At 70.7% G+C, this 55,010-nt stretch carries 55 protein-coding genes; 35 read left to right on the top strand and 20 right to left on the bottom strand.

Annotated elements, in window-relative coordinates:
* Positions 1-87 precede the first annotated feature (87 nt).
* Positions 88-453 carry a DoxX family protein gene (locus tag QRN26_RS18410; RefSeq protein WP_285037838.1) on the top strand — a complete coding sequence of 122 codons (366 nt, stop codon included), beginning with the start codon at positions 88-90 and terminating at the stop codon, positions 451-453.
* Between the two features lie 34 nt (positions 454-487).
* On the opposite strand, the gene QRN26_RS18405 is transcribed toward QRN26_RS18410, so the two are convergent.
* Complete coding sequence (locus QRN26_RS18405; protein WP_285037837.1) at positions 488-1,450, bottom strand: zinc-binding dehydrogenase; 963 nt, start codon at positions 1,448-1,450, stop codon at positions 488-490.
* A gap of 86 nt (positions 1,451-1,536) precedes the next feature.
* Between QRN26_RS18405 and QRN26_RS18400 the strand changes: the two genes are divergently transcribed.
* Positions 1,537-2,166: a TetR/AcrR family transcriptional regulator gene (locus QRN26_RS18400; RefSeq protein ID WP_157579772.1), complete on the top strand. Its 630-nt coding sequence runs from the start codon at positions 1,537-1,539 to the stop codon at positions 2,164-2,166.
* Between the two features lie 15 nt (positions 2,167-2,181).
* On the opposite strand, the gene QRN26_RS18395 is transcribed toward QRN26_RS18400, so the two are convergent.
* Positions 2,182-2,580, bottom strand: a complete 399-nt coding sequence (locus QRN26_RS18395) for a VOC family protein (RefSeq protein WP_285037835.1) — start codon at positions 2,578-2,580, stop codon at positions 2,182-2,184.
* A 95-nt stretch (positions 2,581-2,675) separates the two neighbouring features.
* On the opposite strand from QRN26_RS18395, the gene QRN26_RS18390 reads away from it, so the two are divergent.
* Positions 2,676-3,668, top strand: coding sequence for a helix-turn-helix transcriptional regulator (locus tag QRN26_RS18390; RefSeq protein WP_285037834.1), 993 nt, complete (start codon positions 2,676-2,678; stop codon positions 3,666-3,668).
* 208 nt (positions 3,669-3,876) lie between these two features.
* On the top strand, positions 3,877-4,437 hold the full coding sequence (locus QRN26_RS18385) for an NADPH-dependent FMN reductase (protein ID WP_056005194.1): 561 nt from the start codon (positions 3,877-3,879) through the stop codon (positions 4,435-4,437).
* A gap of 104 nt (positions 4,438-4,541) precedes the next feature.
* Here the strand turns inward: QRN26_RS18385 and QRN26_RS18380 are convergent, their stop codons facing one another.
* The 3 genes from QRN26_RS18380 to QRN26_RS18370 are packed head-to-tail and all read right to left on the bottom strand — an operon-like array spanning position 4,542 to position 6,948.
* Positions 4,542-4,865 (bottom strand): YciI family protein, encoded by a 324-nt coding sequence (locus QRN26_RS18380; RefSeq protein ID WP_056777171.1) that lies wholly within the window; start codon positions 4,863-4,865, stop codon positions 4,542-4,544.
* A 50-nt stretch (positions 4,866-4,915) separates the two neighbouring features.
* Positions 4,916-6,325 carry a flavin monoamine oxidase family protein gene (locus QRN26_RS18375; RefSeq protein ID WP_285037833.1) on the bottom strand — a complete coding sequence of 470 codons (1,410 nt, stop codon included), beginning with the start codon at positions 6,323-6,325 and terminating at the stop codon, positions 4,916-4,918.
* Positions 6,322-6,948: a dihydrofolate reductase family protein gene (locus QRN26_RS18370; RefSeq protein ID WP_285037832.1), complete on the bottom strand. Its 627-nt coding sequence runs from the start codon at positions 6,946-6,948 to the stop codon at positions 6,322-6,324. The genes QRN26_RS18375 and QRN26_RS18370 overlap by 4 nt, the downstream gene beginning before the upstream one ends.
* A 184-nt stretch (positions 6,949-7,132) precedes the next feature.
* Between QRN26_RS18370 and QRN26_RS18365 the strand changes: the two genes are divergently transcribed.
* On the top strand, positions 7,133-7,618 hold the full coding sequence (locus tag QRN26_RS18365) for a glutathione peroxidase (protein ID WP_056005205.1): 486 nt from the start codon (positions 7,133-7,135) through the stop codon (positions 7,616-7,618).
* Positions 7,619-7,639: 21 nt separating this feature from the next.
* Here the strand turns inward: QRN26_RS18365 and QRN26_RS18360 are convergent, their stop codons facing one another.
* On the bottom strand, positions 7,640-8,512 hold the full coding sequence (locus tag QRN26_RS18360; RefSeq protein WP_285037831.1) for an oxidoreductase: 873 nt from the start codon (positions 8,510-8,512) through the stop codon (positions 7,640-7,642).
* Positions 8,513-8,713: 201 nt separating this feature from the next.
* Between QRN26_RS18360 and QRN26_RS18355 the strand changes: the two genes are divergently transcribed.
* The 12 genes from QRN26_RS18355 (at position 8,714) to QRN26_RS18300 (ending at position 22,188) form a co-directional block, all read left to right on the top strand.
* Positions 8,714-9,205 carry a PadR family transcriptional regulator gene (locus QRN26_RS18355; RefSeq protein ID WP_056011101.1) on the top strand — a complete coding sequence of 164 codons (492 nt, stop codon included), beginning with the start codon at positions 8,714-8,716 and terminating at the stop codon, positions 9,203-9,205.
* Between the two features lie 67 nt (positions 9,206-9,272).
* Entirely contained in the window at positions 9,273-10,970 is a 1,698-nt protein-coding gene (locus QRN26_RS18350; RefSeq protein ID WP_285037852.1) for an ABC1 kinase family protein, read from the top strand.
* Between the two features lie 178 nt (positions 10,971-11,148).
* Positions 11,149-12,438, top strand: coding sequence for a CaiB/BaiF CoA transferase family protein (locus QRN26_RS18345; protein ID WP_285037830.1), 1,290 nt, complete (start codon positions 11,149-11,151; stop codon positions 12,436-12,438).
* Positions 12,438-13,217 (top strand): enoyl-CoA hydratase/isomerase family protein, encoded by a 780-nt coding sequence (locus QRN26_RS18340; RefSeq protein WP_285037829.1) that lies wholly within the window; start codon positions 12,438-12,440, stop codon positions 13,215-13,217. The genes QRN26_RS18345 and QRN26_RS18340 overlap by 1 nt, the downstream gene beginning before the upstream one ends.
* Before the next feature lie 56 nt (positions 13,218-13,273).
* A complete protein-coding gene (locus QRN26_RS18335; RefSeq protein ID WP_285037828.1) occupies positions 13,274-15,220 on the top strand; it encodes a helix-turn-helix domain-containing protein in 1,947 nt (648 codons plus the stop codon).
* A gap of 145 nt (positions 15,221-15,365) precedes the next feature.
* Entirely contained in the window at positions 15,366-16,526 is a 1,161-nt protein-coding gene (solA, locus tag QRN26_RS18330; RefSeq protein WP_285037827.1) for an N-methyl-L-tryptophan oxidase, read from the top strand.
* A 5-nt stretch (positions 16,527-16,531) separates the two neighbouring features.
* Positions 16,532-17,482: an ABC transporter permease gene (locus tag QRN26_RS18325; protein WP_285037826.1), complete on the top strand. Its 951-nt coding sequence runs from the start codon at positions 16,532-16,534 to the stop codon at positions 17,480-17,482.
* A complete protein-coding gene (locus QRN26_RS18320; RefSeq protein WP_056005226.1) occupies positions 17,479-18,462 on the top strand; it encodes an ABC transporter permease in 984 nt (327 codons plus the stop codon). The genes QRN26_RS18325 and QRN26_RS18320 overlap by 4 nt, the downstream gene beginning before the upstream one ends.
* Entirely contained in the window at positions 18,459-20,030 is a 1,572-nt protein-coding gene (locus QRN26_RS18315) for an ABC transporter substrate-binding protein (RefSeq protein WP_285037825.1), read from the top strand. The genes QRN26_RS18320 and QRN26_RS18315 overlap by 4 nt, the downstream gene beginning before the upstream one ends.
* Before the next feature lie 56 nt (positions 20,031-20,086).
* Positions 20,087-20,956 (top strand): ABC transporter ATP-binding protein, encoded by an 870-nt coding sequence (locus QRN26_RS18310; protein ID WP_285037824.1) that lies wholly within the window; start codon positions 20,087-20,089, stop codon positions 20,954-20,956.
* Positions 20,953-21,726: an ATP-binding cassette domain-containing protein gene (locus QRN26_RS18305; RefSeq protein ID WP_285037823.1), complete on the top strand. Its 774-nt coding sequence runs from the start codon at positions 20,953-20,955 to the stop codon at positions 21,724-21,726. The genes QRN26_RS18310 and QRN26_RS18305 overlap by 4 nt, the downstream gene beginning before the upstream one ends.
* A 36-nt stretch (positions 21,727-21,762) precedes the next feature.
* The gene (locus QRN26_RS18300) at positions 21,763-22,188 is read left to right on the top strand and encodes a cupin domain-containing protein (RefSeq protein WP_285037822.1); all 426 of its coding nucleotides are present in this window, start codon (positions 21,763-21,765) and stop codon (positions 22,186-22,188) included.
* Positions 22,189-22,202: 14 nt separating this feature from the next.
* Here the strand turns inward: QRN26_RS18300 and QRN26_RS18295 are convergent, their stop codons facing one another.
* Positions 22,203-24,020, bottom strand: coding sequence for a helix-turn-helix domain-containing protein (locus QRN26_RS18295; RefSeq protein ID WP_285037821.1), 1,818 nt, complete (start codon positions 24,018-24,020; stop codon positions 22,203-22,205).
* Positions 24,021-24,204: 184 nt separating this feature from the next.
* Here QRN26_RS18295 and QRN26_RS18290 point away from each other — a divergent pair, with 184 nt between their 5' ends.
* The 7 genes from QRN26_RS18290 to QRN26_RS18260 all read left to right on the top strand — a co-directional run bounded on the left by QRN26_RS18290 (position 24,205) and on the right by QRN26_RS18260 (position 32,682).
* Positions 24,205-25,479 (top strand): hydroxymethylglutaryl-CoA reductase, degradative, encoded by a 1,275-nt coding sequence (locus tag QRN26_RS18290; protein WP_285037820.1) that lies wholly within the window; start codon positions 24,205-24,207, stop codon positions 25,477-25,479.
* Positions 25,476-26,456 carry a hydroxymethylglutaryl-CoA lyase gene (locus tag QRN26_RS18285; protein ID WP_285037819.1) on the top strand — a complete coding sequence of 327 codons (981 nt, stop codon included), beginning with the start codon at positions 25,476-25,478 and terminating at the stop codon, positions 26,454-26,456. The genes QRN26_RS18290 and QRN26_RS18285 overlap by 4 nt, the downstream gene beginning before the upstream one ends.
* The gene (locus tag QRN26_RS18280) at positions 26,453-27,127 is read left to right on the top strand and encodes an FMN-binding negative transcriptional regulator (protein WP_082455708.1); all 675 of its coding nucleotides are present in this window, start codon (positions 26,453-26,455) and stop codon (positions 27,125-27,127) included. Before QRN26_RS18285 ends, QRN26_RS18280 begins: the two co-directional genes overlap by 4 nt.
* Entirely contained in the window at positions 27,124-28,593 is a 1,470-nt protein-coding gene (locus QRN26_RS18275) for an amidohydrolase (protein ID WP_285037818.1), read from the top strand. Before QRN26_RS18280 ends, QRN26_RS18275 begins: the two co-directional genes overlap by 4 nt.
* Positions 28,593-30,206, top strand: coding sequence for an amidohydrolase (locus QRN26_RS18270; protein ID WP_285037817.1), 1,614 nt, complete (start codon positions 28,593-28,595; stop codon positions 30,204-30,206). Before QRN26_RS18275 ends, QRN26_RS18270 begins: the two co-directional genes overlap by 1 nt.
* Complete coding sequence (locus QRN26_RS18265; RefSeq protein ID WP_285037816.1) at positions 30,203-31,384, top strand: M20 metallopeptidase family protein; 1,182 nt, start codon at positions 30,203-30,205, stop codon at positions 31,382-31,384. Before QRN26_RS18270 ends, QRN26_RS18265 begins: the two co-directional genes overlap by 4 nt.
* A gap of 113 nt (positions 31,385-31,497) precedes the next feature.
* On the top strand, positions 31,498-32,682 hold the full coding sequence (locus QRN26_RS18260) for a sensor histidine kinase (RefSeq protein WP_285037815.1): 1,185 nt from the start codon (positions 31,498-31,500) through the stop codon (positions 32,680-32,682).
* Here the strand turns inward: QRN26_RS18260 and QRN26_RS18255 are convergent.
* Complete coding sequence (locus QRN26_RS18255; protein WP_285037814.1) at positions 32,671-33,216, bottom strand: CGNR zinc finger domain-containing protein; 546 nt, start codon at positions 33,214-33,216, stop codon at positions 32,671-32,673. The two genes, QRN26_RS18260 and QRN26_RS18255, sit on opposite strands and share 12 nt — an antisense overlap.
* A gap of 25 nt (positions 33,217-33,241) precedes the next feature.
* Between QRN26_RS18255 and QRN26_RS18250 the strand changes: the two genes are divergently transcribed.
* Positions 33,242-33,460, top strand: a complete 219-nt coding sequence (locus QRN26_RS18250) for a hypothetical protein (protein ID WP_285037813.1) — start codon at positions 33,242-33,244, stop codon at positions 33,458-33,460.
* A gap of 77 nt (positions 33,461-33,537) precedes the next feature.
* A complete protein-coding gene (locus QRN26_RS18245) occupies positions 33,538-34,002 on the top strand; it encodes a carboxymuconolactone decarboxylase family protein (RefSeq protein WP_056005268.1) in 465 nt (154 codons plus the stop codon).
* 6 nt (positions 34,003-34,008) lie between these two features.
* Here the strand turns inward: QRN26_RS18245 and QRN26_RS18240 are convergent, their stop codons facing one another.
* The 6 genes from QRN26_RS18240 to QRN26_RS18215 form a co-directional block, all read right to left on the bottom strand.
* Positions 34,009-34,194, bottom strand: coding sequence for a hypothetical protein (locus tag QRN26_RS18240; RefSeq protein WP_056777229.1), 186 nt, complete (start codon positions 34,192-34,194; stop codon positions 34,009-34,011).
* 9 nt (positions 34,195-34,203) lie between these two features.
* Positions 34,204-35,034, bottom strand: a complete 831-nt coding sequence (locus QRN26_RS18235) for an ABC transporter ATP-binding protein (RefSeq protein WP_056005274.1) — start codon at positions 35,032-35,034, stop codon at positions 34,204-34,206.
* 55 nt (positions 35,035-35,089) lie between these two features.
* Positions 35,090-36,076: a FecCD family ABC transporter permease gene (locus QRN26_RS18230; protein WP_285037851.1), complete on the bottom strand. Its 987-nt coding sequence runs from the start codon at positions 36,074-36,076 to the stop codon at positions 35,090-35,092.
* Positions 36,077-36,162: 86 nt separating this feature from the next.
* Positions 36,163-37,206, bottom strand: a complete 1,044-nt coding sequence (locus QRN26_RS18225) for a FecCD family ABC transporter permease (RefSeq protein WP_285037850.1) — start codon at positions 37,204-37,206, stop codon at positions 36,163-36,165.
* Positions 37,206-38,231 (bottom strand): iron-siderophore ABC transporter substrate-binding protein, encoded by a 1,026-nt coding sequence (locus tag QRN26_RS18220; protein ID WP_285037812.1) that lies wholly within the window; start codon positions 38,229-38,231, stop codon positions 37,206-37,208. The genes QRN26_RS18225 and QRN26_RS18220 overlap by 1 nt, the downstream gene beginning before the upstream one ends.
* Before the next feature lie 239 nt (positions 38,232-38,470).
* Positions 38,471-39,301 carry a helix-turn-helix domain-containing protein gene (locus tag QRN26_RS18215; protein WP_285037811.1) on the bottom strand — a complete coding sequence of 277 codons (831 nt, stop codon included), beginning with the start codon at positions 39,299-39,301 and terminating at the stop codon, positions 38,471-38,473.
* Positions 39,302-39,422: 121 nt separating this feature from the next.
* Here QRN26_RS18215 and QRN26_RS18210 point away from each other — a divergent pair, with 121 nt between their 5' ends.
* Genes QRN26_RS18210 through QRN26_RS18200 form a run of 3 tightly spaced genes read left to right on the top strand, consistent with a single transcriptional unit; the run spans position 39,423 to position 42,063 of the window.
* Complete coding sequence (locus QRN26_RS18210; protein WP_056005284.1) at positions 39,423-40,100, top strand: response regulator transcription factor; 678 nt, start codon at positions 39,423-39,425, stop codon at positions 40,098-40,100.
* Complete coding sequence (locus QRN26_RS18205) at positions 40,093-41,451, top strand: sensor histidine kinase (RefSeq protein ID WP_285037810.1); 1,359 nt, start codon at positions 40,093-40,095, stop codon at positions 41,449-41,451. Before QRN26_RS18210 ends, QRN26_RS18205 begins: the two co-directional genes overlap by 8 nt.
* Positions 41,452-41,508: 57 nt before the next feature.
* Positions 41,509-42,063: a hypothetical protein gene (locus tag QRN26_RS18200; RefSeq protein ID WP_056005291.1), complete on the top strand. Its 555-nt coding sequence runs from the start codon at positions 41,509-41,511 to the stop codon at positions 42,061-42,063.
* Between the two features lie 82 nt (positions 42,064-42,145).
* On the opposite strand, the gene QRN26_RS18195 is transcribed toward QRN26_RS18200, so the two are convergent.
* Both QRN26_RS18195 and QRN26_RS18190 read right to left on the bottom strand, forming a co-directional pair.
* A complete protein-coding gene (locus tag QRN26_RS18195) occupies positions 42,146-43,975 on the bottom strand; it encodes a DEAD/DEAH box helicase (protein WP_285037809.1) in 1,830 nt (609 codons plus the stop codon).
* A 92-nt stretch (positions 43,976-44,067) separates the two neighbouring features.
* The gene (locus QRN26_RS18190) at positions 44,068-44,895 is read right to left on the bottom strand and encodes a DUF1206 domain-containing protein (protein ID WP_056777240.1); all 828 of its coding nucleotides are present in this window, start codon (positions 44,893-44,895) and stop codon (positions 44,068-44,070) included.
* Positions 44,896-45,009: 114 nt separating this feature from the next.
* Here QRN26_RS18190 and QRN26_RS18185 point away from each other — a divergent pair, with 114 nt between their 5' ends.
* The gene (locus tag QRN26_RS18185; protein ID WP_285037808.1) at positions 45,010-45,942 is read left to right on the top strand and encodes an alpha/beta fold hydrolase; all 933 of its coding nucleotides are present in this window, start codon (positions 45,010-45,012) and stop codon (positions 45,940-45,942) included.
* Positions 45,943-46,114: 172 nt separating this feature from the next.
* Entirely contained in the window at positions 46,115-47,596 is a 1,482-nt protein-coding gene (locus QRN26_RS18180) for an MFS transporter (RefSeq protein WP_285037807.1), read from the top strand.
* Between the two features lie 22 nt (positions 47,597-47,618).
* Here QRN26_RS18180 and QRN26_RS18175 read toward each other — a convergent pair whose 3' ends face one another.
* On the bottom strand, positions 47,619-48,167 hold the full coding sequence (locus QRN26_RS18175; RefSeq protein WP_285037806.1) for a dihydrofolate reductase family protein: 549 nt from the start codon (positions 48,165-48,167) through the stop codon (positions 47,619-47,621).
* A 121-nt stretch (positions 48,168-48,288) separates the two neighbouring features.
* Between QRN26_RS18175 and ligD the strand changes: the two genes are divergently transcribed.
* Positions 48,289-49,314, top strand: coding sequence for a non-homologous end-joining DNA ligase (gene ligD, locus QRN26_RS18170; RefSeq protein ID WP_285037849.1), 1,026 nt, complete (start codon positions 48,289-48,291; stop codon positions 49,312-49,314).
* A 61-nt stretch (positions 49,315-49,375) separates the two neighbouring features.
* Here the strand turns inward: ligD and QRN26_RS18165 are convergent, their stop codons facing one another.
* Positions 49,376-49,693, bottom strand: a complete 318-nt coding sequence (locus QRN26_RS18165; protein ID WP_056005310.1) for a hypothetical protein — start codon at positions 49,691-49,693, stop codon at positions 49,376-49,378.
* 262 nt (positions 49,694-49,955) lie between these two features.
* On the opposite strand from QRN26_RS18165, the gene QRN26_RS18160 reads away from it, so the two are divergent.
* Positions 49,956-50,999, top strand: a complete 1,044-nt coding sequence (locus QRN26_RS18160) for an NAD(P)-dependent alcohol dehydrogenase (protein ID WP_056005313.1) — start codon at positions 49,956-49,958, stop codon at positions 50,997-50,999.
* A gap of 21 nt (positions 51,000-51,020) precedes the next feature.
* A complete protein-coding gene (locus QRN26_RS18155; protein WP_056005316.1) occupies positions 51,021-52,244 on the top strand; it encodes an MFS transporter in 1,224 nt (407 codons plus the stop codon).
* On the opposite strand, the gene QRN26_RS18150 is transcribed toward QRN26_RS18155, so the two are convergent.
* The gene (locus tag QRN26_RS18150; protein WP_285037805.1) at positions 52,241-53,008 is read right to left on the bottom strand and encodes a PIG-L family deacetylase; all 768 of its coding nucleotides are present in this window, start codon (positions 53,006-53,008) and stop codon (positions 52,241-52,243) included. The genes QRN26_RS18155 and QRN26_RS18150 overlap by 4 nt on opposite strands.
* On the bottom strand, positions 53,005-54,237 hold the full coding sequence (locus QRN26_RS18145) for a glycosyltransferase (RefSeq protein ID WP_285037804.1): 1,233 nt from the start codon (positions 54,235-54,237) through the stop codon (positions 53,005-53,007). The genes QRN26_RS18150 and QRN26_RS18145 overlap by 4 nt, the downstream gene beginning before the upstream one ends.
* Positions 54,238-54,373: 136 nt before the next feature.
* On the opposite strand from QRN26_RS18145, the gene QRN26_RS18140 reads away from it, so the two are divergent.
* Complete coding sequence (locus QRN26_RS18140; RefSeq protein WP_056777253.1) at positions 54,374-54,799, top strand: VOC family protein; 426 nt, start codon at positions 54,374-54,376, stop codon at positions 54,797-54,799.
* Positions 54,800-55,010: the final 211 nt, after the last annotated feature.

The raw sequence follows: 55,010 nt of genomic DNA, 5'->3' as shown, positions 1-55,010 counted from the left end.
CCTTTTGTACGCCGGTCCGATCCGGTCCACACTTGCGTTGGTTACCTATCGTAACCATCGACGCACACACGCACTCGGAGGTTGCACATGGTCATCGCCTATTGGATCGTCGCAGGACTGCTCGCGGTCCTGTACCTGTACTCGGGCGGCATGAAGCTCGTCCGCTCGGCGGAGCAGCTGCGCCCCATGATGGCCTGGGTCGACACCATGCCGCTCTCGGCCGTTCGCGTGGTCGGCGCCCTCGAGATCCTGGGCGTGGTCGGCCTGATCCTGCCACCGATCGTGGGCGTCCTCACCTGGCTGACCGTCGCGGCCGCGGTCGGCCTCGTCCTCGTGCAGGTCGGTGGCATCACCGTGCACCTGCGTCGCGGCGAGGTCCGCGTCCTCGGACTGAACGTCGTCCTGCTGGTGCTCGCCGCGATCGAGGTCTGGCTGGCAACCGTCTGGCTGTAGCGGTGGCGGATCGGTGCCTGCCACGTCAGCCGACTCAGGGGACGAGCACGACGCGCCCGAACACGTCCCCGGCGTCCATGAGACGGTGCGCCTCGGCTGCGTCGCTCAGCGGCAGGGTGTCGTGGACCACCGGCGAGAGCGCGCCTCGGACGGCGTCATCGAACACCTCGGCTCGCACCCGGGCGAGGTCCGCGTGCGGCACGGTGTCGAGGCTCAGGGTCCCGTAGGTGATCGATCGGCGGAAGCCGGCCAGGAGAGCCGTGCCGAAGTCGGCGGGCGGGAACCCGCCCACCACGCCCACGGCGATCAGGCGGCCGTTCGGCGAGAGCCGCTCGATGAACCGGGGGAGATCGGGACCGCCGACGATGTCGAGGATGACGTCGAACTCCGCCGGGGCGTCCGCATCGCCTGTGCCGGAGCGGTCGAGCACGTGGGTTGCACCGAACGCCCGCAGACGTCCCCCGCGTTCGGAGGACGAGGCGGTGACGGCGATGACGCCGGCGCCGGCACGAGCGGCCAGCTCGACGCCGGCCAGGCCGATACTCCCGGCGGCCCCGCGCACGAGGACGGATTCGCCCTGGGCCAGGCGAGCGCGTTCGAGCGCGAAGTGCGCGACGGGGAACGCACTGCCCAGCGTGACCGCCTGGACAGACGTCAGGTCGGACGGCAGCTCGACGATCTCGTCAGCGCGCGCGATCACGTACTCGGCGTACGCGCCCGAGGTCCCCGTGAACGCCCAGACCCGTCGACCGAGCCATGCGGGGTCGACGTCAGGCCCGGTCGCGGTGATGACGCCGGCGGCCTCACTCCCCGGGATCATCCCCGAGTCCCGCGCGGCTTCGGCGATGCCGCCCCGGCGGATCACGACGTCGACCCCGCCGACGCCGACGGCCTCCGTTCGCACGAGGACCTCGTCGACCCCGGGCGTGGGGACGGGCAGGTCCGTCACCTCCATCCCACTCGGGTCGCCGAAGGTCCGGATGATCACTGCGCGCATGGGTGCACTCCGTTTCGCGGCGGGGGATCTGACCCGCCTCCCGAAACGTAATGGACGCACCCGTCCACTTGAGTAATGTGAGACACATGTCCGCGACACTGCCTCAGAACCTGCGTTCCGACGCGCAGGAGAACCGTGACCGCGTCCTCGCGGCAGCCCGCGAACTGTTCGGGACCGACGGTCTCCACGTGACGATGCGAGAGATCGCCCGACGAGCCGGTGTCGGGCCGGCCACCCTCTACCGGCGGTTCCCGACCAAAGCCGATCTCGTCAGAGCCGCCTTCGAGAACGAGCTCGGCGACTGCCGCTCGATCGTGGTCGACGCCCTCGCGGACGTCGACCCCTGGCGTGGATTCCGCAGCATCATCGAGGAGGTTTTGGTCCTCAACGCTCGGAACCAGGGGTTCACGGACGCGTTCCTCGCCGCCTACCCCGATGCCGTCGACTTCCGGACCCAGCGTGAACAGGCCGTGCGCGCGATCACCGCCGTCGCTCGTCGTGCCATCGACGCCGGTGCGCTGCGCGCGGACTTCGTCCTCGACGACTTCCTCGTGATCCTGCTCGCGGCTCGCGGACTCTCGAGGACGACGGAGACGGAGCGCGTCCGAGCCGCGCGACGCTACGCCGCACTCGTGATCGACGGACTGCGTGCGTCCGACCGGCACGGACCGCTCCCTCCCGCGCCGCGACTCATCCCGAGCGTCATCCCGACGTAGGCCGCGGCTGCAGGTTCACGATGCGACGCGTTCACCTGCGTCAGCGGTGATCGGCGTGAAGACGTTCACGAGGTTGCCGTCGGGGTCACGGAACAGGAGCGACCGGTTGCCCCACGGCATGTCCGTCGGCTCGTTCACGAACGTCTCCACGACGCCCTGCAGCATCGCGTAGATCGCATCGACGTCGTCGACGAGCAGGTCGAGGATGACGGACCGGTTGGCACGCGGCGCGGCAGCGTTCTCACCCAGCAGCGGAATGGTCGCGGAACTGGCGATCGCGAGGGTGCCGGTGTCGGTGCGCACCTCGGCGAAGAGCGGATGCAAGCGTGCCGCGGTCACGCCGGTGACTCGTTCGTAGAACGCAACCATGCGGTCCACGTCGTCGGTGATGATCCGGGTGGCTGCGAGTCGCATGAAGTCTCCTTGGTTCGATGTGGTTGCCGCTCCTGCGGCGGTCATCCCGACGATAGAAGCAATACCGGACAGGAATCGCCCGGTATTCTGAGGCCATGGCACGATCGGGCTCGTCGACCTCTCGCGCGCTGCAGCTCCTCGAGTTGCTCCAATCGGCCGAGATCCGCACCGTGTCTGAACTGGCCGAACGGTTGGGCGTCGATGAGCGCACCGTGCGCCGCTCCGTGCAGCGTCTCGTGGACATGGAGGTGCCGATCGAGTCGGTGCGCGGCCGCTACGGTGGGTACCGCCTGGCCGGCGGACGTGGGGTGTCGCCGCTGATGCTCACTGACGAGGAGGCGGTCGCCGTCTTCCTCGGCTTGAGCGAAGCCCAGTCGACCTCCGGCTCCCCGGATGTCGCGGCGCAGATCGCTCTCGCGAAGATCCGGCGTTCCCTCCCCGCCGCATCCCTGGACCGCATCGAAGCGGTCATCGACGCCGCAGCGTTGAACCCGTCGCGCCTCGACGTACCTGATGCCGGCATCCTGCTCACCGTCTCCGACGCACTTCGCTCGCGGCGTCCGCTGGAGTTGCGCTACCGCGACGCGGAGGAAACGCCTTCGCGCCGCACGGTGCATCCACTCGACCTGCTCGTCCATGCCGGTCGCTGGTACTTGGATGCGTTCGACGTCGGGCGAGCGGAGGAACGCACCTTCCGTGTCGACCGGATCCGATCCGCGCGGACGCTGCCCGGCGTGATCTCGACCCCGGTATCCCGAGCGGAGCGTCCTCGACTCGTCGACCGTTTCGCGGGGGCGGACTACCGATGGCACGTCCGGTTGCGCATCCAGGCGACCGTCCCGCAGATACGGGCCCGCTTCCCGGAGAGCGTGGCCGTCGTGGAGTCGATCGAGGACGCACCCGGCTGGCATCGGCTTTCGATCCGAGCCAAACGCCTCGACTGGCTTCCAGCGGTGATCGCCGGGCTGGGAGATCACGCGGTGATCGTCGACGAACCGGAGGATCTCCGTGAGCTCCTCCGCGCGACGGCGACACGGATGCTCGACATCGCTCGCGGTGCTGATACGGCACCACCAGTCGCCGACTAGCGTGCGGTGGACGTCGAGGGGCTGATGCTCAGCGCCCCTCGGCAGCGAGCCCGGCCTCGGCAGCGCCGACACGAGCACGCCCCCGAGCCCGAAGGCAACCCCTGTCCCGTCGACGACACCGGCGGCCGCACCGGGCTACAGTGCGAGCCAGGCACCACCACGTCCCGTGACTCGCGGGACAGGCACGCACATCGAAGGAGAGCAACCCATGTCAGACCTCCGTATCGCCATCATCCTCGGCAGCACCCGCCCGGGCCGCAACGGCAAGGCCGTCGCCGACTGGGTCGTCGAGCAGGCCGCCGGTCGGAGCGCCAGCTACGAGCTCATCGACCTGCTCGACCACCCCCTGCCCCTCCTCGACGAGCCGACGCCGCCGTCGTTCGGGGCGTACGAGAACGAGCACACGAAGGCCTGGGCGGCGACGATCGCGCCCTACGACGGATTCGTCTTCGTCACGCCCGAGTACAACCACTCCACGTCCGCTGTCCTGAAGAACGCCATCGACTACCTGTACGCCGAGTGGAACAACAAGGCCGCCGGGTTCGTGGCATGGGGCAGCCTCGGGGGCGCGCGCGCGATCGAACACCTTCGCGGCATCAGCGCCGAACTGCAGATCGCGGATGTGCGGCAGCAGCTGAGCTTCTCGCTCTTCGCCGACTTCGAGGACTTCAGCACCTTCACGCCCGGACCGCAGCACACCGAGGCCGCCGGGGTGCTCTTCGACCAGCTCGAGGCGTGGGCGGGCGCTCTGAAACCACTCCGCGCCTGATCGAAGGCTGCACGCTCGGCGATCCCGCCGTGCGCCGAGGGGAGCGAGCACGACGACGTGCCGGGGGATCCTCCGCACGGGTGTCCGCTCAGCCCGTCGGCTTCCTACGCGCCCGGGAAGGGACGCAGCTCCAGGCGGCCGTTGCGAGCCATCGGGTGGCGGGCGGCGATGTCGAGCGCCTCGTCGAGGTCGGCGCAGTCGAGGATGTCGAAGCCCCAGAGGGTGTCGGTCGCGCCCGGGATCGGACCGTTGGTGACGAGCCGCTCGCCGGCGCGGACACGGACGCCGCGCGCCTCACTCGGATCGAGCACATCCCCGAGGAGACGCCGGCCAGTCGAGTCCAGCTCCTGGACCCAGCGGTCGACGTCGGCGTCATCGGTCGGGTCGTCGGGCACGGGGTCCGCGAGGACGAACATCATGAATCGCATCAGGCGCTTCCTCTCTGTCGGCGCCCGTTCGAGCGCACTCGTCGTTGCTCTCAGGCCTCGGCGGCGACCGGTACTGCGCTGTGGTCGAGCCAGAGGGTGTCGATGGGGATGGCCTGGCCGAGGACCCGCTCGGCGGCGCGATGCCCGGAGTGCAGGGCGGCCGACACCGTCGCCGGGTCGTCCGTCCACGTCGCCTCGCCAGCGAGGTGCAGGACGCCGCCGACCGGGGTCGCGAGGGCGTCGTGGTCCTCGGTCGTCGAGCCGACGGTCATGTAGGCATAGGACCCACGCGTGAAGGGGTCCTCGTGCCAGCGGGTGATGTGCACCTCGGTCGGTTGCTCGACGCGCTCGCCGTAGAGGCGCCGCAGCTGCTCGAGGATCGACTCCACGACGCGCGAGTCCTCCCAGCCGCGGATCTCCACGGCCGTCGGGCCGGCGGCGAAGGTGAGGAGTGTGGGGGAGCCGTGCGCCGACGTCAGGTCGTACCAGGAGTGCCAGCGACGACTCTCCGGCCCCTGCTGCCTGACGGCGTAGACGTCCTCGTCCCAGAACCGCCGCTCGAACCGGAGGAACACCTTCTCGAACGCGTTCATCCGCAACCGGGAGAGCGCACCGGCCACCGGCTCAGGCAATGGGGGATCGATCGTGAGCGCCTCCGACTGCAGCACCCCGACCGGCACCGTCACCACCGCCGTGCCCGCGTGCAGCACCAGCCCGCCCGTCGGCCCCTGGGCAGCGACCTCGACGCCGTCCGTGGACCACCGGACGCCCGTCACCACGTGCTCCAGGCGCACGTCGAGCCCCTCGGACAGCCGTCGGGGGAGCACGTCGTAGCCGTCGGGGAACACGACCTCGTCACCGTCGATCGCATCGTCGTCGAGGCCGTGCGCCGCGAGATCCTCGATCCACGCGCCGTACTGCTCCTCCGAACGATGCTCCAGGTACTCGCGGACCCGCTGCACCCGCTCGACGTCCCACGCCTGCAGGGCGAGTGCCGCCTCGGTCACGTCGCGATACGAGGCGTCAGGAGCGGACTCGGCGACCACCCCGAGCAGGGTCGCGTCGAGCGCGTGGACGTCCTCGGCGAAGCCGCGAGCGTCGGCGTCCGACAGGTGCTCGCCGTCGGGACCGTAGTACGTGATCGGCCGGCTGTCGGGTTGGTAACCGCCGACGGTGAATTCCACCGTCCGCATCCCGAACGCCTCGGCCGCCGCAGCGACGGCACTGTCCGTCACCCCGTGCACCCACGACGCACCGAGATCGGTCACCAGGCCGTCGCGGCGCTCGGTCGACACGCGCCCGCCGACCCGGTCCCGCGCCTCGAGCACGACGACCGTTCGACCGGCGGCCGCGAGGAGCCGCGCGGCGACGAGGCCGGCGACACCCGCGCCCACGACGACCGTGTCGAAGCGGCCGTCAGCGGACGGGCGGGATGCGGACGCCTCGTCAGACCCGCTCATCGAGGGTCACCCATGTCGCCGGTCGCCGGTGCGCCGTCCACGCGCTCATAGCGGAGGTGGACGGTGCCGGCGGGCGAGGTGGTCGCCGGTCCCAGCAGCCGCAACGACGACGGCACCGTCCCGTCGGCGAAGACGCGCTTGCCCGTGCCGAGCGTGATCGGATACACCCAGAGGTTCAGCTGATCGAACAGGGCCTCCGCGAAGAGGGTCTGCACGAGATCGAGACTGCCGATGACGTGGATCTGCGCGTGACGCTCGCGCAGGTCCCGAACGGCCTTCGGGAGGTCGGGTCCGAGCTGTGTCGAGTTCGCCCACGCCAGGTCCCGCGGCTCACGCGACGCGACGACCTTCGGCAGGCGGTTGAAGAGCCTGGCGATGCCGTCGTCCTGACCGCCTTCCTGCTGCGGCCAGTACCCGGCGAAGATGTCGTAGGTCCGTCGTCCGAGGAGGAGGGCGTCCATGCCGACCATGCCGGCATCGATCTGCTGACCGTCGACCTCCTCGATGAGCGGCGCCTGCCACCCGCCGAACGAGAACCCGCCGCTGGGATCCTCCTCGGGCCCACCCGGCGCCTGAGCGACGCCGTCGAGGGTCATGAAGAGGTCGATGTGGATGCGCCCCATGTCCTGCTCCGATCTGCTGCACTCACGATCCACCGGAGCGAGAGCCCTGTCAACGGCTGTCGGCTGAGAACGCACTGACGAAAGGACGCCGGGCGCCTCGGGGGCGAGTAGCGTTCGAGGAGGCACGCACGCGCGTCACGACGCCCGTGGACGAAGCCGACCCGCTGATGAGAGGCACCGCACCATGACCGATCTGGACACCATCCCCGTCACCACCCTCGACGGCCGCGACACCACCCTGGCGGAGTGGGACGGCAAGGCGAAACTCGTCGTCAACGTCGCCAGCCGCTGCGGTCTCGCCCCGCAGTACGAGAAGCTCGAGGCCCTCCAGAAGGAGTACGCCGACCGCGGCTTCACCGTGATCGGCTTCCCGAGCAACCAGTTCCTGCAGGAGCTCGGCGACAACGAGAAGATCGCCGAATACTGCTCGGCCACCTGGGGTGTCACCTTCCCGATGATGGACAAGGTGAAGGTCAACGGCCGGAACCGTCACCCGCTCTACCAGGAGCTCGTGAAGACCGCCGACGCCAACGGCAAGGCCGGCAATGTCAAGTGGAACTTCGAGAAGTTCCTCATCGCCCCCGACGGCACCGTGCACCGCTTCCGTCCGACGACCGAACCCGATGCTCCCGAGGTCATCGCGGCGATCGAGGAGAGCCTGCCCGCGTAGCGGTCTGGCGTTCGGCCCCGATCAGGGGAAGGTGACGCCGGTGAGCGCCTCAGCCTTCGTCCAGAGCTCGGCGGCGACGCGTTCGTCGCGCGCCGCCGCGGTCCGGCCGACGGGCTTCGGATCGCCGCGCATCTCGCCGAAGCCGCTCGGTCCGTAATAGCCGCCCGGTTCGACGTCCGGCGACACCGCCGCGTAGAGCGTCGGGAGCGCGCCCATCTCGGCGCTCTGACCGAGGAGTCGCGTTCCCCAACCGAGGAGCGGTCCCTGCGCGGACTCGGTGTGCGACTGGAGTTCGGTCGACGCGAAGCCGGGGTGCGCCGCGACGGACAGCACGGGGGAGCCGTTCGCCGTGAGGCGTCGCTGCAGCTCGGCCGAGAACATGAGGTCGGCGAGTTTCGACTGGCCGTAGGCGGCCCAGCGTCGGTACCTCCGGCTCCGCCAGTTGAGATCGGCCAGGTCGATCGTGCCGGCCCGGTGGGCGGCGCTCGACAGGGTCACGACCCGCGACGTGATGCGGTCCAGCAGCAGGCCGGTGAGCGCGAAGGGGCCGAGGAAGTTGGTACCGATCTGCATCTCGAAGCCGTCGGCAGTGCGGCGCTCGGGCACCGCCATGACCCCGGCGTTGTTCACGAGCGCGTCGACCCCATCGACGCCCTCGGCGAAGCGGCGGACCGATGCGAGGTCGGCGAGGTCGAGCCGGCGCACCTCGACATCGCCCGTCATCGTCGACGCGGCCCGCGCACCCTTCTCGATGTCGCGGCAGGCGAGGATGACGGTTGCGCCGTGCGCGGCGAGTTCCCGAGCCGTGACGGCCCCGATCCCGCTGTTCGCGCCGGTCACGATCACGGTGCGGCCGTGCTGGTCGGGGATGTCTGCTGTCGTCCAAGCGCTCATGTGGCCGAGGTTACGCCATCCCGTTTTCTTGCGACTACACATATCGTTCACAGCTTCACCGATATATCGTTGAGCATCGTTCACGAACTACGAAGGAGAGCAATCATGGGTGGATTCCCAAGCGGTGGCGCAGGATTCGGTGGCGCAGGATTCGGGAACGGTGGCGGATTCGGCAGCGGAGCCGGCTTCGGTACCGAGAACATGTGGCAGATGATGGAGCAGCTGCGTTCCAAGTTCGAGAAGAGCGCCGGATCGCGCGCGGGCCGCGGCGACGTCCGCTCCGCCGTGCTGGCCCTGCTGGCCGAGCAGCCGATGCACGGCTACCAGATCATCCGCGAGATCGACGAGCGCAGCGGCGGCTCCTGGAAGCCGAGCGCCGGCTCGGTCTACCCGACCCTGCAGCTGCTCTCCGACGAGGGCATCATCACGGCCGAGGAGTCGGGCGGTCGGAAGACCTACGCCCTGACCGAGGCCGGCCGCGACGAGGTCGCCGAGTCCGGCGCGACCGCTCCGTGGCAGACCGGTGAGTCGTCCGAGCACCCCGGCATCACCGCGCTGCCGAAGGCCGGCGTCGAGCTGGCCCAGGCTGCCGCGCAGGTCGGCCGGACCGGTTCGCCCGAGCAGGTCCAGCAGGCCGTCGCCGTCCTCGACGAAGCTCGCAAGCGCCTCTACGCGATCCTCGCCCAGGACTGACCGGGTGTCGTCGACCGGCGGGACGCCCAGCGACTCAGCGTCCCGTTTCGGCGACGTCCCAGGCGTCGTGCGGGCCGGTGTCCACACCGGCCCGCCCGCCGACGGGCGCGCGCGGTACCGCCGCATCCTCAGGTTCGCGAGTTGGCATCTGGCCAACGCATGGTGGTTCGAGATCGTGCTGCCTCGCTTCGGGCTCATCAAGCTGACCGAGCGCACCCGTACGCGCCGCATGCAGCGGTTCGCCCGCCGCTTCCACGTGCTCGCTGTCGATCTCGGCGGACTCATGATCAAGGTCGGGCAGTTCATGTCGTCCCGGCTCGACGTCCTGCCGCCGGAGATCACCAAAGAGCTCGAAGGCCTGCAGGACGAGGTTCCGCCGGTCGCGTTCCCGGAGATCCGCGCGCTCGCCGAGTCGGAGCTTCGTGTGCCCCTGTCGCAGGTGTTCTCCACCATCGACGAACGGGCGGTGGCCGCCGCCTCCCTCGGCCAGGCCCACCGCGCACATCTCGTCCCCTCGCTTGCGGCGGACTCCGGCCTCGACGCCGTCGTGCTCAAGGTGCAGCGTCCCGGTATCGATCGGATCGTCGCCGTCGACCTCGCCGCGCTGCGGAAGGTCGGCGGATGGCTCCGGCGCGTCCGCCTCGTCTCGGACCGCGTCGACATGCCGGCGCTCGTCGAGGAGTTCGCCGCGACGAGTCTGGAGGAGATCGACTACCTCCACGAGGCCGCCAGCTCCGAACGCTTCGCCGCCGACTTCGCCGGTGACGACCGCGTGGGCGTCCCCGCCGTCGTGTGGGAACGGACCTCGCAACGCGTGCTGACGCTCGAGGACGTCACCGCGATCAAGATCACCGACACCGAGGCGCTCCTGGCCGCCGGGATCGATCCGGCCGAGGTGGCCCCGGTGTTCGCGGCGGTCATGTTCGACCAGCTGTTCACCAACGGGTTCTTCCACGCCGACCCGCACCCCGGCAACATCTTCGTCACGCCGATCGCCGCCGCCCCGGGTGAGCGCTCCTGGAAACTGACGTTCATCGACTTCGGCATGATGGGCGAGGTCCCGCCGACGACGCGGCGCGGCCTGCGGAAGCTCCTCATCGCCGCCGCCTCCCGCGACGGCAAGGGACTCGTCGGCGCGATCCGCGACCTCGGGGTCCTCCTGCCCTCGGCGGACACGACCGAGCTGGAGCGCGCGATGACGGCCCTCTTCGGGCGGTTCGGCGGCATGGGGTTCGCCGAGCTCCGCGACGTCGACCCGAAGGAGTTCCGCGACTTCGGCAACCAGTTCAGCGAGGTCGTCCGGGCGCTGCCGTTCCAGCTGCCGGAGAACTTCCTGCTCATCATCCGTGCCATCTCGCTCACCTCGGGCGTCTGCAGTTCGCTCGATCCCCAGTTCAACCTGTGGGACTCCGTCGAGCCGTACGCGGCGCAGCTGCTGCGCGACGAACGCGGCAACGTCGTCCAGGACCTCGGCCGGGAGGCGCTCGAGATCGCGACGGTCGCGGCCCGACTGCCGAAGCGTCTCGACGCGGTCATCACGCGGGTCGAGGACGGCTCCGTCGCCGTCACCAACCCGCGGTTGGAGCAGCGGATCGCACGACTCGATCGCACGACGGGCAGGGTCGTCTCGGCGGTGCTGTTCGCCGCCCTGCTCGTGGCCGGCACCGTCCTCCGGATCGACGACGCCGTGCTCGGCACCGTCTTCATGTCGGTCTCCGCCCTGCCACTGCTCCACGCGTTGTTCTCCGGACGTCGCGGGCGGTAGGCGCGCGGCATGTGCCGCGACCGTCGCGCAGGCGTCGGTTGTGGTGCCGGAGGACATGTCGATGCCCTCGTCCGCGGTGAAAGGATCGCCACGCACCGGCGGGACCGTTCCGCGGTGCAGAGCGGAGCGACATGCGCAGGCGACCACAGACCACCGTCCCGACGTCGGGTGGCACCCGATGATCGACGAGGATCTGCGTGTCCGGCTCGCCGACCTCGGCGGGTTCGACACGGAACGCGGCTCGCTCGCCGGGGTCGTCGTGGTCGACGTGACCCGGGTCGTCGCCGGCCCGTACTGCTCGATGGTCCTCGCGGACCTCGGAGCCACGGTGATCAAGGTCGAACACCCGGACGAACCCGACTACACCCGCACCTTCCCGCCGTTGCTGCCGGCTGCGGACGACGCCGACGGGCAGCCGGTCGAGGACCCGGCGCTCAGCGGGTTCTTCGCGCAGTACAACCGCAACAAGCTCGGCGTCACGGCCAACCTCCGGCACCCGTCCGGCGCCGCGCTCCTCGAACATCTGGTGGCCAGGGCCGACGTCCTCGTCGAGAACTTCCGACCGGGCACGATGGACCGACTCGGGCTCGGGTACGAGCGGCTCCGCGAGATCAACCCGCGCCTCGTCTACGCCGCGCTCAGCGGATACGGCCAGACCGGACCGTCCCGTGGTCGACCGGCCTACGACAACAGCGCCCAGGCGACCGGAGGTCTCTGGTCGATGAACGGGCCGGCCGGTGGCCCACCGACACGGGTCGGCACGATCATCGGCGACCTCGCGGCCAGTCTCTACGGCACCATCGGCGTCCTCGCGGCACTCCGGCACGCCGAGAGCACCGGGGACGGGCAGCTCGTCGACATCTCGCAGCAGGACTCGGTGCTCACCCTGACCGAGAACGCCGTCGTGGCGTATACGACCGAGGGCACGGTACCGACCCCGCTCGGCAACGCCCACCCGTTCGTGCGCCCGTACGAGGCGTTCCCCTGCCGGGACGGTTTCGTCTTCTTCGGCGGGTACACCGACAAGTTCTGGAAGCTGTCCTGCGAGCTGTTCGGCGGTCCGGACGAGTACGAGGCCCATCCGGACCTCCAGGCGATGGCGGACCGGTTCGACGAGGAGGTCTATGAGCGGGCGGTCCGTCCGATCGTCGAGCGCTGGTTCGCGGATCGCACGAAGGCGGAGCTGGAGGCGCTCGCCGGGGACCTCGTCCCGCTCAGTGCCGTCAAGGACATCGGCGAGGTGGTCGCCGACCCGCAGATCGTCGCCAGGGACATGGTCGTCGAGACCGCCTACCCGGGCTTCGGCCCGCTCCGGACGTTCGGTTCCCCCGTCAAGCTGCAGGGAACCCCACCGCGGACGACCGGCCGGGCGCCGGCGACCGGGGCCCACACGGTCGCGGTCCTCCGGGAGCTGCTCGACTACGATCAAGCCGCCATCGACGAGCTCCGCTCCGCCGGGACCATCTGATGGACGGCGTCCGCCTCGACCGCTCCGGAGCGACGGCCGTCATCACCATCGATCGCCCGGACAAGCTCAACGCGCTGACCCTCGCGATGTACGACCAGCTCGGCGCCGCGTTCGCCGAGGTCCGCGACGATCCCCGGATCGGCGTCGCGATCCTGACGGGGGCGGGGGAGCGGGCGTTCTGCGTCGGCGCCGACCTCGGGGAGTCGATCCCCGCGCTGGCCGAGGGGCGATTCGACATCAGCGAGTGGGACGCCGCCCACCAGAAGCACACCACCCTCGACAAACCGGTCATCGGGGCGGTCAACGGCCTCTGCCTCGGAGGCGGGTTCGAGATCCTGCTGTCCACCGACATCCGTGTCACCGCCGACCACGCGACGTTCGCGCTGCCCGAGACGGGGATCGGTGTGGTGCCTGCAGGAGGCACCCTCAGCCGGTTGGTGCGCCAGATCCCGTACGCCTTCGCCATGGACCTCATGTTGCGCGGCGGGCGGATCGACGCTGCGACGGCCGCCCGGTACGGCATCGTCAACCAGGTGGTCCCGGCCGCCGAGCTGACGGACACCGCGCACCGCCTCGCGGACGAGCTCCTCGCGCGGAGCGGTACCGCGCTCGCCACGGTCAAACGCGCGGTGCGGGAGCTGTCCGCGTTGCCGCTGGAGGAGGCCTTCCACCGTGAGGCGGTGCTCGGACAAGCCGCGTTCACGAGCGACGACGCACGGGCCGGCCTGGCGGCGTTCGCCGCGCGCACGCCACCGGTCTTCCCCTCACGGGCGTCCTAGACTGAGGCCACCCTGCTCGAGGTGGACGCGGTCCGCCCCACGCTGATGGAGGCCTCATGCGTCCCCCGACCGCTTCCGACGACGTCCGCGCGGACGTCGAGCCCTCCTCGGCGACCGCGACGTTCGCGCTCGACCTCCTCGCCGCCTCCCGCGCGGAGCCGGGACGCCCGGGCGCCGGCGTCGAGGACCTCCTCAGCCGGGCGGGACTCGACGGGGCCGACGCCGAGGCCGTGGTCGAGTCCGTCCGCGAAGCACAGTTACGGGGTGCACGGCAGCGCCGTCGGGCGAGCGAGCTCGAGGCGCTCTTCTCCACCGCTCGCGAGCTGGTCCGCCTCCAGGACGTCGACGAGGTCCTCGGCCGTCTCGTGGAACGGGCCCATCAGCTCATGGGCACCGACGTCACGTACCTCTCCGAGGTCGAGAACACCAGGGGTGACCTCCGCGTCCGGCACTCCGTCGGCACGGTGACCCCGGGGTTCCGGGACCTCGCGGTGCCCGCCGGGGTGGGACTCGCCAGCCTGGTCGCCGGCACGCGGGAACCCGCCTGGGTCGCACGGTACGAGACGATGACCGAGGCCGGGCACGACGACCGCATCGATGCCGCCGTCCGGGCCGAAGGACTCGTGTCGTTCCTCGGCGTCCCGCTCGCGGTCGGTGACGAGGTGCTCGGTGCGTTGTTCGCGTGCAACCGCTTCGGCTACGACTACACCCCGGACGACGTCCTCCTGCTCTCCGCGTTCGCCGACCACGCCGCGGCGGTCCTGCACACCGCACGGGCGCTCGCCGAACGCGCTGCGGCCGTCGTGCGCGCCGAGGAGGCGTATCGCGAACTGGAGCGACACCTCGCCGCCACGGAGCTGGCGAGCGGTATCCACGAGGAGCTCACCTCGGCGGCGATGTCGGGCGGGACCGTCGTGGACCTCGTCGCCACCGTGTCGCGCCGGATCGGTCGGCGGGTGTGGGTGCTCGACGACCAGGCACGACTGCTCGACGGCACGGGGGAGCTGCCGAGCCGCACCGTGCTCCGCGACGCGGTCGCCCGGAGTCAGGTGAGCGGGCACGCCGAAGCGGTCGAGGCTCGGGATCGCGCGTGGCTCGTCGTGGCGATCGTGGGCGCCGACCGGGTGCTCGGGTCCATCCTCGCGGAGGACGGACCCGATCCCGCCGACCGGGTCGTCCGACGCACCCTGGAACGGGCCGCCCAGGTCGCCGCCCTGGTCTCCTTCAAACGCGACGCCGTGGTCGCCCTGCGCGCCGAGCGTCGTGCGCACTGGCTCCTGGCCGTCGTCGACGGCGGTGCCTCGGAGCTGTCAGCGGACGTCGAGCCCGCTCTGCTCGCGCTGACGCTCGGGGCGTGCGCCGTGATCGACGTGTTGGAGCGGGACGTCGCCGATGCGGCGTTCGTCGCCGCCGGTGCCGTCGGCGATGACGGCGTCGTCGCCCGACGCGACCATCGGGTGATCATCGCCTGGGCGGTCGACGATGCGATCGAGGCCACCGAGCGGGTCCGGCGGCTGCTGGCCGACCGGCTGCACGAGCCGGCGCTCACCGCGGTGGTCTGTACCGGGCTGCTCGGCCGGGCGGACCTCGGGCCCGCGGTCGAGCGAGCCGCCGCCGATCTGCGGTTCCTGCGACCGCTCGGCATCGAGGCCACCACGGTCCCCTCAGCCGGTCTCGCGCCATATCACGCACTCTCCTCCGGGGAGCCGACCTCGGTGATCCGCTTCGTCGACGAGCTCCTCGGGCCGGTGCTCGGGTGGGACGAACGTCGTGGGACCGCGCTCTTCGACACCCTGGCCTGCTACTTCGACGGCGGAGAGAGCCGGCACGCCGTGTCGAAACGACTCCGGATCCACCCGAACACCGTGCAGCAGCGGCTCGATCGCATCCGGTCCCTCCTCGTCGGCGACTGGGACGACAGCGAGTTCCGGTTCCGGGTGCAGGCGGCCGCCCGACTCGAACGCCTCCGACGCTCCCTGCGTGAGGCCCATCCGACGAGCTGAGCCCTTCGGGTCGGATCGGGTCCGCCGGCCGGCCGTTCCGACACATCGTCAGCCCGCAAACATGGGTCGAAGATCCATAGGACGCATTTCCCTGCTCCACCACACTTGCCTGAATCGAACGGGCAAGCATGAGGGAGCACCACGGATGGAATCATTCGACGTCGCGGTTGTCGGCATGGGAGCCCTCGGCAGTGCGGCCGCCTACCACCTCGCCAGGCGGGGTGCGAAGGTCGTCGCCTTCGAACAGTTCGAGCTCGGACACGTTCGCGGTGCCTCCCACGACACCTCGCGGATCGTCCGGACGTCGTACGGCGCACCCCAGTACGTGCGGCTCGCGCAGTCGGCCTACCGTGACTGGGCGGACCTGGAGCAGGAGTCGGGCGAACGGCTGCTCACCATCACCGGTGGCGTCATCTTCCTCCCGGTCGACGGACCCTACTCCGCCTCCGACTTCACCGCGGCGCTCGAGGAGTGCGGTGTGCCGCACGAACTCCTGACGCCCGCCGAGGTGCAGGAACGGTGGCCGCAGTTCCGGATCCCGGAGAACGTCGAGACGGTGTACACCGCGGACACCGGTATCGCCCATGCGGCCCGCACCGTGGCCACGCTCCAGCTCCGAGCTCGGGCGCTCGGCGCCGACATCCGCGACCGCACGCGGGTCGACGCCCTCCTTCCGGACGGACAGGGCGTCGTCGTGCAGACCTCGGCCGGCACCGTCCGCGCCGGCAAGGTCGTCCTCGCCGCCGACGCCTGGGCGAACGAACTCCTCGAACCCCTCGGCGCGGCGATCCCGCTCGACGTCATGCAGGAGCAGGTCACCTACTTCCGCCCATCGGACGCCGAGCTGCTCGACCGCGAGCGGTTCCCGGTGTGGATCTGGGAGGACGAGGAGTGCTACTACGGGTTCCCGACCTTCGGCGAACCGACCGTGAAGGCCGCCCGTGACGTCTCGGAGAACCGTATGTCGCCGGCCGAGCGCACCTTCGTGCCGTCGCCGGAGCTCACCGGACAACTGGCCGACTTCATGGCGGACCTCGTGCCAGCGTCCGGACCCGAACTCCGCACCGTGACCTGTCAGTACGCGCTCACCCCCGACCGGAACTTCGTCCTCGGCCCGCTCGACGAGCATCCCGACGTCATCGTCGCCCTCGCCGCCGGACACGGATTCAAGTTCACCCCCGCGTTCGGCCGGATCCTCGCGGAGCTCGCCCTCGACGGTGAGACGAGCGACGACGTCTCGAGCTTCCGCCCGTCGCAGGCACGCCGTGCCGACCGCGTCTCACCGATGCCGACCTCCGCGAGCTGATCCCCATGGCGCGATACCTCGTCTCACGGATCCTGTCGTCGCTGTTCGTCCTGTTCGTCCTCTCCGTCCTCGTGTTCTCGATGGTGCGGGTCATCCCGGGCGACCCGCTGTCGGCGTTCGCGGACCCCTCGAACCCCGACCCCGCGGCGCTCGACGCCCTCCGCACCGAACTCGGCCTCGACCGGCCCTGGTTGACCCAGTACCTCGTCTGGCTGCTCGGCGTGCTGCAGGGGGACTTCGGCCGGGCCATCACCGTCCCGAACGAGGTCTCCAACCTCATCGCCCAGCGCCTCCCACTCAGCCTCACCCTCGCCGTCATGGCGACGCTGTTCGGGACGGTGCTCGGCATCCCGGCCGGGGTGCTCGCCGCGACCCGCTGGCGTCGGGTACCGGACAACACCGTCCGCGGGCTGTCCTTCGTGCTCCTCGCGACCCCGCCGTTCGTCCTCGGAACCGTCCTCATCCTCGTGAACTCGCTCACCCTGCGACTCCCGCTCGTCGGCACGGCCGGCGCGAGCGGCGATCCGTTACGCCTCGTGGGGGTGCTCGTCCTGCCCGCCCTGCTCATCGGGCTCGTGCTGGCGGCGATCGTCGCCCGGTACACCCGCGGCACCCTGCTCGACACGCTCGGCCAGGACTTCGTCCGGACCGCCAGGGCCAAGGGGGCGTCGCCGTCCCGACTGGTCGGCCGACATGCGCTGCGCAACGCGCTCATCCCCGTCACGACCGTCATCGGGATCGAGCTCGCCGCGCTCGTCGGCGGGACGGTCGTCATCGAGACCGTGTTCGCGCTCCCGGGGATGGGCTCGCTCCTCCTCACCGGCATCCGCTCGTCGGACTACCCGATCATCCAGGCGACCGTCCTGCTCATCGGCGCGGTCTACGTCCTCATCAACTTCATCGTCGATCTCATCTACCCGCTGATCGACCCACGAGTGAGGGTCCACACGTCATGACGGTCACCCGCGCCATCGCGCTCGCAACGGTCGCCGGCAGACGCCGACGCCGCAACCGGTTCGGCCCCGCCTTCTGGAGCGGATCCATCATCCTCGTCGGCATCCTCCTGCTCGCCGCCTGGATGACCCTCGCACCGCCACACGACCCGTTCGCGGCGTCCGGGCCGGCACTCGCCGGGCCGAGCCTCGACCACCTCCTCGGCACCGACAACCTCGGCCGCGACAACCTCACCCGGCTGGCGCTCGCCGCGCGGACCAGCCTGCTCATCTCGGGGGCCGCCGCGCTGCTCGGCGCCGTCATCGGGACGGCCCTGGGGCTCGTGGCCGGGTACCTCGGCGGCTGGGTCGACGCGATCATCATGCGGATCGTGGACGCGGCGCTCGCCCTGCCGGCGATCCTCGTCGCCCTCGTGGTCGGGGTCGTCATCGGCACCGGGCCCTGGCCGCTCATCATCGCGCTGGGTCTCGTCTTCGCTCCGGGCTTCGCCCGCGTCATGCGGGCCCCGGTCATCGCCCTGCGCGAACGGGACTTCGTCCTCGCGGCGACGCTGAGCGGCGTGCGTGGACACCGGGTGATCGCCGAACACCTGTTGCCCAACGTGCTGACGCCGCTGTTCGTGCAGTTCGCCTCCGTCGCCTCACAGGTGGTCCTCATCGAGGCCGCCCTCAGCTACCTCGGGCAGGGCGTCCAGGCCCCCGAGCCATCGGCCGGTCGCATGATCAGCGAGTTCACGCGGTTCATGCAGGTGCAGCCGCTGCTGATCATCCTCCCCTCCCTCGTGATCATCCTGCTGTCGGCGGCGTGGAACCTCCTCGCCGACGGGCTGCAGGACTACTTCGCGCCGAGACGGGAACCCGCCTTCTCGCTCGGTCGCCCACGCCGGCGACGGGCAGCCGCGGCAGCACAGCACGGTACGTCATCCAGCACCACCATCGACGCGGCGTCCACGGACGACGCTCCAGAGAAGAGGCAGCAATGAAGACTCGCATCCTCGCGGGGACGGTCGCCATCGTGGCGGCGTCCCTCGCGCTCAGCGGCTGTGCGCCGGCCGGTCCCGCCGGCGACACGGGCGGCGACCCCGTCGCCGGCGGCACCCTCCACTGGGGCGTCCCGGCCGAACCGTCCGCGGGCGGTCTCGACCCGATGGCCGCCAGTGCGATCGCCGCCGAGGTCATCAACGCGGTCGCCTACGACACGCTCCTCGCGAAGGACGACGACGGTGAGGTCGTCCCCGCCCTCGCCACCGAGTGGTCCCAGCCGGACGAGCTCACCTGGGTGTTCGATCTGCGCGACGACGTCACCTTCGCCGACGGCAGTGCGTTCAGCGCCGACGACGTCGTGTATTCCTTCAATCTGATGAAGGAGGCGACCACCTCCGCGAGCACGTACCTCGCGAACGTCTCGAGCATCGAGAAGACCGGCGACGCCCAGGTCACGTTCCGATTCAGCGCACCGGACGGCACGTTCCTGGACGCCGTGTCCGCCCGCCAGACGTTCTTCATCGTGAGCGAGGAGGGGTACGGGGCTGCGACGCCCGACGAGCGGCAGCGGACGACCTTCGGGACCGGCGCGTTCCAGGTGACCGACTGGAGCGACGGTGTCAGCGTCACGATGGAGAAGAACGAGAACGCCTGGCAGGACACGAAGCCGTACCTGGGCGAGATCGTCTTCGACTTCATCCCCGACGAGTCCGCGCGCCTCGCCGCGCTGCAGCAGGGGAGCATCCAGGCCGCGTACTTCATCGACGGCAGCCTCGCCGATCAGGCCGTCCAGGCGGGATTCACCCTCGGTGAGGCCTCCTACCGTCAGAACCTCGCCATCTACATCAACCCGGAGACCGGGCCGCTCGCCGACATCGACGTCCGTCGTGCCGTCGCACTGTCCCTCGACCGCCAGGCGCTCGTCGACACGGCGATGCTCGGCTACGCCGCGCTCTCGTTCGTGCCCCCGGCCGGTGACCCCGGTGCCCTCGACCCGGCGGGCCTGCCCTACTACGAGCGCGACGTCGACCAGGCGAAGCAGCTCCTCGCCGACGCCGGCCAGCCGAACCCGACCATCACGCTCAGCTACATGGGCGACATCGCGCAGTCGCACCACCCCGTCTACGAGATGATGCAGCAGCAGCTCGCCGAAGCGGGGATCACCCTGAAGCTCGACGCGAAGCCGCTGTCGGAGATCGCTCCGGTCTTCACGACCGGCGAGAGCTGGACGGACCTCGTCGCCATTCCGGGCAGCCCCCGCGCCGCGTCCCTGTTCTACTACGACCCCGTCCTCGTCGACGGCGGCGTGTACAACCACTGGGAGGGCAACCCGGAGGCGGACGCCGCACGAGAACTGTTCCAGCAGGCGAAGAGCGCTTCGGACCCGGCTGAGTACGCGAAGCTCGTCGACCAGCTGGCGGAAGAGGCGGCCGAGCAGGTGCTGGAGATCGTGCCGGTCGCTGTCCCCGTCTACTTCGAGGTCTGGGACAGCGCGAAGCTGCACGACTACCAGAGCGACGCGTACTACTCCCGGTACCGGCTCGACGAGGCCTGGCTGAGCCAGTAGTCCGTCGCCCGTCGCCCACCCCTCCCGCACCACCCGAGCGAAAGCTGGTCTGCCTCATGGATCGAGACGTCGACGCCCTCCACGTGGAGGGGCTGAGCATCGCCTACGGCGGCGCTGCGCCATCGGTGCAGGACGTGACCCTGCGGGTCGGCCCGGGGGAGATCGTCGGCGTGATCGGCGAGTCCGGGAGTGGCAAGTCCAGCATCGCCCTCGCGATGATGGGGCTGCTGCCGGACTCGGCGACGGTGACCGCCTCCCGTCTCGACGTCGCGGGGACCGACATGCAGGGCGCCACGGAACGCGACTGGTCGGCGCTCCGCGGTTCGCGCGCCTCGATGGTGTTCCAGGAACCCATGTCGGCCCTCAACCCGTGTATGCGGATCGGTGCGCAGATCGCCGAGGTCCTCCGGATCCACGGGGTCGCCGACAAACGGACGGCCAGGGCACGGGCGTTGGAGATCCTCCACCTCGTCCGGATGCCCGACGCGGAACGTCGGCTCGGCTACTACCCCCACCAACTGTCCGGCGGTCAACGCCAGCGAGTCGTGATCGCCATCGCGGTGGCCGCCGGACCGACCCTCCTCGTCGCCGACGAGCCGACGACCGCCCTCGACGTGACGGTGCAGGCGCAGATCCTCGAGCTGCTGCGGACCCTGCGCGATGAGACCGGCATGGGCGTGCTCTTCATCAGCCACGATCTCGGAGTCGTCGGACAGCTCTGCGAACGGGTCGCCGTCATGTACCGCGGTCGGATCGTCGAGACCGGCCGCGCCGAGCGGGTCCTCGCCGACCCACGGCATCCGTACACGAAGGCGCTCCTCGAGAGCATCCCGCGGCCGTCGGTCCCGGTCCGGTCACCACTGGCGGTCATCCCCGCCGACAACGACTTCGCCGACGCCCCGGCGGTCCTGGAGGAGGTCCGATGAACGACACCCTGCTCCGCGTCGACGGCGTCACGCAGCGGTTCGGCCACGGCGAGCACGCCACGCTCGCCCTCGACGACGTGTCCCTCGAGGTGCGTCGCGGCGAGACCCTCGGCCTCGTCGGCGAGTCCGGCTCCGGGAAGAGCACGCTCGCTCGCGCGATCCTGCTCATGCGCCGCCCCGGTTCGGGCCGTGTCGAGTTCGACGGCGAGGACGTCTCGCGGCTCCGCGGGTCCGCGTTGCGCACGCACCGTCGACGGGTGCAGATGGTGTTCCAGGACCCCAACGACTCCCTCGACCCTCGGTTCACCGTGGCGCGGTCCATCGCCGAACCGCTCGTGGCGGCGGGCATGGGTGCGGCCGGGCGTCGGGCACGGGTCGTCGAGTCGCTCCATCAGGTCGGACTGCCCGGAGACGCCGCCGGTCGGTTCCCGCACGAGTTCTCCGGCGGACAACGGCAACGCATCGCGATCGCCCGGGCCATGGCGGCGAAGCCGGAGTTCGTCGTCCTGGACGAGCCGACCTCCGCCCTCGACGTCTCCGTCCAGGCCCAGGTCCTCAACCTGCTCGTCCGACTCCAGGAGGAGACCGGCGTCACCTACCTCTTCATCACCCACAACCTCGCGGTCGTCCACCACGTCGCGCATCGGGTGGCGGTGATGCGCAACGGCCGCGTCGTCGAGGAGGGCACGGGGGAGCAGGTCATGACGAGGCCGCGGGACGCCTACACGCGCGAACTCCTCGAGTCGATGCCCGTCCTCTACCGGACCTGACCCCACCACCGATCGACGACCAGCAGGAGGAACCCGATGCGCGTGCAACGACTCGGCGACAACGCCCATGAGGTGGCGCTGTACGAGGGCCCCGGCCGGATCGATCTGGAGTGGTACTTCCAGCAGACCACGGCCCTGCCGTCGTCGGTCATGCGGTACCGCCTCGAACCGGGAGCGGCCGAGGGTGAGCATCTCCACCTGGAGGGTGACGACGCGAGCTGTTCGCCGAACAGTTCCGACGAACTGTACGTCGTCACCGCCGGTGAACTCGTCGTGATCTCGGGCGAGCATCGGAGGCGGTTGCGATCCGGCGACGCGTTCTACGCGCCGGCCGGGCTCGTCCACGGTGTCCGCAACGAGTCCGACGCCGTCGCCGAGATGATCCTCGTCTTCGGCCCGCCGACGGGGAACCCGTTCCCGCAATCCGGCGAGGAGGCCTTCTCCACGGACGCGGACCGCTGAACCGGCGACCTCGGCTACCGTCCGGCCTGCAACTGCTCCCGGAGCTCGTCGAGGCGGACGGCGATGCCGAGCCGGAACATGCGCTCGTCCTCGCGCCAGGACGCTCCGAGCACCTGGTCCAGGCGGTCGAGTCGCTGCAGGATCGTGTTCGTGTGGAAGTTGAGGGCCCGCGCGGTCCTCGTCGGGCTCGCGTTGTTCCGCACGAACGCGCGCAAGGTGCCCAGCAGGTCCGCGTTCCGCTCCGCGTCGTACCGCCGGACGAGTCCGATGGTGTCACGTAGGAAGTCGGCCAGGGCCCGCGCATCGGTGTCGAAGATCGCGGAGTAGGGCAGGAAGTCGTCGGTCGATGCGGTGAGGTCCGTGAGTTCGAGCGCCGCGATGAGCCTGGCGGTGCGCATCGCGGTCGTGAACGAGGAGGCGAGGGCACCGGGAGCCGCACGGGGGACGACGGCGACCACCGGATGCTGGAGGCCCGACGCGATGTGTCGGCGGAGCGCCTCGGCATCGAGGGGCCGACGGTCGGAGGCGTGCGCCGCGACGACGTACCCGCGGTATTCGCCCACGAGGGCGTGGTCGTCCAGTTGGCGGCTGAGCGCGCGGGCGGCCGCGGTCTGTTGATCGCCCGGGACCGCGAGCAGCAGTAGGGAGTCCAGTGCCTGCAGGTCGATCCCGAGGCGACGCGCGCGTCGCTCGACGTCGGTCCGTCGTTCGGGCACGTCGTCGAGGAGGTCGGCGATGAGTTCGCTGCGGATCCGGTGGTCGGCGCCGGACGCGGCCTCCTGTTGGAGTTCGAGGAGCGCCGCGACCTGGGCGGCGCGCTCGACGGTGCGGATGTCGACGGCGCCGAGGTCGAACGCCCCGTCGCCGAGGATCAGCGCACCGAAGTGCCGGGTCCCGGCCGACAGGGCGGCAATCGCCCCGACACCGCCACTCGCGACCGTGACGCAGTGCCCGGAACGCCGGCTCTCGGCGATGGCCGCTCGGGCGTCGTCGTCGAGGTCGAGCATGCCGGCCGAGAGCGGCAGGCCGGCGGCGGCGATCACGCGGTCCTGCGCGTCCGTCACGGCGACGGCCCGGCCGAGTGCGGTGGCGAGCGTCTCGGCGACCGGTGCGAACCCGCCCCCGGCGAGGACCGCCTGCACGAGTTCCTGGTGGACGGTGTTCGCGCGGTCGCGCTCGACGAGATGCGCCGTGAGGTCGGCGAGGGTCCGGCGGCTGGCGTCCTCCGAGTCCTGCAGATCGCGCAGGGTCTGCGTCGTCTGCAGGATCACCGAGGCGTGGTCGGCGAGCGCCGAGAGGAGTGCGACCTCCTCGGCGGAGAAGTCCTTCCGGTCGCGGTTGCCGACGAAGAGCACCCCGAGCACGTCGTCGCTCGTGAGCATGGGCACACCGAGCAGCGACACGAGCCCTTCCGCGGCGACGGCGTCGTCGATCCCGCGTTCGTGTCGATCGGTCGTGTAGTCGGAGTACTCGGCGACCCACTGCGCCGTCCGTGATTCGACGACGACGCTCGCGAGCCCACGACCCGGTGGCACGCGGAGGGTCTGGAACGAGGCGCTGACGGAGCCGCTCGTCTCACGGACCCGCAGCTCGTGGGTGACGGGGTCGAACTCGGACAGGTAGGCGAGGTCGACGCCCATCATCTCGTGGGCACGCTGGACGAGCCGGGCGAGCACGGCATCACTGTCGCGGAGCTCGGCGAGTTCGCGGGCACTGGAGAACAGGGCGGACAACTCGTGTTCGCGGCGTCGCAGCCGGATCAGTTCCTGCTGGGGATCGGCATCGGCGTGATCGAAACCGGTGGCCGTTCGCGCGTCGGCAGGCTCTCGCATCGGGTCTCCTGACTGGTCCCTCAGGAGTCTAAGGTGATCGTCCGTCGAGGGGCGTGTGTCATCCACCCACACGATCGCAGATCCACTGAGTCATCCACCCATCGTCGTCGATGATCCCCGCTCGTAGGGTCATCATGACCGCAGCGCCGAGGACCCGGTGTCTGCCTGTACCGAAGGGCGAGCCATGCCGAGAAACAGCCGAATCCAGGGGCTGCGCGACCACACCACCGACGAGCGACTCGAGCTCGTCGCCGAGGGTGCCGGCGTGCCGGTCGAGGCGCTCGCCGCCCTGCATCCCGACGCCGGGCTGTCGATCGCCCAAGCCGACCACCTGGTCGAGAACGTCGTCGGCGTCATCGCCATCCCGGTGGGTGTCGCCACCAACTTCACCGTCGACGGCGAGGATCGCCTCGTCCCCATGGCGACGGAGGAACCCAGCGTCGTCGCCGCGGCCTCCAACGCAGCCCGGATCGCGCGCGTGCACGGCGGGTTCCGCACCTCGTCGTCGGGCGACGTGATGATCGCGCAGATCCAGATCCTCGACGCGGTCGACCCGCACGCCGCACGACTCCGGGTCCTGGAGGCGCGCGAGGAGCTGCTCGCCCTCGCGAACGAGCTGGACCCGATCCTCGTCTCCTTCGGCGGGGGTGCCAGGGACATCGAGGTCCGGGTCCTGCCGACGCGGGTGGGCACCCAGGTCATCGTCCACCTCCACGTCGACGTCCGTGACGCCATGGGCGCGAACGCCGTCAACACCATGGCGGAGGCGATCGCACCGCGTCTCGCCGAGATCGCCGGCTCGCGCACCCTCCTGCGGATCCTCACGAACAAGGCAGACCAGCGCATCACCCGCGCCAGGGCCGTGTTCGACGCCGAACTCCTCGGCGGACCACAGGTGGTCGCAGACATCGTCGCCGCGAGCGCCTTCGCCGAAGCCGACCCGTACCGGGCGGCCACGCACAACAAGGGCATCATGAACGGCATCACCGCCGTCGTCCTCGCCACCGGCAACGACACCCGCGCGGTCGAGGCGGGCTGCCACTCCCACGCCGCGCGGTCCGGCCGGTACTCGGCGCTGTCGCAGTTCGAACAGGACGCCGACGGGAACCTCGTCGGCACGATCGAGGTCCCGCTGGCCGTCGGGCTCGTCGGGGGAGCCACGAAGGCGCACCCGACCGCGCAGGCGGGCGTCACCCTCCTCGGCGTCGAGACGGCCAGGGAACTGGCGGCCGTCATCGCCTCCGTCGGCCTCGCCCAGAACCTGGCCGCCTGTCGTGCGCTCGCCGCGGAGGGTATCCAGCGCGGCCACATGACCCTGCACGCGAGGACGATCGCGGCGAGCGCCGGCGCGACGGTGGACGAGATCGGCGCGGTGGCGGCACGGATCGTCGCCGACCGTCGGATCCGGGTCGAGTACGCGCGCGAGGTCCTCGACGAGCTCCGGGCCGGAACCGCATGAGCGGGCTCCCACGGCCACGGGTGGAGCCGGTCGACGGGCTGCCGACGCGTGTGCGCGTGTACGAGGTGGCGCCGCGTGACGGGTTGCAGGCCGAGACGGACATCCTGCCCACCGCGGTGAAGGCGGAGCTGTGTCGGCGCCTGTACGAGGCGGGGTCGCGCGATCTCGAGGTGACGAGTTTCGTGCCGGCCACCTGGATCCCGCAGTTCGCGGATGCGGAACGACTCGTCGCGGGGCTCGAGGTGCCGTCGGGGGCCCGTGCCGTCGCCCTGGTGCCGAACCTGCGAGGCCTGCATCGTGCGTTGGACGCGGGCATCCGTGCGGTGTCGGTGGTCGTCAGCGCCTCGGAGTCCTTCGCGCGGGCGAACCTCAACACCTCGCGCGAGGGCGCCATCGAACGGGCCGAGGAGGTCGTGGCGGCGGCGACCGTCGCCGACGTCCCGGTCCGCGGCTACGTGTCGATGGCGTTCGGCGATCCATGGGAGGGTGCCGTGGATCCGGCGACGGTCGTCGACGCGGTCGTCCGGCTGCACCGTGCCGGATGTTCGACGGTCGCGATCAGCGACACGATCGGTGTGGGGACCCCGGGGCTCACGACGCGGATGGTCCGGGACGTGCTCGACGCCGGGATCCCGGTCGAGGCGGTCGCGTTGCACCTCCACGACACCTACGGTCAGGGGCTCGCGAACGTGTATGCGGCGCTCTCGCTCGGGGTCGCGGAGTTCGACTCGTCGGTCGGTGGCCTGGGTCGGTGCCCGTACGCGAAGGGTGCCACCGGTAACCTCGCCACGGAGGACCTCGTGTGGATGCTCCACGGTCTCGGCATCGAGACCGGTCTCGACCTCGAGGCCCTCGCCGCGACGACCGCCTGGCTGTCGCGCGTCCGGGGCGTCGGAGCCCCGTCGAGCGTGGCGACGGCCTTCGCGGCCGCAGCGTCATCGGTCGACACCCCGAACGCCACTGGAGGAAGCAGATGAGGCACACCGACGAGTACGTGCTCGACGACGTCGAGGCGGTGCGCGCCCTCGTGCGTGAACACCCCTGGGCCACGGTGGTCAGTCACGTGCCGGGTCGGGGTCTCGTCTCCTCGCACTACCCGATGCTGCTCGACGAGGACGAGGACGGGATCGTCCTCCTCAGTCACGTCGGGCGTCCGGACGAGCGGCTGCACGAGCTCGGACAGCATGAGGCGATGGTGATCGTCTCCGGCCCACAGGGGTACGTGTCGCCGAGTTGGTACGACACGACGCCGGCGGTGCCCACCTGGAACTTCGCGGTCGCCCACCTGTACGGTGTGCCCGAGCTGTTGTCCGACGAGGAGAACCTGCGGGTGCTCGACCGCCTCGTGGCCCACTTCGAGCGGGTCCTGCCCGAGCCGTACCTGATGAACGGGACGATCGCGAACAGCGAGTACGCAGCCCGGATCGTCCACGGCACCGTCGGCTTCCGCATGCGCGTGACCCGGTTCGAGGCCAAGGAGAAGATGAGTCAGGACAAGCCGGCCGAGGTCGTGGAGCGCGTGATCGCGGCCCTCGGCGAGCCGGGACCGTATCGGAACCCGGCGCTGGCGGCACGGATGGGCGCGATCCACGGCATCGGCACCGGAGCCGCCGCGGCGACCACCGACGGCGGGGTGGCGGCATCGTGACGGACGCGGCGCTGACGCTGCTGAACGCGCGGCCGTACGGCCAGGATCCCGTCGACCTCGTGATCCGCGACGGTCGCATCGCCGGAATCGGCCCGGCAGGGACCCTCGAGACCGCCGGGGAGGTCGTCGACGTCGCCGGCCGCAGCATCGGGCCGGGCCTGTGGGACGCCCACGTCCACCTGACCCAGTGGGTGATCCAGCGGCGTCGGATCGACCTGACGGAGACCGCGAGCGCCGCCGACGTCCTGGCAGCCGTCCGTCGCGCGGTCGAAACCGGTGCACCGCTCACCGACGGATTCCTCATGGGGTACGGCTTCCGAGACGGCCTGTGGGCGCAGCCGGCGACGCTCGCCGCGTTGGAGGCCACCGAGTCGGACCTCCCCGTGATCCTCGTCAGCGGCGACCTGCACTGCGCGTGGATGAACACCCGGGCCGCGCACCGGCTCGGCCTGGAGCTCGACGCGAGCGGTGTCGTCGCCGAAGCACCGTGGATCGACGCACTGCAACGGATCGACCAGCACTCGGGGCTCGCCGTCCACGCCTATCGCGACGCCGCCGAGGACGCAGCGCGACGCGGTGTCGTCGGCGTCGTCGAATTCGAGAACACCGACAACCTCGGCGAGTGGTCGGAGCGCATCGCCGGCGGGGCGACGAGCCTGCGGATCGAGGCCGCCGCCTGGCCGGACCGCCTCGAATCCGTCATCGCTGCAGGGCTCCGCACCGGGGACCCGATCGACCCGGCCGGTCTCCTCACCATGGGCCGCCTGAAGGTCGTCGTCGACGGTTCCCTCAACACGCGGACCGCCTGGTGCTGGGACCCGTACCCGGGTGTCGATCCGTCGAGCGCGCACGCCTGCGGCGTCGAGAGCGTCTCGATCGACGAGCTGCGCCGGCTGTTGGAGCGTGCGAGGGGCGCCGGGATCGAGGCTGCCGTGCACGCCATCGGCGACCGTGCCAACACCGAGGTCCTCGACACCTTCGAAGCGCTGGGGATGCGCGGGGTCGTCGAACACGCGCAGCTCGTGCGCGAGGAGGACTTCGCCCGGTTCGCCGAGCTCGGACTCATCGCGAGCGTGCAACCCGAGCATGCGATGGACGACCGCGACGTCGCCGATCGCCACTGGAGCGGCCGCACGGGTCGCGCCTTCGCCTTCGGATCGCTGCACCGTGCCGGGGTCGGGCTCCGGCTCGGATCCGACGCCCCGGTCTCGCCGCTGGACCCGTGGCAGGCGATCGCCGCCGCGACGACCAGGAGTCGCGACGGCCGCGACGCCTGGCACCCCGAACAACGGCTCCCGATGGACGTCGCCCTCGCGGCGAGCGTGCGGACGTCGATCGCGGTCGGACAACCCGCCGACCTCGTCATCACCGACCTCGACCCGCTCAGCACCGACCCCGAGCGGTTGCGGTCGATGCCGGTGTCCGCGACCCTGCTCGGCGGCCGCTTCACGTGGAGGGCCATCTGATGCGCGGGTCGCAGCTGTTCAGCAACGCGCGGGTCTTCACCGGCACCGACGAGACGGGGTTCGCCTCGGCGTTCCGCATCGTCGACGGACGCTTCGACTGGGTGGGCGATGCGGCGGACGTCGCGGGCGAGCCTGCCGTCGACCTCGGCGGGCGGACGGTGCTGCCCGGCCTCATCGACAGCCACACCCATCCGGCGCTCATGGCCGCCACCGCCGTGGCAGCCGAGTGCTTCCCGCCGTCCGTGGTGTCGATCACCGGCCTCGTCGACCGCCTCCGCGAGCACGCGGCGACCCTGACCTCAGCGAGCGCCTGGGTCCTCGGTCGCGGCTTCGACGACACGAAGTTCCCCGAGGGACGCATGCCGACGGCGGCGGACCTCGACGCCGTGTCCACCGAGCGGCCCGTCCTCGTCTGGCGTTGCGACGCCCACTCCGCCGTCTGCAACAGCGCGGCGCTCAGACTCGCGGGCATCACGGCCACGACGCCCGACCCGCCCGGCGCGCGCTTCGAACGTGGACCGGCCGGCGAACCGAACGGCGTCCTCACCGAGATCGCCGCGGTCGAGGCCGTCTCGCGGTTCATCCCGGTCCCGGAGCGCGAGGAACAGCTCGCATCGTTGGTGGCGATCGGCGAGGAACTGGCGTCCCGCGGGATCGTGGCGGTGTGCGACCTGCTGTCGAACCGGCTGCACGACCCCCTCGACGCCTTCCGGAGCGCCGCCGATCAGGGCCTGCGCACCCGGGTCGCCCTCTACCCGGGGTGGGATCCGTCCGCGCCGCTCGCCGAGCTGACCGAGGACGACCGCGAGGGTCGGATCCGCATCGGCGGGGTCAAGGTCGTCCTCGACGGGGCCTACTCGAACCGCACGGCCTGGGTCGCCGAACCGTACCCGGAATCCTGCGACCACGGACTCCGCCTCGTCGACGACGAGGACGTCCTCGCCGCAGGCGCCTGGGCTCGCCGCAACGGCGTCCAGCTCGCCGTGCACGCCATGGGTGACCGCGCCCTCGATCGCGTCGCGAGCCTCTTCGAACACGAGGAACCCTGGCTCGACGGGATCCCGTCGGTCCGGATCGAGCACGCCACCATCATCAGCGAGCCCTACGCCGAACGACTCCGGTCCGCTCGGATGACGTTCGGGATCGCCACCCACACCGTCTTCTTCTTCGCCGAGTACGACGGGTACGAGCTGGCCCTGCGCGCCGAACAGATGCCGGACGCCTACCCGATCGCGCGGCTGTACCGCACGATCGAACCGCTCGCGCTGTCTTCGGACCGTCCCGCGACCGCGTGGAGTGGCGCGGACGACGTCATGCTGAGCGTGGAGGCCGCGGTCCGACGCCAGGCCTACAACGGCGCAGACTTCGTCCCGGCCGAGGCGATCAGCGTCGCCCAAGCACTGCTGCTGTACACCGGACGGGCCGCGCTGCTCTCGCCCCTCGAGGGCGTCGGCCGGATCGCTCCCGGATACGACGGCAGCTTCGCCGTCCTCGACCGTGACGTCTTCAGCGTGCCCACGGACGAGATCGCCGCCGTGCGGGTCGCCGAGACGTGGATCGACGGTGAGCAGGTGTACCGGCGTCCGCCGGAGGACGAGGAGGACCGGACATGACGACGTTCCAGGAGGATGCGACCACACTGCTCGAGGAGCTCGTGGCCGTCCGGCGCGAACTGCATCAGGCCGTCGAGGTCGGGCTGGACCTGCCGGCGACCCGGCTGATCATCCTGCGCGAGCTGGCCGACCTCGGGCTCGAGATCACGACCGGGGACGGCATCTCCTCCGTGGTCGCGGTCCTGCGCGGCGACCTCCCCGGGCCGACCGTCCTCCTCCGAGCCGACATGGACGGGCTGCCCGTCACCGAGGCGACCGGGCTCCCGTTCGCCGCGACGTCGGGGGCGATGCACGCCTGCGGTCACGATCTGCACATGGCCGGCCTCCTCGGTGCGGTCCGCCTCCTCGTGGCCCGTCGCGACCGGCTCGCCGGCACCGTGGTGTTCATGTTCCAGCCCGGTGAGGAGGGGCAGGCTGGCGCCAGGGTCATGCTCGAGGCGGGACTCCTCGACGTCGCGGGGGAGCGACCCGTCGCCGCCTACGCGCTCCACGTCGACCCCAGCACCCGCCGCGGCGACCTCGTCACCCGGGAGGGCGCGATGATGGCGAGCGCCAACGCGCTGCGCGTCACCGTCCGTGGGACGGGCGGTCACGCGGCGTTCCCGCATCTCGCCGTCGACCCGGTGCCGGTGGCCGCGCACCTCATCCTGGCCGTGCAGACCTTCGCGGCGCGTCGGTTGCCGGCCACCGATCAGGCCGTCATCTCCATCACCCGCCTCGGCAGTGACTCGGAGGCGAGCAACGTCCTGGCGTCGGCGGTCAGCCTCGAGGCGAACATCCGCACGCTGTCGAAGGCCACGCTCACGACGGTGCGTGAGCAGCTGCCTGAGCTGCTGCGGGCCATCTCGGACGCGCACGGCTGCACCCTGGAGTCGACGTTCATCGAGTCCTACCCGGTCACCGTCAACGACCCCGCCGAGACACGGTTCGTGCTCGGCGCCCTCGACGCGCTCGTCGGACCCGACCGGGTGGTCCGGCAGGAGGCCCCGTCGATGGCGTCCGAGGACTTCGCCTACGTGCTCGACGAGGTCCCGGGAACGCTCGTCTTCGTCGGTGCGGCACCCGAGGGTGGGTCTCCAGCGCTCCACTCGGAACGGGCCGTCTTCGACGACAGCGTCCTGGGCCTCCAGGCCACGGTCCTCGCCGAGCTCGCGTGGCAGCGGCTCCAGCTGCGCTGATGCGCGGGTGGTCGACCCGAACGGCCCGCGAGATCCCCGACACCTGGGGGATCGGGTGTCCCCTGGATGGGTAGCATTGACTCGTTCCGGATTCCGACGACGAGAGGGCACGCGTGATCACCGCAGAGGACATCACGAGGCGTGCCGCGATCGCCGAGTACCAGATCGTCGGCCGCCCGCCCGAGACCGATCTCGAGAGCCTGGTCCAATTGGCGGCGACGATGTGCGACGTGCCGAAGGCCGTCATCAACATCATCGACGACCGCTTCCAGCACCAGGTCGCCGCGGTGGGGCTCGAGCCCGCGAGTTGCTCGCGTGAGGACTCGATGTGCGCGGTCGTGTTCCAGCAGCAGTCCCGCACGATGGTCCCCGACGCCCGCGAGGACGAGCGGTTCGCGTCGAACCCCTTCGTCACCGGCGAGGTCGCGAACGTCCGCTTCTACGCCTCGAGTCCACTCGTCACGCCGGACGGGGTGCCCATCGGGACCCTGTGCATCTTCGACGACCGGGTGCGCGAGCTCGCCCCGGAGCACGGCCGGGCGCTGGACCTGCTCGCCCGGCAGGTCGTCGACGTCCTCGAGCTGCTCCGCCTCACGCATGAGCTCGGCCAATCGAACGAGCAGCTCGCGCAGTTCGCCGGACAGGTGAGCCACGACCTGCGCAACCCGCTCATGGCGGTCTCCGGGTTCCTCGAACTCGCGACCGACAGCCCCGAGATGGCGAACGCACCGCACGCGGCGAAGGCGCTCGCCCGGGCCGAGTCCGCCGCCGACCGGATGGCGGCGATGATCACCGACCTGCTGGACTTCGCCCGGATCGGTGGCGCCCGTCCGCGGCGCGAGACGATCGACCTCGAGCCGCTCGTCTCCTCGGTGATCGAAGACCTCGATGCGGTCATCGTCGCGACCGGTGCGACCGTCGTCGTCGACACGCCGCTGCCGGTGCATGGCGACGAGACGCTGCTGCGCGCGCTGCTGCAGAACCTGGTCGCGAACGCGGTGAAGTTCAGTGCGGCGGACGGGGCCGTCCCGCACGTGCTCGTGCAGGCCGAACGGGTCTCCGCCGGGGTGCTGGTCGCGGTCGAGGACAACGGTCCCGGTGTCGCGCCGGAGCAGCGCGAACGCGTCTTCGATCTCATGGAACGTGCGGCGGGGAGTGAGGTCGCCGGCCTCGGCATCGGCCTCTCGACCTGTCGGCGGATCGTCGAGGCGCACGGTGGCCGGATCGAGATCGACGAGTCCGGGCTCGGGGGAGCGAGCGTCTGGTTCCTGCTGCCGGACCCCCGTTCAGCGGGCTGAGCCTCCTCCGCGCGCCCGGTGCCGACGCACACCCGAGCGGTTGGCGCACCGCACCGAGCAGTACCGCTGCCGACCGTTGCGGGTGACGTCGACGACGACGTTCCGACAGGTGTCGCCCGGTTCCGAACCGGCGGCACAGCGGCTGAGACGCTGCATGCCCCGGGTGGTCAGGTGCAGGGCCGTCCCGACGCTGATCACGGCGGCGAGCACCGCCGGCAGGGTCTGATGCTCGTCACGGTAGTGGAGATGCCAGCCTTCACCATCATGGTCGGTCAGCCGCGGGAACGCGGCCGCTGAGGCCATCTGCCGGTTGAGCGCCGCCGCCCTGGCCTGGTCGTCCGTCGCGTCCACGACCATCAGCCACTCGTCGACGACGGCGCGCACCCGCCGATGGTCGTCGACCGCTTCGGTGAACGGCATCGTCATCCCATGCTCGCGGGTGCGATCGACGATGCCGTCCCGGTCGTCGGGCCAAGCGTTCGCGAGTGACGCGGCGAGCAGGACCGCGTACGATCCGTAAGGGTTGAGATGCATAACGCCATTACATCATGGTTGACGCATGACCATCCTCGACGCACCACCACAGCCGTCCGCTCCGACCACCGAGCTGTCCGATGCACACCCGCACACCTGGACGACCGAGTCGGCGCACACCACCTCGGAAGGCCGCCTCCGCTACCTCCGGTGCGCTTCCTGCGGGTCCCGCCGGATCGTCCTCGAGCCGTACGAGGAGCTCGGGGTCGTCGCCGTCACCCGCCACGACATCCCGTCACGGTGACGTCCCTCCCGTCGTGCGCGTTAGCGTTGGACCGAGGGGCTGCGGAACCGCGCCCGCCGAGCGAGGAGAGGAACCCCATGAGCGCCGACGTCTGGCTCGACAAGGAATCACCCGAGGTCTACCAGGCGCTCGTCGAGACCGGTCGTGCAGCCGGCCGCGCCGCGCTCGCCGCCGGCATCGACAAGCGCCTCATCGAGCTCGTCCGGATCCGCGCCTCCCAGATCAACGGGTGCGCCTACTGCCTGCGCATCCACGTGGCCGACGCGATCGCGCTCGGCGAGACCACCGAACGCCTGGCGATCCTGTCCGCCTGGCGGGACACCACCTACTTCAGCCCGGTCGAACAGGCGGCGCTCGCGATCACCGAGGACGTCACCCTCATCGCGGACGTGCAACACCGCCGGCGACTGCCGGACGACGACCTGTCGACGCTCACGAACGGTCAGATCGCCGCGGTCCGGTGGTTGGCGATCGTCATCAACGCCTTCAACCGCGTCTCGATCACGAGCCACCACCCGGTGCACCCGGACGCGGCGCACTGACCCGGGTCAGTCCTTCCGGCGCCTCGCCCCGCGGAACCATGCTGCGACGCGGGTGCCCAGGGAATCGGAGTACTCGTTCGACAGGTCGAGCGTCTCCTTGCTCAGATCGCCACCGTTCCTGATCGCCTCGAGCGCACGGAGCGCACGCGCCTCCTGCTCGGCCGCCCGTCTCCTGCGCTCGTCCTCACCCATGCGCCCAGCCTAGACGCGGTCGGCGTCAGCACCAGGCCCGACGGTGACGTGGTGTCGGCCGATGGGCAGCATGAGCGGTTTCCCGGAGGTGGGGTCGGTGATCACCTGGTTCTGGAGACCGAACACGGCGCGGACGGTCGCTTCCGTCAGCACCTCATGTGGCGTGCCGGCCGCGTGGAGTCGCCCGCCGGCGAGGGCGATGAGGTGGTCGGCGTACCGTGCGGCGAGGTTGAGGTCGTGGAGCACCATCACGATCGTGGTGCCGCGGGAGCGGTTGAGGTCGGTGAGGAGGTCGAGCACCTCGACCTGATGGCTGACGTCGAGGAAGGTGGTCGGTTCGTCGAGGAGGAGCAGGTCCGTCTGCTGGGCGAGTGCCATCGCGATCCACACCCGCTGGCGTTGCCCGCCGGACAGTTCGTCCACATGCCGGTCGGCGAGCTCGCTCGTCTCGGTGGCGTCGAGCGCCGCGGCGACGGCGACGTCGTCCTCCGTGCTCCACCGCGAGAGGATGCCCTGGTGCGGGTGCCTGCCACGACCGACGAGGTCGGCGACGGTGATGCCCTCCGGCGCGATCGGCGACTGCGGGAGGAGGCCGAGCGTGCGTGCGAGCTGCTTGGCCGGCGTCCGGTGGACCTCCTTGCCGTCGAGGACGACCCGTCCACCGCGCGGGGCGAGCAGACGCGACATCGACCGGAGCAGGGTGGACTTCCCACAGGCGTTGGCCCCGACGATCGCCGTCACCTTGCCCGGTGGGACGACGAGGTCCAGGTGCTCGATGACGGTGCGATCGCCGTATCCGAGGGTGAGTCGCTCGACGAGGAGCTGATGATCGGTGGTCACGGGGTGCCTCCCGGGCGCGGAGTCGAGACGGGGGTCGGAGCGCCGCGGGGCCGCGTCACAGCGAGCCTCCGGAGCGGTTCGTGCGGATGATGAGCCAGATGAGGAACGGGGCGCCGAGGACGCCGGTCACGACGCCGACCGGGTAGCGGGTACCGAGCAGGTACTGTCCGGCCAGGTCGGCGACCAGCACGAGGAGCGCGCCGACCAGGGCGGCGGGGACGAGCATCGAGCCGCCGCGACCGACGATGCGGGACGCGATGGGGCCGGACAGGAACGCGACGAACGCGATCGGACCGGAGGCGGCGGTCGCGAACGCGATCAGGCCGACGGCGGCCACGATGACGATCAACCGCGTGCGGTCCACCCGGACCCCCAGGGCGGCGGCGGTGTCGTCGCCCAGCTGGGTCGCGGCGAGGTTCCTCGACTGGCCGAGGAGGACCGGTCCGAGCACGAACAGGGCCGCGACGACCGGCCAGACCTGGGCCCAGTTGGTGCCGTTGAGGCTCCCGGTCAGCCAGCGGGTCGCCTCCTGGAGGTCCCACTGGGCGGCACGGGACAGGATGTAGGCGGTGACGCTGTCGAGCATGGCCGCGATGCCGATCCCGATGAGGATGAGGCGCGTGCCCGCCACCCCGCTGCGGTACGACAGCAGGTAGACGAGGACGGCGACGGCCAGGCCCACGACGATCGCGAAGACGGAGACCGCGGTCGCGCCGAGCGAGAGGGTGACGATGGCGAACGCCGCCGCGGCGCTCGATCCGGCGCTGATCCCGATGATGTCGGGACTCGCGAGCGGGTTCCGGAGCATCGTCTGGAAGGTGACCCCCGCGAGACCGAAGGAGGCGCCGGCGAGGACCGCGAGGACGGCTCGGGGGAGGCGGAGCCGACCGACGGTGAAGCCCGCGCCGGCGACGTCTTCGCCGAGGATGACGCGGACGACGTCCACCGGTGTGTAGAGCGTGTTCCCGACCATGAGGGAGACGAGGAACACGGCGACGATGAGCGCTCCGAGCACGCCCATGACGAGACCTCGGCGCCGCATCCGCGCGCCGCGTCCCGCGGTGACGAGATCGAGTGTGGACGGTTCCTGCCCGGCGATCGTCGGGTGTGTGCTCCGTGCGTCGACGCTCACAGGGCGCTCACCTTCTGCCGGCGCACGATCGCGATGAAGATCGGCGCCCCGATGAGCGCCGTGATGATGCCGACGTCGATCTCGGAGGGGCGGGCGACGATCCGGCCGAGCACGTCGGCGACGGTGAGGAGGACGGCGCCGACGACGGCTGAGAACGGGAGCAACCACCGGTGGTCGACGCCGACGACGAGCCGACAGGCGTGCGGCACGACGAGCCCGACGAAACCGATGGGGCCGGTGACGGCGGTGGCCGCGCCGCACAGCACGACGGACCCGAATGCCGCGGCTCCACGAGCGACCGCGACGCGCTCACCGAGACCGGCCGCGAGGTCGTCACCGAGGGCGAGCGAGTTCAGGCCGCGCGCGGACAGGAGGCAGATGACGAGGCCGACGACGAGGAACGGCAGCACCTGTTCGATCTGCACGAAGGTGCCACCACCGACGCTGCCGATCTGCCAGGACCGCACGCTGCTCGCGATGTCGCCGCGGGGAAGGACGACCGCGGTGATGAACGAGGCGAGCGCGGCGGACGTCGCGGCGCCGGCCAGGGCGAGTTTCAGCGGGGTGGCCCCGCCGCGGCCCAGCGAACCGACGGTGTAGACGAAGACGGCGGAGGCGGCGGCGCCGATGATGGCCACCCAGATGGTGGTGCTCGCCGCGGCGAGTCCGAAGTAGGCGAGGCCGGTGACGACCGCGAGCGAGGCGCCGAGGTTGATGCCGAGGATGCCGGGGTCGGCCAGCGGGTTCCGGGTGACGCCCTGCATGACGGCCCCCGAGACGCCGAGGGCCGCGCCGGCGAGGACGGCGAGGAGGGTCCGGGGGATGCGCTTGGCCACCGCGGCCTGGTCGAAGCCGTCGACACCGCCCGCGAAGGCGCCGAGGACGGCCGACCACTCGACGTCCCGCGATCCGATGGTGACGGAGCAGAGCATGGCCGCGACGAGGACGAGGGCTGCGACGAGGAGCCAGAGCCCGCGAACCCGCCTCGGGCGTCGCACGACGGCGACACCCGAGGCGGGCGGGGTGGCGGTGCCGGTGATCACGCCGCCTTGTCTGCCGCCTGCGCGAGCAGCTCGAGGTAGTCGCCGAGGATCCAGGAGATCGAGAGCGGCGTCGGGTTCGCGGCGGTGCCGAGGGGGCTGGTGCCGGGGAGTGCGACGATCGCACCGTTCGCGACGGCGGGCATCTGCGAGAGCAGCGGGTCGGCCTCGAGCGCCGCGATGAGCTCGTCGCCACCGTAGGTCACGATGATGTCGACGTCACTGAAGGCGTCCGCCTGCTCCGCGCTCTGGGTGAGGGAGAACAGCTCGGTCTCGGCGGAGGCCGTCGCGACGCTCTCCGGGAACGCGAGGCCGAGGTCCTCGAAGAACGCGGTGCGCGTGTCGTGCGTCGTGTAGTAGCTGACCTCGCTGAGGTCGCTCGTGTCGACGTGGGTGAGGAACATGGCGGTCTTGCCCTCGAGCTGCGGGTACGCCTTCGCGGCCTCGGTGATCTCGCCCTCCAACTCGGTGACGAGCGCTTCGCCTTCGTCGGCCATGCCCATCGCCTCACTGTTGAAGAGGATGGTGTCGCGCCAGGACGTGCCCCAGGCGGTCTCCGGGTACGCGACGACGGGGGCGATCTCGCTGAGCGTGTCGTAGTCCTCCTGCGTGAGGCCGGAGTACGCGGCGAGGATGACGTCCGGGTTCGTGTCGGCGACCGCCTCGAAGTCGATGCCGTCGGTCTCGTCGAAGAGGACGGGGGTCTCGGCGTCGAGGGATTCGAGCTTCTCCTCGACCCAGGGGAGCAGGCCGTCGCCGTCGTCGTCACCGAAGTTGGCGGCGGCCATCCCGACGGGGACGACGCCGAGGGCGAGGGGCACCTCGTGGTTCGCCCAGTTGACGGTGGCCACGCGCTCGGGCTTGGCGTCGATCGTCGTCGTGCCGAGGGCGTGCTCGATCGTGATCGGCGTGAAGCCGGCGTCGCCGCCGGCCGCCTCTTCTGCTGACGACGAGGAGCAGGCCGCGAGGCCGAGGGTGAGGAACGCCGCCGCGGAGAGGGCGACGAGACGTGGTGCGCGCTGCATGGGGTCCTTTCGGGTGCTGCTGACTGACGCCGGTGCGCTGGCACGACGAACGACGGCGTCGGAGGACGTCGTCTGCGGTTCGGAGAGGGTGGCCGGTGGAGACCGGCACCGCGCGTGAAGCGGCGGTGATGAAGGGTTGCCTAACCAAAGTTAGCTGGCGGCCGGTGGCAGCGCAATCGAGCGGATACGACGCGTTCCTTTGCGAAACGGACACGTCGGGACCGGGCGCGTGAGCCGCTTCAGCCCGCGCGGAAACGTCCCGGACTCGTCCCGGTGACCCGGCGGAACGCCGTGCCGAACGCCGTGGTCGAGCGGTACCCGACAGCCGCCGCCACCTCGTCGATGCGGTCACCGGCGATGAGACGCGTGATGGCGTGCTGCACCCGGGCAGCGGCGACCCAGCGCGCGAACCCGAGTCCCGTCTCCGACTCGAACGTCCGGGTCACCGTCCGCGTGCTCACGCCGAGGACTGTCGCCCATTCCGCGAGGGAGGTCCCGTCGGACGGACTCGCGCGGAGGCACTCGACGATCGGCGCGAGGAGCGCTGACCGGGGGAGGCGCAGGAGCAGCTCGTGCTCGGCGGGTTCGAGGACGTCCAGGATGGTCGCCTCGGTGGTGGCTCTGGCGCGATCGTCGAGCCCGACCGCGCTCAGGCGGTCGAGCAGGAGCCGCAGCAACGGGGTGAGTTCGACCGCCGTCGGCAGCTCGGAGATGGCGGGCACCTGATCCACACTGAACATCGCGGCCCGCTGCCAGGTGCCGGCGGGCGTCCAGCCGGTATGGCGCACGCCGGCCGGGATCCAGAGCGCGTGATGTGGTGTCACGGTCCAGACACGGTCGCCGACGGTGGCGGTAGACGCGCCGTGGTCGTTCCACAGGAGCTCGTGCGTGGGGTGCGAGTGTTCGTCCCAATGGGTGTCGCGTGCGATCCGCTCGGTGTTCCCACGGATGACGAACGGCACGGGGATCGCTCCCGCCTCGTAGAGCGGGAGTCGACGGCGTACCGGTCCGGTGTCCGCCCGGACGTCGACGGACTGCTCCCACGGGTCGAGGGCGGTGGGGGCGGACACCGCTCCAGCGTACGGGCGTCCGCGCCGGACCGCGTCGCTTCAGCGCTGCTTCAGCTTGCCCGCGCCACACTGGGAGGCGCCGCTCGAGCGTCGACGGCACGGAGCCGAGAGGTCACACCCCATGCGGATACTCGTCGTCGACGATGAGGTACGTCTCGCCGAGGGCGTCAGGAGGGGCCTCGAGGCCGAGGGCTTCGCCGTCGACGTCGCCGCGAACGGGGTCGACGGACTCTGGATGGCCGGCGAACACCGGTACGACGCGATCATCCTCGACATCATGATGCCCGGCATGAGCGGGTACCGCGTCTGCCAGCAGCTCCGCGACGCGGGGGACTGGACGCCGATCCTCATGCTCACCGCGAAGGATGGCGACTGGGACCAGGTCGAGGCCCTCGACACCGGCGCCGACGACTTCCTGAGCAAGCCGTTCTCGTTCGCCGTGCTCGTGGCCCGGATCCGGTCGCTCGTCCGGCGGGGGTCCCGCGAGCGCCCGGCGGTCCTCGAGGTCGGCGAGCTCCGGCTCGATCCCGCATCCAAGCAGGTCCACCGCGGTGACGTCCCGATCGATCTCACCTCCCGCGAGTTCGCCGTCCTCGAGTTCCTCATGCGGCGCGGCGGCGAGGTCGTGTCGAAGCGCGAGGTCCTGCAGAACGTCTGGGACGACGACTTCGAGGGCGATCCCAACATCGTCGAGGTCTACGTCGGTCACCTGCGGAACAAGGTGGATCGGCCGTTCGAGCGGGCGTCGCTCGAGACTGTGCGCGGCTTCGGATACCGACTCGTGGGCGGCCGTGGCTGACGCCGGGCGGCATGATCCGGACACCGCCGGCCGGGCACCGTGGCGGTCCGTCCGCGCTCGGGCGGCCCTGGGCTCGGTGCTCGCCGTCGCCCTGTTCCTCGGCGTCGGTTCCATCGTCTTCGTCGGCCTGTTCTCGGCGACGTTGCGATCCGGCGTCGAGCAGAGTGCGGCGGCCGAGGCTGAGAGCGTCTCCGCGCAACTGACCGACGCCGACGCCACGACGCTGCCCGCGGACGACGGCCGGCTGCTGGTGCTGCTCGAGGACGGGCGCGTCGTCGACCGGACGGACGACGAGATCGAGCTGCCTACCCCGGTCCCGGACGGCGACTCCTTCGTCGCCGTCGTCGACGACGAGTCGGTGCTGTTCGCGAGCGAGGACCTCGAGGTCGACGGACGAGACCTCGTGGTCCTCGCCGGTCGTTCCCTCGAGGAGACCGACGACGCCGTCGGACTCGTGGGGGTGCTGCTCCTGGTCGCCGTCCCCGTGCTCGTGGTGCTGATCGGCGCACTCACCTGGCTGCTCGTCGGGCGTGCCCTGGCACCGGTGGAGCGCATCCGCCGCGAGGTCTCGGAGCTGGGAGCGGGGGAGCTGCATCGACGGATCGACCTGCCCGCGACGGGCGACGAGATCGGACGCCTGGCCGGGACCATGAACGCGTTGCTCGGTCGTCTGGAGGACGCCCAGACGGCGCAGCGCCGCTTCGTGTCCGACGCCTCGCACGAGCTGCGGTCGCCGCTCGCGGTCATCAGACAGTACGCGGAGGTCGCGTCGCTCCACCCGGACCGGGTCGACACGGCCGAGCTGTCCGCGACGGTGCTCGTCGAAGGCGCCAGGATGCAGACCCTCGTCGAGTCGCTCCTGCTCCTCGCGAAACTCGACGAGGGGGCGACGGGTGCCGGACGGCATGCGCTCGACGTCGACGACCTGCTCCTGGCCGAGGCCGGCCGTCTCCGGTCCGTCGGTGGGCTGCGGGTCGAGTCGTCGTCGGTCGCCGCGGCGAGGGTCGACGGCGACGAGGCGCTGCTCGCGCGGGTCGTGCGGAACCTCGTCGACAATGCTGCGCGGCACGCGCGCTCGGTGGTCCGTCTCGGATGCTCGTCCGACGGCCGGTCCGTGAGGATCGCCGTGGAGGACGACGGTCCGGGTGTGCCGGTCGAGCTGCGTGCGCGCGTCTTCGAACGCTTCGTGCGCCTCGACGAGAGCCGATCCCGCGACGCCGGTGGATCAGGCCTGGGACTCGCGATCGTGGCCGACGTCGTGCGGGTGCACGGCGGCTCGGTCGAGCTCGTGGACAGCGGGCTCGGGGGAGCCGCGTTCATCGTGACGCTGCCGGCTTCGCCCGCTTCCTGAACGCGGCTTCAGCTCGCTTCAGGCGCGCTTCAGCGCTCCTCGGACAGTCTGGGGCACATGAACGAGAACACAGCCTCTCAGCCCACCGACCCCACGCAGCCCACCGCAGCCACCGAGCGCATCGAGCCCGTCGAGCGCGTCGAGGCGACCGAGCACACGAACATCCCCGCAGCCCCCGCGTCCAAGCCGAGCTTCTGGCGCCGCAAGCCCGTCTGGATCACCGCGATCGTCGTCGGTGCCCTCGCCCTCGGCGGAGCCGGTGCCGCCTACGCGGTGGACGAGTTCGGAGACGCCGACGACGACCGCGTCGCATCGGCGTCGAACGTCGATCGCGACGGTGGCCCCGTCACCGACGACGCCGCCGCCGGAACCACCGACGACCGCGATGTCAGGGACGCCGACGACGTGCCGCTCACCCAGGACGAGTCGGACGCGGCCTCGAAGGCGGCCCTCGCCGAGGCCAAGGGTGGCACGGTGACCGACGTCGACCGCAGCGACGACCCCGGCGTCGCCTTCGAGGTCGACGTGCTCCTCGACAACGGTGACGAGCTCGAGGTCGCCCTCGACGCCGACTACGCCGTGGTCACGAGCGTCCTCGACCCGCGCGACTGAGGTCGACGCCGCCTGGTGCGGAACGACGAGGGCCGGACGGAATCCCAGGATTCCGTCCGGCCCTCGTCGTGTGCGCGGAGCGCTAGGAGCGCGGCTTGCGGTCGTACGACCCGCCGCCGGTGCCGCCCTCGTCGTCGCGTCGGCGTGCGGGGCCACCGCGGTCGGGACGGAGCTCGATGAGCTTGCCGCTGATCCGGGTGTTCTCGAGCCGGTCGAAGACGTCGTTGCCGAGGCTCGCCGGCAGTTCGACGATCGAGAAGTCCGGCTTGATCTGGATCGCGCCGAAGTCTTCGCGCTTCAGCCCGCCCTCGTTCGCGAGCGCACCCACGATCTGGCGCGGGTCCACCTTCTGGCGACGACCGACCGCGATGCGGTAGGGCGCCATCGGTCCGCTGGACGGACGGCTGCGACGCTCGGGACGGTCGCCCTGATCGCCACGGTCGCCGCGGTCGAACCGCGCTCCGCGGTCGCCGGAGTCGCGGCGGTCGCGTCCGGCGCGGTCGTTGCCACGGTTGGTGTTGTCGAACTCCTCGCGACGACGACGCTCGTCCTCGGCGGAGAGCAGCAGCGGCGTCTCGCCCTGCGACACGACCGCGAGGGCCGCGGCGACGTCGGCTTCGGGGACGTCGTGGTGCGAGACGTAGTGGCCGATGATCTCGCGGAAGCGCTCGATGCGGTCGGTCTGGCCGAGCGCCTCGGTGATGGCGTCGTCGAAGCGGGTGAGGCGCGTGGCGTTGACGTCGTCGACGCTCGGCAGCTGCATCTGGGTGAGCGGCTGGCGGGTCGCCCGCTCGATCGCCTTGAGCAGGTGACGCTCGCGCGGGGTGACGAAGCTGATCGCGTCACCCGTGCGGCCGGCGCGGCCGGTGCGTCCGATGCGGTGCACGTACGACTCGGTGTCCACCGGGATGTCGTAGTTCACGACGTGGCTGATGCGTTCCACGTCCAGGCCTCGCGCGGCCACGTCGGTGGCGACGAGGATGTCGAGCTTGCCGGCCTTCAGCTGGTTGACGGTGCGCTCACGCTGCACCTGCGCCACGTCGCCGTTGATGGCCGCGGCCGAGTACCCGCGGGCGCGGAGCTTCTCGGCGAGGGTCTCGGTCTCGTTCTTCGTCCGCGTGAAGATGATCATCGCGCTGAAGTTCTCGGTCTCGAGGATGCGGGTCAGGGCGTCGACCTTCTGCGGGTACGAGACCGTGAGGTAGCGCTGCGTGATGCTGGCCGAGGTCGTGGTCTTCGTCTTGACCGTGATCTCTTCCGGATTGTTCAGGTACTTGGCCGAGATGCGACGGATCGACGACGGCATCGTCGCGGAGAACAGGGCGACCTGCTTCTCCTTCGGGGTGTCGGCCAGGATCGTCTCGACGTCCTCGGCGAAGCCCATCTTCAGCATCTCGTCGGCCTCGTCGAGCACGAGGTACTTGAGCTCGGTGAGGTCGAGGGTGCCCTTCTCCAGGTGGTCCATGATGCGACCCGGGGTGCCGACGACGATGTGGACGCCGCGGCGGAGCGCGGAGAGCTGCACGCCGTAGCCCTGGCCACCGTAGACGGGGAGCACGTGGACGCCGCGCAGGTGCGTGGCGTACTTCTCGAACGCCTCGCAGACCTGCAGGGCGAGCTCGCGCGTCGGCGCGAGGACGAGGGCCTGCGGCGTCTTCTGCGCGAGGTCGAGCCGGGAGAGGATAGGGAGGGCGAATGCGGCGGTCTTCCCGGTTCCCGTCTGGGCGAGGCCGACGACGTCGCGTCCCTCGAGCAGCAGCGGGATGGTGGCCGCCTGGATGGCGGACGGGGTCTCGTAACCGACATCCTTCAGTACCTTGAGCACCGCGTCGTCGAGGCCGAGGTCGGAGAAGGTCTGCGTAGCGCCGGCGGGTTCCGCCTCGGGCTGCGTCGTGGAATCAGAAGACGTCATACTCCTAACGGTAGTCGCAACGCAAGCGTTTGCAGGACATCGTCTGGAGCTGACGCCGCCGCGTCGCCGCCCGAGGCGTTCGCCTCAACGGGTCAGAGGCTGCCCCAGCGGGCGCGGGCGCCGCAGAACAGTCCGTAGGCGATGAGGCCGAGACCGACCACGAGCAGGATCACGACGCCGAACGGGAGTGCCGCGAGCGCGGAGATGGCGCCGTCCATCCCGGAGGCCTTCTCCGCGTCCTGCGTTGCCGCGGCGACGATGAAGAGGATCCCGACCGTGACGAGCGCGACCCCCTTGGCGACCCATCCGACGATCCCGAGGACCACGACGGCCCGCTTGGTCGTGCCGGTCGGCGGGTGCACGTCCTCCAGGAACTTCTGCGTCACGCCCTTGAAGACGAAGAAGCCGCCGATGCCGATGACGACGAGGCCGACGGCGATGACGACGAACACCCCGCCGGGGGAGGACAGGAGCGTCGCCGTCAGGCCCGTGCTGGACTGCGACGAGTCGCTGCTGCCGCCGAGGGCGAAGGTCAGTGCCGTGGATCCGACGGCGAGGTAGGCGATCGCGCGTCCGGCGGTCGAGATGCGCTTGCTCCACCGTTTCCGGGTGTCGGACTCGCTGACGAGGAACGCCGCGATGACGGTCCACAGCCCGAGTGCCAGCAGGCCGGCGGCGACGACCCAGATGATCACGATCCCACCCGGCGTGCCGGCGAGCGTCTTGAGCGCACCGGACTGGTCGGCGTCCCCGCCGCCCGATCCGCCGCCCGACAGCGCGATCGAGATGGCGATCCCGCCGATGAGGACGTGGAGGAGCCCGTTGACGGCGTGGCCGGTGCGGGCGAGCGTTCGGAGGGTCGTGCTGTTCTTGGCGGTTCCTGCGGCGTGGTCTGCGGTGGCGCGTGCGTTCGAAGGCATCAGACCACGCTAGCCGCCGCGGACTCGTGCCGACGGGGGGTTGCGCACCCGGCAGGCGGGCCGGCCGCCGACAGACGTCCGATCCGGATGGTGCCTCGTTTCCGAATGATCCGCATGTCCTCGAACCACTCCCGTCCTGCCGTGCCCGACCGTGCTTCCGCCATCACCGCCGATGAGACCGCCCTGGGACTCGGACGCGTCACGGTGGACACGGACATCGGACCCGTCACCGTGCGAGCGGGTCGTGAGGCAGGGGGACCGGCCACGATCCTCCTGCACGGTGCGGCAGGCTCCTGGACGACCTGGTCGCCGTTCCTCCGCGCCGACGACGAGCGAGGCGCGGTCGTCGACGACGTCATCGCCGTGGACCTCCCCCGGTGGGGCGAGTCACCGACGGCCGCTCGGGGGACGGTGAGCGTCCGATCGCTCTCGGTCGCGGTCGCGACCGTGGCCAGAGCGCTCGGCTACCGTTCCTGGCGGGTCGTCGGGCACTCGCTCGGCGGCTTCGTGGCACTCGATCTCGCCGTCCTCGAGCCCGACGCCACGATCCGTGTCGACCTCGTCTCGCCGACCGGCGTCGGTGTCGTCGAGGCGATCCGTCACCCCGTGACGGGCGGCGTCCGCCTGCCGTGGTTCGCGGGCATGCTCGTCGGCATGCGCGTGCTGGAGGTGCTGGGCTCTCGGGGCCCGGCACTCCTCCGCCTCCTGAACCGGGCTGGACTCCTGGCGCCACTCATGTCACCGCTCTTCGGACGACGCCGCGACCTCGACCGGTCCGTCGTCGACGCACTCGTCGCAGACGTCCGACCCGCGACCTTCCTGGCGGCGACGCGTGCTGCAGCCGCCTACGACCTCCACGGGTGGCGCGGTGTGCGCTGTCCCGTCCGCTGCACCATGGGCGGCCGAGACGTCTTCGTCGGTTCCGACGACGCGGCCGTCCTCGCGGCGCTCGTCCCCGACCTCCGGGTGCACACGTTGGCCGGGACGGGTCACTTCGCCGCGGTGGAACGGCCTGAGGCGGTCCTGGAGCGATACACCGCCGACTGATCCCGCGGTCTGCCGGGCGTGTTGCGTCAGGGATCCGCTATCCTGGAAGCCTGCCCGACTTCGTGGTTGGGGTGGTTGATCGTCCGCACCGTGCTGCATTCGCGCCGTGTGTCGAGCATCGATCTGGGGCTGGAAACCCCCAGCACCCGCACCCCTCGCTCGGAGGTCCCCTATGTCTGCGTCCGCAGCCACCAAATCCCACGCCACCGCACCACCGTCCGGCTCGACCGGTCGCCGTTGGTGGGTGCTCGTCGTCCTCGCGATGACGCAGCTCATCGTCGTGCTCGACGGCACGATCGTCAACATCGCCCTGCCGGCCGCCCAGCGCGAGCTCGACCTGTCCGACACCCAGCGTCAGTGGGTCGTGACGGCCTACGCGCTGGCCTTCGGCGCGCTGCTCCTCCTCGGTGGCCGGATCGCCGACTACTGGGGTCGGAAGCGCACCTACCTCGTCGGCATGGTGGGCTTCGGCGCAGCGTCGGCGTTCGGCGGATTCGCGCAGAGCGGGACCGAACTCATCGTCGCCCGCGGCCTGCAGGGCGTCTTCGCGGCCCTCATGGCGCCGGCGGCGCTCGCCCTGCTCACGGTGACCTTCACCCACGGCCGCGACCGCAACACGGCCTTCGCCGTCTTCGGTACGGTCGCCGGAGCCGGCGCGGCCGTCGGCCTCATCCTCGGCGGGGTGCTCACCGAGTTCGTCGACTGGCGCTGGTGCCTCCTCGTCAACGTGCCGTTCGTCATCGTCGGCCTGATCGCCGGACTCATCCTCGTGACCGAGAGCAAGGCCGAGGGTGACAACCGCTACGACTGGCTCGGCGCGATCACGGTCATCCTGGGACTCGGTTCCCTGGTGTACGGCTTCACGCTCGCCGAGGGCGGTTGGGGCAGCATCGACACCATCGGCTTCCTCGCGCTCGGCGCCGGGCTCCTCGCGCTGTTCGTCGTCATCGAGATGCGCGTCGCCCAGCCGCTGTTGCCGCTGCGGATCGTCGCCGACCGCGTGCGCGGCGGAGCGTTCCTCATGCAGATGATCGTCGGCAGCGTCATGATCGGCGCGCTCCTCTACCTGACCTTCCATCTGCAGATCGTGCTCGGCTTCCCGCCGCTCGAGGCGGGGATCGCGACCCTGCCGATGACCGTCGCGATCATGATCGTCGCGCCCATCGCCACCAAGCTCCTGCCGGCGATCGGTCCGCGCCCCCTGCTCATCGTCGGTCCGCTGATCGCCGCGGTGTCCCTCGTGTACCTCAGCCGCATCACCGCCGACGGGAACTACTTCGTGCAGGTGCTCCCGGCGCTCATCGTGCTCGGGATCGGCATGGCCATGGTCTTCGTGCCGATGCAGAATCTGGCGCTGACCGGTGTCGCCCCGCACGACGCCGGAGCCGCCTCCGCAACGGCGAACGCCTCGATGCAGATCGGCGGCTCGATCGGGCTGTCGGTCTTCACCACCGTCTACGCCAGTGTCACCGACCAGGCGACCGTCACCGATCAAGCGTCACAGCTGGTGGCGTTCACCCAGGGCTACTCGGCCGCATTCATCGCCGCTGCGGTCGGACTCGTTGTCGCGAGCCTCATCGCCGTGGTCTGCATCCGCGGCCGCAAGGAGGACCTCCTGCCCTCCGGTGACCAGCAGGCGGTCCACCTGGGCTGAGTCCGCCCGCCCGCGCGCGTCTCTAGTTGCGGGGTGCGTAGGTCGAGAGCACGTTGCCGGAGCTCGTCTGCACGGAGCGGACGAGCTCCAGCCGCGTCACGGGGTCGCTCGGCTCGAACAGGTGGCGCCCGGCGCCGGCGACCACCGGGTGGATCATGAGCGTGAGGCGGTCGAGCAGGCCGGCGAAGAGGAGCTGCCGCACGACGGAGATGCTCGCCTGCACGGCGATGCGCCCACCGTCCTGTTCCTTGAGGTCTGCGACGAACGACTCGAGCGCGCTCGGGATGACAGATGCGTTCTCCCAGGCCAGAGGGCCCGTCAGCGTGCGCGAGGCGACGTGCTTTCGAACCGGGTTGATGAACGAGCCGAACGGGTCGTCACCGTCGACGGTCGGCCAGAATGCGCTCCACTGCTCGTAACTCACACGGCCGAGGAGGACGTCGTCGATCGGTGAGATCGCCTCGGTCATCATCGCCCCCATGTCGGCGTCGAAATGGTCGAACTGCCACTGGTCGGGCGATTCGACGACACCGTCGACGGACTGGAACAGCGACGCATGGACCTCGCGCATGGTGGCTCCTTCGCCAGAGTAGGGCTGCCTGCCTGTCCGGCGGACGTGTCCGTTCTACTCCGCTCCGGCCATGAGCACCACCCTCGTGACGACCTCCGGACGGACGCGTACCGTGTCCGGCATGGCCAGCACCGCGATCGTCCTCACCGTCCCCGGACCGCACGGCGACCGGGAGGTGCGGCTGTCGAGTCCTGAGCGGGTGCTCTGGGAGGAGCCCGGCATCACCAAGCAGGAGCTCGCCGAGTACCTCATCGAGGTGGCACCGGCGTTCCTCACCGCCAACGGCGACCGGCCCGTGTCGCTGCAACGTTTCCCGGGCGGTGTCGACGGCGAGTGGTTCTTCTCGAAGAACCCGCCGAAGGGCGCTCCCGCGTATGTGCGTGCGGTGGACGTCGTGTACCCGAGCGGGCGGCAGCACCCGCAGCTCGTCCTCGATGAGGCGGCAGCGGTCGTCTGGGCGGCGCAGATGAACACCGTCGTCTTCCATCCATGGCCGTCGCGGGCGGCCGACCCCGATCGGCCAGACGAGCTGCGGATCGACCTCGACCCGCAGCCGGGCACGGACTTCGCCGACGCCGTCCGCGTGGCCGCCTCGCTGCGGGAGCTGCTGACGGAGGTCGGGTTGACCGGCTTCGTGAAGACCTCCGGGAACCGAGGCGTCCACGTGTTCGCCCCCATCGAGCCGGAGCACGAGTTCCTGGACGTCCGTCACGCGGTGATCGCCGCGGCGCGCGAACTGGAGCGGCGGGATCCGTCCCGGGTGACGACCTCCTGGTGGAAGGAGGAACGCGGCGAGCGCATCTTCGTCGACTACAACCAGGCGAACCGCGACCGGACCATGGCGGGCGCCTACAGTCCGCGCGCGCTGGCGGCGGCGACGGTCTCGTGCCCGGTCACCTGGGACGAGCTGCCGGAGATCGACCCTGGCGCGTTCACGGTCCGGACGGTGCCCGAGCGGCTGCGGTCGGTCGGCGACCCGTGGGCGGGGATGCACGATCACCCTGGACGGATCGACGTCCTCCTGCAGTGGTGGGAGCGGGACCTCGAGCAGGGCCTGGGCGAGCTCCCGTTCCCTCCCGACTTCCCGAAGATGCCGGGGGAGCCGCCGCGGGTGCAGCCGAGTCGGGCGAAGCACCCCGAGGAGTGACCCGTGGACGCACGAACGCCCGGTGATCGTGGATCACCGGGCGTTCCGTGGGTGCTCGGGGCTATTCGGCCTTGCCCAGGGCGAAGCGCACGCCGCCCTGCTCGTCGATTTGCGCGTCGAGGACGGCGTCGCTGAGAGCGACCGCTGCGGACTCCTCGAGGAACACGGTGGCTCCTGCGCTCTCGATGACCTGGTCCGCTTCATGCGGCGTCGCCGTCATCGTGACTTCGAAGTTGTTGTCGTCGGAGCTGCTGATGCGAAGTCCGGCGCCGTGCGTGAGCGACGACGCGTCGTCCGGGACCACCAGTCCCGGGGTGAGTGGTGCGTTCTCGGCGAGGGTCTTGACGACTCGGCCGGCGTTCTCGGTCAGGGTGAGCATGTGTGTTCTCCGTTCCGTTCGCGAATACGAGTTCCCCACCTTGCTCGGCTTCGGCCCGGGGCGCCACCAGCTCGGCGATCCTCTGCGGGAACTGCCAAGCAACTCTGCAGGGATTCACACCTGGCGGGTCGGCCTTAGCACACCTCGGACGTGAGCTCTTGGGGGAGGCCCGGGCGGAGTGGGCTGCTAGCGTCGAAGGTGCTGTCCGGCGCGATCACCCCGCCCCACGGCACCCCCCAACCCCCACAGCTCGAGGAGTCCTATGACCACCGTCGCCGCCATCATCAAGCCCACTGCCGACGCCCCCTTCGAGGTCGGTTCGATCGAGCGCCGCGCTCCGCGGGCCAACGACGTCGTCATCGACGTCCTCTACGCCGGCATCTGCCACAGCGACATCCACCAGGCCCGCGAAGAGTGGGGCAAGGCCATCTTCCCGATGGTGCCCGGTCACGAGATCGCCGGTGTCGTCACCGAGGTCGGCGAGGGCGTCACGAAGCACCGGGTCGGCGACCGCGTCGGCATCGGCTGTTTCGTCGACTCCTGCCGCGAGTGTGAGAACTGCGTCGCCGGCGAGGAGCAGTTCTGCCTCAAGGGCAACGTCGCCACCTACAACGGACGCGAGTACGACGGCGAGCCCACCTACGGCGGGTACAGCAAGCAGATCGTGGCCGATGAGAACTACGTGTTGAGCATCCCCGAGGGCATCGAGCTCGACGTGGCGGCTCCGCTGCTGTGCGCCGGGATCACCACCTACTCCCCGCTGAAGCACTGGGGTGCCGGTCCCGGCAAGCAGGTCGCGATCGTCGGCATGGGTGGCCTCGGTCACATGGGCGTGAAGATCGCTCACGCACTCGGCGCCGAGGTCACCGTCCTCAGCCAGACGACCTCCAAGGAGGCCGACGGCAAGCGCTTCGGAGCGGACCACTACTACGCCACCGGCGAGGAAGGCACGCTGCAGTCGCTCCGTGGCCGGTTCGACCTCATCATCAACACGGTCTCGGCCGACCTCGACATCGACGCGTACCTGTCGACGCTGAAGCTCAACGGCTCGATGGTCTTCGTCGGCCTGCCGGAGAACACCCAGCAGTTCCGTGTGTTCTCGCTCGTGGGAGGCCGCCGCTCGCTCGCAGGCTCGAACATCGGCGGCATCCGCGAGACGCAGGAGATGCTCGACTTCTGCGCCGAGCACGGCATCGGTTCGGAGATCGAGCTCATCGGCGCCGACGAGGTCGAGGGCGCGTACGACCGCGTCGTCCGCAGCGACGTCCGCTACCGCTTCGTCATCGACACGGCGACGATCGGCTGATCGCACCGTTAGCCTGAGAACATGATCCGGCTCCCGTTCCGTCGCCCAGGCGGAGCGGGAGCCGTTGCTCGTGAGCCGCTCGGTCGCGAGGTCCTCGTCCTCGGTGGCGTCGCGTTCTTCGTGATGCTCGGCTTCGGGGTCGTGATCCCGGTGTTGCCGGTCTACGTCCGCAGCTTCGGGGTCGGCTATCTCGAGGTCGGAGCGGTCGTCTCCGTCTTCGCGCTCATGCGCCTCGTGGCGAACCCGTTCGTCGGAGCGCTCGTCGACCGGATCGGCGAGCGGGTGGTACTCGCCTCCGGGATCGGGATCGTCGCCGTCTCGAGTGCGTTGGTCGGCCTGGCGGCGGATTACCCGCAGCTGCTGCTGCTCCGTGGCGCGGGCGGGATCGGATCGGCCATGTTCTCCGTGGCCGCCATGACCCTGCTCCTGCGGACGACCGCGCCACACCGCCGAGGCCGGGCGGTCGGCTTCTACCAGGGCGGGTTCCTCGTCGGCGGCATGGCCGGCCCGGCCGTCGGTGGGCTGCTCGCGACCATCTCGCTCACGGCGCCCTTCTTCTTCTACGCCGGGACGCTCGCGATCGCGGGTGTCCTCGGCCTCGTCATGCTGCGGGGCAGTCGGATCGCCGCGCCCACCGAGCACGCAGCACCCGCCGAACCGTTCCGGACCGTGCTCCGCGACCGTCGGTACCAGGCGGCCCTCCTGGCCAACTTCGCCAACGGCTGGGCGTCGATGGGGGTCCGCGGCGCGCTCGTCCCCGTGCTCGTCGTCGAGGCGCTGCACGAGGAAGCGGCCTGGACCGGTGTCGCGTTCGCGATCGCAGCCGTGGCGCAGACCCTGGCGCTCGGGCCGGCCGGGCGCTTCGTCGACACCGTGGGTCGACGCCCGGCGATGCTGGTGGCCTTCCCGGTCGCTGCGCTGGCCCTCCTCGCGATGCCTTTCGTCGGCGAGCTCTGGATGCTCGTCGTCGCGCTCTGTGTCTACGGCGTCGCGGCCGCATTCCTCGGGACGGCGCCGGCGGCGGCTGTCGGCGACGCCGCCGGCGGACGGGGTGGACGCGCTGTGGCGGTCTTCCAGGCGACATCGGATCTCGGCGCCATCGTCGGCCCGCTGGTCGCCGGGGCACTGCTCGACGCCTTCTCGTTCCCCGCGGCGTTCGGCTCGGCGGTCGTGCTCATGCTGCTCGTCCCGGTGCTCGCCGCCCGCATGCCTCGGGAGCACCGCGAACCCGCCGCGGCGGGTTAGGGCGTACGGAGGCGGAGACCGACCGAGGTGGTGATGTCCTCGCGCTGGCCACCCGAGTGCACGAGCTGCGTGCCGTCGACCGTCAGCTGACTGGCGTGTTCGTGCAGCGCGCGGGTGACCTCGGGCAGCCGGTGTTGGAGGTCGAACCAGACGGCGTCATCGTGATCGGGGTCGAGGGATTCCTGGTGGTGCACGATCTCGGCGAAGGGTGTCCTGGTCCGCGCTGCCGCCGCGAGAGCCGCCTCGTGCATCCGCAGGTGGTCGGGGTGTCCGTAGCCTCCTCCGTGGTCGTAGCTGATCAGGAGGTCGGGGGAGACGTGTGCGATGAGCGCGGCCAGGTCTCCGGCGACCTCGTCGAGTGGCGCGAGCGAGAACGCCTCCGGTCGGACGTCGTCGGCTGGCCCTGCCAGCCCCTCCCGCACCCAGCGCATGCCGGAGTCGACGTACCGCGTCGTCGTCCCCGGTCGAGCGGCAGGCGGCGTCCCGAGCCAGTACTGCGCGGTGATCCCGAGGGCGGCGCAGGCGGCGGCGAGTTCCGCCTCGCGGTGCGCGGCGAGTGCAGCGGTTCCGGCGAGCGTGCGCAGGGGGCCGTCGACGACTTCGCCGCGCTCGCCCCGCGTCGCGGTCACGAGGACGACCGTGATCCCGCGGGCGACGAGGTCGGCGATGAGCGCCCCCGTCGCGAGCGTCTCGTCGTCGGGGTGGGCGTGCGCGACCAGGACCGTTCGCGCGCGTTCGAGCGCTGGCCTGAGACCGTCGGTCACGACGCGGACGTCGCCGCGGACGCGCCTCGTGGGGACCGGGCGGCGGCGAGGGGCCGGTAGACGTCGACCAGGGTGTCGCCGGAACGTTGCCAGTCGAAGTGCTCGGCGCGCTCCCGAGCCGTGGTGCCGAGGCGAGCGAGTCGCGTCTGGTCGGTCAGGAGCCCGGCGACGGCCGCTCCCCACACCGCTGGATCGCGGGACTCGAGGACGATGCCGGTCTCCCCGTCGACGACTGCCTCCCGCAGGCCACCCGACGCGGCGGCGACGGTCGGCACGCCGCTCGCCGCGGCTTCCAGCGCGACGAGACCGTACGTCTCCGAGTGGGAGGGGACGAGCACGAGCGTGCTCTCGCGGAACAGCGTGGCGAGCCCGACCCGCGACTGCGGCCCGACGAAGCGGACGTCGTCGGCGACACCGAGGTCACGGGCGAGGGCGGCGAGTTCCTCCGCATAGCGGTCGTAGTCGACTGAGACGTCGCCGGCGATGACGAGTTCCGGGCGCAGTTCGAGCGGAACCGCGGCGATGGTCTCGATGGCGAGGTCGAAGCCCTTCAGCGGGTGCAGGCGACCAGCGACAACCGCCGTCGGACGACCGGAACGGGCACCGCCGAGCGGGTGGAAGAGCGTGCCGTCGACACCGGGCGGCACGATCGACACCCGATCGGGGCGGGCTCCGAGTCGGGTGATCGCGGTGTCGGCCTCGGCCGCGCTGATCGCGACGACGGCGTCCGACTCCGCGGCGAGCCACGCCTCGCCTGCCAGACGCCCGGGGGACTCGGCACGCTCGCCGTGGGAGAGCGGCGTGGTGGACTCGGCGGCGATGCTGTGGAAGCTCTGCACGTGCGGAACCGCCAGTTCACGCGCGAGAGGGAGTGCGGCCATGCCCGAGAACCAGTGGTGGGCGTGCAGGACGTCGTACCGCGGCAGCCGGGCGAGCTCCGAACGGAAGTCCTCGACGAACTCCTCGTGTCGACCCTTCGCGACCGGCTCAGCGGGTCCGGCGTCGAGGAATCGCAGCGTCACGCCGGGGGCGAGGGCGGAGGAGGACGGCTGGCCGGCGGAGGACCGCCGGGTGATGACGTCGACCTCGTGCCCCGCGGCGCCCATTGCGACGGCCTGATGACGCACCACGACGTTCATCCCGCCGGCGTCACCGGAACCCGGCTCGTCACCGGGGCTGGTGTGGAGCGAGATCATCGCGATGCGGAGGGGCTGGGGTTGCGAGGGCACCAGACGAGCCTAGTAGCCGTGAGCGTCCCGGCCCCTCGTGGCGGAGCCACCAGAACGTGCTCGCGCATCCGACGCCGGAGGTTGAGAATGATCGCGAGACGAGTGCGACGGTGCACCCGCCCAGGAGAAAGGGACGATCATGACGACGCTCAACCCGTATCTCGGCTTCCGCGGGACAGCCCGCGAAGCGATGGAGTTCTATCAGGGCGTCTTCGGCGGCGAACTGACGGTGTCGACGTTCGGCGACTTCGGTGCCGCGGTCGAGCCGGACGAGGTCGATCTGGTGATGCACTCCCAGCTGACCGGCGACGCCGGGATCGTCTTCATGGGATCGGACACGCCGAAGCACATGGACTACCGCGAGGGTAACAACTTCTCGATGTCACTGAGCGGGCCGGACACCGACGAGGCCCGACTCCGCGAGTACTTCGAGCGGCTCGCGGACGGCGGCACGGTCCAGCAGCCGCTGAGTGTGGCCCCCTGGGGTGACTCCTTCGGCATGGTGCAGGACCGCTTCGGCATCACCTGGCTGGTGAACATCGCCGCCCCGGCGCAGGGGTGACGTGGGTGCGATGAGCGGGTGTGCCCGAGAGACGCCGGTCCCTGGGCTTCGCGCATCGCCTTCGACGTTCGGTCCCTGAGCCTGTCGAAGCGTTCCTCGTGGGCACTTCGACACGCTCAGTGCCCGGGAGGGGTGTGCCCGCGCCGTCACTGGCTGTCTCGGACAGCTGTCCGAGAAGTCGTGGTACACTGGCCTGAATGCCTCGCACATC

This window comes from Plantibacter sp. ME-Dv--P-095 (assembly GCF_030209365.1).
Classification (GTDB): Bacteria; Actinomycetota; Actinomycetes; order Actinomycetales; family Microbacteriaceae; genus Plantibacter.
Note: the sequence above shows the minus strand (reverse complement) of the source record. Positions and strands in the feature narration are given on the sequence as shown.

What these genes read in the sequence shown, in the direction of transcription:
- QRN26_RS18265 (WP_285037816.1), top strand. Translation starts at nt 30,203, where the DNA reads ATGACGACGTTCCAGGAGGATGCGACCACACTGCTCGAGGAGCTCGTG.
- QRN26_RS18310 (WP_285037824.1), top strand. Translation starts at nt 20,087, where the DNA reads ATGGATCGAGACGTCGACGCCCTCCACGTGGAGGGGCTGAGCATCGCC.
- QRN26_RS18360 (WP_285037831.1), bottom strand. Translation starts at nt 8,512, where the DNA reads ATGAGCGCTTGGACGACAGCAGACATCCCCGACCAGCACGGCCGCACC.
- QRN26_RS18405 (WP_285037837.1), bottom strand. Translation starts at nt 1,450, where the DNA reads ATGCGCGCAGTGATCATCCGGACCTTCGGCGACCCGAGTGGGATGGAG.
- QRN26_RS18365 (WP_056005205.1), top strand. Translation starts at nt 7,133, where the DNA reads ATGACCGATCTGGACACCATCCCCGTCACCACCCTCGACGGCCGCGAC.
- QRN26_RS18335 (WP_285037828.1), top strand. Translation starts at nt 13,274, where the DNA reads ATGCGTCCCCCGACCGCTTCCGACGACGTCCGCGCGGACGTCGAGCCC.
- QRN26_RS18320 (WP_056005226.1), top strand. Translation starts at nt 17,479, where the DNA reads ATGACGGTCACCCGCGCCATCGCGCTCGCAACGGTCGCCGGCAGACGC.
- QRN26_RS18250 (WP_285037813.1), top strand. Translation starts at nt 33,242, where the DNA reads ATGACCATCCTCGACGCACCACCACAGCCGTCCGCTCCGACCACCGAG.
- QRN26_RS18375 (WP_285037833.1), bottom strand. Translation starts at nt 6,325, where the DNA reads ATGAGCGGGTCTGACGAGGCGTCCGCATCCCGCCCGTCCGCTGACGGC.
- QRN26_RS18185 (WP_285037808.1), top strand. Translation starts at nt 45,010, where the DNA reads ATGTCCTCGAACCACTCCCGTCCTGCCGTGCCCGACCGTGCTTCCGCC.
- QRN26_RS18300 (WP_285037822.1), top strand. Translation starts at nt 21,763, where the DNA reads ATGCGCGTGCAACGACTCGGCGACAACGCCCATGAGGTGGCGCTGTAC.
- QRN26_RS18160 (WP_056005313.1), top strand. Translation starts at nt 49,956, where the DNA reads ATGACCACCGTCGCCGCCATCATCAAGCCCACTGCCGACGCCCCCTTC.
- QRN26_RS18290 (WP_285037820.1), top strand. Translation starts at nt 24,205, where the DNA reads ATGCCGAGAAACAGCCGAATCCAGGGGCTGCGCGACCACACCACCGAC.
- QRN26_RS18280 (WP_082455708.1), top strand. Translation starts at nt 26,453, where the DNA reads ATGAGGCACACCGACGAGTACGTGCTCGACGACGTCGAGGCGGTGCGC.
- QRN26_RS18285 (WP_285037819.1), top strand. Translation starts at nt 25,476, where the DNA reads ATGAGCGGGCTCCCACGGCCACGGGTGGAGCCGGTCGACGGGCTGCCG.
- QRN26_RS18395 (WP_285037835.1), bottom strand. Translation starts at nt 2,580, where the DNA reads ATGCGACTCGCAGCCACCCGGATCATCACCGACGACGTGGACCGCATG.
- ligD (WP_285037849.1), top strand. Translation starts at nt 48,289, where the DNA reads ATGGCCAGCACCGCGATCGTCCTCACCGTCCCCGGACCGCACGGCGAC.
- QRN26_RS18400 (WP_157579772.1), top strand. Translation starts at nt 1,537, where the DNA reads ATGTCCGCGACACTGCCTCAGAACCTGCGTTCCGACGCGCAGGAGAAC.
- QRN26_RS18245 (WP_056005268.1), top strand. Translation starts at nt 33,538, where the DNA reads ATGAGCGCCGACGTCTGGCTCGACAAGGAATCACCCGAGGTCTACCAG.
- QRN26_RS18190 (WP_056777240.1), bottom strand. Translation starts at nt 44,895, where the DNA reads ATGCCTTCGAACGCACGCGCCACCGCAGACCACGCCGCAGGAACCGCC.
- QRN26_RS18355 (WP_056011101.1), top strand. Translation starts at nt 8,714, where the DNA reads ATGTGGCAGATGATGGAGCAGCTGCGTTCCAAGTTCGAGAAGAGCGCC.
- QRN26_RS18385 (WP_056005194.1), top strand. Translation starts at nt 3,877, where the DNA reads ATGTCAGACCTCCGTATCGCCATCATCCTCGGCAGCACCCGCCCGGGC.
- QRN26_RS18390 (WP_285037834.1), top strand. Translation starts at nt 2,676, where the DNA reads ATGGCACGATCGGGCTCGTCGACCTCTCGCGCGCTGCAGCTCCTCGAG.
- QRN26_RS18240 (WP_056777229.1), bottom strand. Translation starts at nt 34,194, where the DNA reads ATGGGTGAGGACGAGCGCAGGAGACGGGCGGCCGAGCAGGAGGCGCGT.
- QRN26_RS18195 (WP_285037809.1), bottom strand. Translation starts at nt 43,975, where the DNA reads ATGACGTCTTCTGATTCCACGACGCAGCCCGAGGCGGAACCCGCCGGC.
- QRN26_RS18295 (WP_285037821.1), bottom strand. Translation starts at nt 24,020, where the DNA reads ATGCGAGAGCCTGCCGACGCGCGAACGGCCACCGGTTTCGATCACGCC.
- QRN26_RS18230 (WP_285037851.1), bottom strand. Translation starts at nt 36,076, where the DNA reads ATGCGGCGCCGAGGTCTCGTCATGGGCGTGCTCGGAGCGCTCATCGTC.
- QRN26_RS18155 (WP_056005316.1), top strand. Translation starts at nt 51,021, where the DNA reads ATGATCCGGCTCCCGTTCCGTCGCCCAGGCGGAGCGGGAGCCGTTGCT.
- QRN26_RS18325 (WP_285037826.1), top strand. Translation starts at nt 16,532, where the DNA reads ATGGCGCGATACCTCGTCTCACGGATCCTGTCGTCGCTGTTCGTCCTG.
- QRN26_RS18200 (WP_056005291.1), top strand. Translation starts at nt 41,509, where the DNA reads ATGAACGAGAACACAGCCTCTCAGCCCACCGACCCCACGCAGCCCACC.
- QRN26_RS18165 (WP_056005310.1), bottom strand. Translation starts at nt 49,693, where the DNA reads ATGCTCACCCTGACCGAGAACGCCGGCCGAGTCGTCAAGACCCTCGCC.
- QRN26_RS18315 (WP_285037825.1), top strand. Translation starts at nt 18,459, where the DNA reads ATGAAGACTCGCATCCTCGCGGGGACGGTCGCCATCGTGGCGGCGTCC.
- QRN26_RS18370 (WP_285037832.1), bottom strand. Translation starts at nt 6,948, where the DNA reads ATGGGGCGCATCCACATCGACCTCTTCATGACCCTCGACGGCGTCGCT.
- QRN26_RS18340 (WP_285037829.1), top strand. Translation starts at nt 12,438, where the DNA reads ATGGACGGCGTCCGCCTCGACCGCTCCGGAGCGACGGCCGTCATCACC.
- QRN26_RS18410 (WP_285037838.1), top strand. Translation starts at nt 88, where the DNA reads ATGGTCATCGCCTATTGGATCGTCGCAGGACTGCTCGCGGTCCTGTAC.
- QRN26_RS18175 (WP_285037806.1), bottom strand. Translation starts at nt 48,167, where the DNA reads ATGCGCGAGGTCCATGCGTCGCTGTTCCAGTCCGTCGACGGTGTCGTC.
- QRN26_RS18210 (WP_056005284.1), top strand. Translation starts at nt 39,423, where the DNA reads ATGCGGATACTCGTCGTCGACGATGAGGTACGTCTCGCCGAGGGCGTC.
- QRN26_RS18380 (WP_056777171.1), bottom strand. Translation starts at nt 4,865, where the DNA reads ATGCGATTCATGATGTTCGTCCTCGCGGACCCCGTGCCCGACGACCCG.
- QRN26_RS18345 (WP_285037830.1), top strand. Translation starts at nt 11,149, where the DNA reads ATGATCGACGAGGATCTGCGTGTCCGGCTCGCCGACCTCGGCGGGTTC.
- QRN26_RS18270 (WP_285037817.1), top strand. Translation starts at nt 28,593, where the DNA reads ATGCGCGGGTCGCAGCTGTTCAGCAACGCGCGGGTCTTCACCGGCACC.
- solA (WP_285037827.1), top strand. Translation starts at nt 15,366, where the DNA reads ATGGAATCATTCGACGTCGCGGTTGTCGGCATGGGAGCCCTCGGCAGT.
- QRN26_RS18305 (WP_285037823.1), top strand. Translation starts at nt 20,953, where the DNA reads ATGAACGACACCCTGCTCCGCGTCGACGGCGTCACGCAGCGGTTCGGC.
- QRN26_RS18255 (WP_285037814.1), bottom strand. Translation starts at nt 33,216, where the DNA reads ATGCATCTCAACCCTTACGGATCGTACGCGGTCCTGCTCGCCGCGTCA.
- QRN26_RS18220 (WP_285037812.1), bottom strand. Translation starts at nt 38,231, where the DNA reads ATGCAGCGCGCACCACGTCTCGTCGCCCTCTCCGCGGCGGCGTTCCTC.
- QRN26_RS18180 (WP_285037807.1), top strand. Translation starts at nt 46,115, where the DNA reads ATGTCTGCGTCCGCAGCCACCAAATCCCACGCCACCGCACCACCGTCC.